Origin of the sequence: Pseudodesulfovibrio sp. JC047 (assembly GCF_010468615.1) — a bacterium.
Taxonomy (GTDB): domain Bacteria; phylum Desulfobacterota; class Desulfovibrionia; order Desulfovibrionales; family Desulfovibrionaceae; genus Pseudodesulfovibrio.
Genome location: NZ_WUEH01000001.1, coordinates 170,622 through 227,166, shown reverse-complemented (window position 1 = coordinate 227,166; position 56,545 = coordinate 170,622). Strand labels below are relative to the sequence as shown.

Below are 56,545 nucleotides of genomic sequence, written 5' to 3'. Positions count from 1 at the left end.
GAAGTCCGTCGTGCAGCCTATGAACTCGGTTTGCCCGAACACATTATTTGGCGGCAGCCATTTCCCGGTCCGGGCCTGTCCATTCGTATCATCGGTGAAGTGACTGAGGAGCGGTTGGAAATCCTGCGGTTGGCGGATCGTATCGTCCAGAACGAGATGGTCGCCTCTGATTGGTACCGTAAGGTCTGGCAGGGATTCGCCGTGTTGTTGCCTCTCAAAACCGTTGGTGTCATGGGTGATGATCGGACCTATGAAAACGTGATCGCCTTGCGTATTGTGGATTCGCTCGATGCCATGACCGCTGATTGGTCCAGAGTGCCGTCGGATATTCTGGCGCGTATGTCCAATCGGATTATCAACGAGGTCAAGGGTGTCAATCGTGTGGTTCTGGACATTTCGTCCAAGCCGCCGAGCACCATTGAATGGGAATAAATCTGTTGAATTCATGAAATAGCCACTTATGTGGCTATTTCATGTTGACAATATTTGAAGAATTGATGTTGATTCCATAAGTTCGAAGATGGCAGCGTCATCTGTGTCAGATGACATGGGGTTGGTGTGTGCCGGCCAGATGTATGGCGGGGTGCGCTGTTCACGTAAGAGTTCAGAATCAAGGAAAAATGTATGTTTGGAATAGGCGGACCTGAGTTACTGATTATCTGCTTGGTGGCACTTGTTGTCGTCGGTCCCAAAAAATTGCCTGAGATGCTTCGTTCATTGGGCAAGGGGGTGGCTGAATTCAAACGTGTCGGCAATGACGTCAAATCCACGTTAGACGATGAGGTCAACAAGGCCGAATCTGAAGCACGCAAGCGTGAGGTGGACGAAGAGTTGGCTCGGCGTAAGGCTGAAAAGGCAAAGATTGAAGCCGAGACCGCCAAGGCTGAAGCCGAGACGGCCAAAGCCGAGTTGGAAAAAGCACAGGCCGAATCCAATATCCCTGACGCCTCGAAAGAAACAAAGGCGTAGACTGACATGAGTTCAGAAAAAGATGATGTGAAGGCCCCCGGAAACGGGGAAAACGAAGCCGAGTCTCAGGTCGATCCCAATGATGATCCTTCGCTTGAAGAGGACGAAACCGCTGTCGTGACTGATGAGGAATTGAAGCAGGCCGAAGAGACGCTTGCTGATGCTGCTGATTCGGACGAATCATCGGACGACGCTGACGACGCTGACGATGACGCTGATGCCACTGAGGGCGACGCTGACGATGACGCTGATGCCACTGAGGGCGACGAAGACGATGACGCTGATGCCACTGAGGGCGACGAAGACGAAGAGAGCGACGAGGACGGGGAAGACTCGGAAGAAGCCGGTCAGATGTCCTTGTTGGATCATTTGGGCGAACTGCGTTTTCGGTTGACCCGGGCCTTTATTGCCATCGCTATCGGCATGGTTGCTTGTTATGGATTCGCTGAACAGATGTTCGACATCCTGATGGAGCCGATGATTAAGGTTTTTCAGGAACAAGCCGCACAGAATCCTGTACTTTCTCCAGAATTTTTCCGAGATTTCGGGCAGATGTTGACACAGTCCCTGGCTGACAAGGGATTTGCACACACCGAACAGATGTCGTTGTTTATGGATGCCTTGCAACAGTCCTTGATGCAGGTCACACAGCAGGGACATTTTCAGTATACCTACCCGGCTGAAGCCTTTTTTTCACATATCAAGATTTCCATTGTGGCTGGTTTGTTTCTGGTCAGCCCGTATGTTTTTGCCCAGATTTGGGGATTTATTGCCCCGGGTCTGTATGCCCATGAGCGTAAATGGATGGTCCCCATGGCCATTATTTCGGCACTTTTCTTTACTTCAGGGGCGTTGTTCGGATATTTTGTGGTGTTCCCGTTCGGTTTCGAATTTTTTGCCGGATTTTCCACCGAGGGGATTCAATTCACGCCGAAGTTGAATGAATATTTGAGTTTTTGTTTGAAATTGCTTTTTGCCTTTGGGTTTGTTTTTGAACTGCCACTCTTTATCTTTTTCCTTGCCAGGATGGGGATGGTTTCCTCGGCCGGCCTGCGTAAAAAACGGAAATATGCGATTTTGATCGGATTTGTCATGGCTGCCATCTTGACGCCGCCAGATCCTTTCACGCAGTGCCTCATGGCCGGACCATTGATTATTTTGTATGAGGTCGGCATTTGGGTGGCGTATTTCTTTGGCAAAAAGGAAAAACGGCATCTGAAAAAACAGGCCGAGCAAGAGGCTGCGGCCCAGGCCGAATTGGATGCGGTTGCCGCTGAGACTGAAGAGACCACTGAAAAAGCATAATCAAATATGATCGGGCAGGGATATCCCTGCCCGGTTTATTTTTCGAGAGCTTTCCTATACAGTCCTTGCTGATATTGATTCATTCATTGCATAAGGAGTAATGGCATGGGCACACGCCAGGCCACGGTGGTTCGGACCACCAAGGAAACGGACATCAAACTGACATTGACCCTGGATGGCGAGGGCGAGGTGAATGTGCGGACCGGCATCGGTTTTGCCGACCACATGCTCACGTTGTGCGCATTTTGGGCACGGTTTGATTTGGACCTGACATGCACGGGCGATCTGGATATTGACAGCCATCACAGCTTGGAAGATATCGGGTTGTGCTTGGGGCAGGCTTTGAACGAGGCCTTGGGCGACAAGCGTGGCATCAACCGGGTCGCGTCGGCAAAAGTGCCCATGGATGAAGCGCTGGTCGAGGTCGTACTGGACCTGTCTGGGCGTCCATATATCGTGTACGACGATGCTTTGTTGCCGGATATCATTGCCGGAGACGAAAAAGACGTCTGGCGCGAATTCCTTAAATCTTTTGCATTCAAGGCAGGCATGAACCTGCACGTCAAATACGAGTACGGCCAGAATGGCCATCATCTTCTGGAAGCGGCCTTCAAGGCGTTGGGGCTTGCTCTGTCGCATGGTGTCGCTGTCGGGCGAACCGGCGTTTCCAGCACCAAAGGGAGCCTCGACTGATGAAGCGCATCACATTCTCTTTCGGAATAGTCGCTGTTTGCATGAGTATATTGCTTTTGACCGGATGTGCCACGTCCCGGACTGCGGCGGTTCCTCGTCCCGAAGGCAAACTTGCCGTGGCAGGATTTACTAATCCTGTGTATAATTGGGAACTTTTGGCCGGGTATCTCGACGAGGAAGGAAAGCCTGCTCCGGACGGGACTTTGGCAACATTGAACATGGTTCTCGCTGACACATTGAACAAACATCAGGTCTTTGATTACATCACGCCTTCTGCGGTCCAGCAGTGTGAAGATGTGGTGGTTTTCGAGGATTCCGGTTTGCCGAAGCTGTCCGCATGGAAATACTGGTTGGGCGTGGGGAAATGCATTCAGGCAGATTTCCTGCTGGTCCCGCAACTGACGTCCTGGCGTGAGCGTGATGGAAGTTCGGCCGGTGTGAAGCAGCCAGCCTCCGTGGCCATAGATTTTTATCTTATCGATGTGAACCAGGAACGCATGATTCGGTCCCGGTATGAAGAGACCCAACAAGCCTTGTTGGACAATTTGTTCACGGCGCGCAAGTTCGCTGATCGTGGCGGCAAGTGGGTCTCAGCGACCCGGCTGGCCTCGGATGGTATTGAAGAAAAGCTCATGGAACTCGGTTTATAATTGTGATGCGCGGAGCATGATCCGCGTTTGAAATTTTCGAAAAGTTGATTGAAAGGGAGGAGCTGCAATTTTGCCGCTTCTCCCTTTGTATACGCGTCTCATTGTTGGTGCCCGTTTGATTTCACTTGACAGGTTTTCACACGAACGATGATACTATGAAGATACGTTTGTGAAAATCGCTTCTCGTGACCTCGTTGGAGATGTCTGGCTGGTGATCGGTGAAGACGCTTTTGAAGACAGTCAGTAATAATTAGATTTAATACGTAAGGAATTCGGAATATGATTCTTTTTCCCGCAGTCGATATCAAAAATGGTGAATGTGTCCGCCTTGCGCAGGGCAAGGAGGATGAAGTCACTGTCTTCGGGTCTGACCCGGTAGCACAGGCCCGGTACTGGGCCGATCTTGGTGCCCGTTTCCTCCACGTTGTTGACCTGGATGGAGCGTTTTCCGGCATCCCTAAAAATTTCGAACTCATTCGGTCGATTTGTTCGGCCATCGATATCCCTGTTCAGCTTGGTGGGGGTATTCGTGATATTGAAACCGCCAGAAAGTACATTGAGGCTGGAGTACATCGGTTGATTATCGGGACCATGGCCCTTGAAGATCCCGCGCTCTTTTCCGATCTGTGCGCGGCATTGCCTGGCCGGATCGGGGTGTCCCTTGATGCGGTTGATGGCCAGCTCAAGACCAAGGGATGGGTCGAGGACGCGGGGTTGACCATGGATGACGTGTTGCCTCGGCTCGAAGCTGATGGAATTTGTTTCATCGTGTACACGGATATTTCCCGCGATGGGATGCAGACTGGGGTCAATCTCAAGGGATTGACCGCATTGTGTTCCAAGACCTCTGTGCCGGTTATCGCAGCCGGAGGCGTGCATACACTGGACGACATCAAGAATTTGCATCCACTGTGCAAGAAAGGGCTGGAGGGAGCCATCTCGGGCCGGGCCATCTACGTCGGCACACTGGATGTAAAAGAAGCGAACGCCTGGATCGACGAACAGTAGAAGCGTGTTCGTACTGTCTTTATGGCAGTGCGGTACGGTATTGATAGACAAAAAGTCCCGTCACAGGAGAGTGGCGGGACTTTTCTTGTGATCAGAGAAAAGTCGGGGCGTTGAGGTCATGTTTTTTTTGAAAGATTGGTCCCTTCGCCAAAGGCGACAGTGGGTTTCCAAAGGGAGATCCCCTTTGGCTGCCGGAGGCGAAATCACCTGCTAAACCGCCGCAGGCGGCTTCCATTCCTGCTTGAACTGTGGACACACTGTGCCGAGTCCTTTTTTTTCATCAGGTTTTTCGTTCTCGTAAACAATGGACGTTTATTGCTCCGCGCTATCAACGGGGTGCAGATACACATCCTGTTGCGGGAAGGGAATGGAAATGCCTTCCTGATCGAAAATCAATTTGACCTTTTCCGTGACGCCAAAGTAGACACCCCAATAGTCGGCTGTCTTGCACCATGGACGGACCACGAAGTTGACTGACGAGTCTGCGAGTTCCGATACTTCCACTTGTGGGGCTGGATCGTCGAGGACGCGCGGGTCTTCGTCAAGAATGCGTTTCAGGATGGTCTTTGCCTTGAGCACGTCATCTGAATATCCAATGCCGAAAATCATATCCACGCGTCGGGTGGGATTGGCCGTGACATTGGTAATAGTGCCGCCGAGGACGGCTGAGTTTGGTACGGTGATGACCTTGTTGTCCGGGGTTGTCAGAACCGTGTTGAAGATGTTGACGGCTGTCACCACACCGGATTCTCCGCCAACCGTGACATAGTCACCTTGTTTGAAGAATTTGAGCAGAATGATGATGACACCGGCCGCGAAATTGGACAGGGAGTCCTTGAGTGCAAGGCCGACGGCCAAGCCTGCGGCACCGAGAACAGCCAGGAAGGACGTGACGTTGATTCCGGCCTGACCAAGGGCGGCGATGACCACGGCGGCGAGGAGGACATAATAGATGATGTTGCGTAAAAACATGCCGAGTGTTTCATCGACATGGGCTTTCATGATGATTTTTCGGGTGAAATTCGCAATGGTCTTGGCAATCATGCGTCCGATCAGAAAAACGACCAGCGCGACGATGATTCTGGCACCGTAGGTGGTCAGATAATACATGCCGGTATCGATAAGTGCCTGAAGATTGATTCCTTCCATTGTTTCCTCCAAGGAAAAAAGTCATATTCTTGAGCGTTTCAATACCACAAACTCGGGGTGTGAGAAACGCTCTTTTTCATAAAAGCGTAAGGAATGGGTTAATTCCCCCATTTCCCTTTTTCTTCGATACGGATATATTTCTGAAAAGTGTAGTAATATCCGGCCAGAGCGTTGCAGAATCCGGCTGTTCCGTCGAGAAATCCGAGCTTGAGAATATAGAGTTTGATGAATCGCATGGTGGCGTGGCTCAGGGCTTTGGTCATGCCCCCTCGTTTGCCCTTTTCCCGGAGGGCAATGGCACCTTCTTCCGCATAGTAATTGATTTTTTCCATATGTTGCTGAAAGGATTCGTAGGGGTAGTGCAGGATGTCCCCACGCAGTTTTGCCGTTTCTCCTCGTGGGTTGAAGTGGTAGTGGGCGCCCGAGGCGGTGACCTCCATCTGGCCCATGCGGAAAACTCGGAAAAGATAGTCCGGATACCAGCCGGAGTGCTTCATGAATCGGTTGAAATAGAATGAACTCCGGGGGGTGTAGTAGCCTGCGATGTGTTCCTTTTTGGAGAGTTTGGTGATGATATTTTCTCGTAACTCATCGGTCAGGTATTCATCCTGATCCAGTGAAACGACCCATGTTGTGGTGATTTCACGTAAGGCCAGTTTGAATTGGGCGACCGGGCCAGGCCATGGGTTCACGATGATCCGTGCGCCACAGGCTTCGGCTATATCGCGGGTTGTATCCGATGAATTTGAATCCACGACAAGAATTTCGTCGCAGAAATCAAGGGATTTGAGACATTTTTCAAGCAGGCGTTCGCCATTATATGTGAGAATGAGTCCAGTGACTGTTTCGCGCATTCAGTGCTCCTTTGAGCCAAGTACTATAGCGGCTTGCCGGTGCCCGGTCCATGGAAAAACGGGGTGGGAGAAAATGACAAAGCCCCTGTCGGAACACGCGGCAGGGGCTTTGGTTGTGAACGAGTGTGATTAAATGGTTTTTTCCGCTTCGGCCTTGCCGGGCAGGACCAGATTCAGGATCACACCGGCAATGGCGCCGAGGCCGATGCCTTTCAAGTCGGTAATACCGATATTCAGGACCATGCCACCCAGACCGAAGACCATGATGATGGACACGATAATCATGTTTCTGGACTGCATGAGGTCGAGTTGAGATCGGACGAGTGTGGACAGACCGATGACCGTGATGGCACCGAAGAGCAACAGCATGATGCCGCCCATGACCGGCATGGGAATGGTGCCGAGCAGGCCGCCGAGTTTGCCGACAAAGGCGAGCAGGATGGCGGTGATTGCGGCCCAGGTCATGATAGCCGGGTTAAAGGCGCGGGTCAGTGCGACGGCACCGGATACTTCGGAGTAGGTGGTATTCGGCGGGCCACCGAGCATACAGGCGACTGAGGTGGCGACGCCGTCACCGAGCATGGTATTCTGGATGCCGGGATCTTCAACATAGTCTTTGCCGGAGATGGAACCAATGGCCAGAACGTCACCGAAATGTTCAATGGCCGGAGCAATGGCGATGGGGACGACAAAGAGGATCGCATCCAGATCCCAGGTGGGCATACTGAAGTTCGGGAGTGCAAACCATGGTGCATCCTTGACGGTGGCGAAGCTGATGAAAGTATCGTCCATCCATGGAGCGATGCCCATGCCAGCGATTTTTCCGTCAACGGCCGAGGCCATAAATGTTTGCTGCATGGAAGCCGTGATGCCGGTCGCGTCCATGATAAGGGCGCAGGCGTATCCAGCGGTGATGCCGCACAGAATGGGGATGAGTTTGAACCAGCCCTTGCCGAGCAGCGAGGTCAGAACCGTGGTGAGAAGAGCGACTCCGGCGATGATCATGGACGGATTTTTCGCTTCGATCCAGACCATGCCGTTGTGTCCCAGAGACATGTTGACGGCTGTGGGGGCCAAAATCAGGCCGATCAGCATGATAACAGGACCGGTAACAATGGGGGGCAAGAGCTTGTGAAGGAAGTCGGAGCCGAAGAAACGGATCAGCAAGCTGATGATAATGTACAGGAAGCCGGCTGCAACCAGACCGCACATGATGCCGGAGTAAGAAAATTGTCCTTGCTGGGCCGCGAACAGGGGCGGGAGAAAGGCAAAACTGGATGCCAGGAAGACCGGGACTTTGCCCTTGGTGATAATTTGAAAAATCAATGTGCCTATGCCTGCGGTGAACAGGGCAACATTGGAATCGATGCCGGTCAGGATCGGGACCAGCACGAGCGCGCCGAACGCGACAAACAACATCTGCGCGCCAAGTAGCGCGTCTTTTGGTCTGAAATTGTACTCTGTTGAATGAAATTCACTCATAATTTACTTACTCCTCCTCTCGGGCGTTGCCATGATCCTTTCGTGTGTGGACAGAAAAGATGCATGGTGTGCCATTGAATGTTGTCCCCCGGAAAAACACCAAAAAAAGACACGCTGTGAAGCGTGTCTTCATACCTACTTGGTACCGAATATCTTGTCTCCCGCGTCTCCGAGACCGGGGATGATGTATCCGATGTCGTTGAGCCGCTCATCAAGGGCGGCTGTATAAATCTCTACCTCTGGATGCGCCTTGAGAATTCGGTCAACCCCTTCCGGTGCCGCGCACAGGAACAGGCCGCGAATGGATGTACATCCAGCGTCCTTGAGCAGACGAATGGTTGCATCCAGTGTGCCACCAGTTGCCAGCATGGGATCGAGGATCAACGCGGTGCGCTGTTCGATCTTGTTGGCGAGCTTGACGTAGTATTGTACTGGCTCAAGGCTTTCTTCGTCACGGTAGAAACCGACGACGGATGCCTTGGCACCGGGAATCATGTCGAAAACACCGTCCATCATGCCGAATCCAGCGCGCAGAATGGGAACGACCGTGACCATTTTGCCTTTGATGCAATCCACTTCAACGTCACCGGCCCATCCCTTGATGGTTCGTTTTTCGGTCTCGAAGTCTTTGGTTGCCTCATAGGTCAACAAACGGGTAATCTCGTTTGAAAGCATTCTGAAGTGGCTGGTGGAAATGTCATGGGATCGGAGCAGGCCGACTTTATGTTGGACAAGTGGGTGATCTACCAGATGTAAGGCCATTGGCCCTCCTCGTGTGCTGGTGTTATATGAAATATTTTTATTGAAAGTTGCAATAGCACAAAATTTCCCTTTCATAATCTTCTGAAAGCGAAGGGTCAAGACCCAATTTGATGTTCGGACAATGCATAAAATACATTTGAATTTTACTTTCCAATAATTCCCGGTATATCGTGTATTATGGATCAAAAGAAAAAAATGAACATGTGGCAAAGGACTGTGGACTTTTCGGACAGGGGAATGCGTCTGGATAAATTCTGGGGGCGCGAGCTGGCTGACGAAGGGGTTTCACGTGGTCGGGTCAAATCCTGGATTGAATCCGGTATGGCCGTGGTCGATGGACAGGATGTGCGCAAAGGCAAGTATAAACTTTTGGGCGGCGAGCGGGTTGCTATCGGGGCAGAAGCGTTGTCCATCGGCGAGACAGCACCCAAGCCGGTCACCGGGCATATCCCCGTGCTGTTTGAAGACGAGCATATGCTGGTGGTTGAAAAACGTGCTGGTGTGACCACGCATCCGGCCCCTGCCGAACCCGGACCGACATTCGTCAATTATTTGCTGCATCAGTGGCCGGATATTGCGGGTCACGTCTCGGGCATGGATGAGCAACGGCCTGGTATCGTCCATCGGTTGGATAAGGACACGTCCGGTATCATGGCCGTTGCCCGGACCGAGGCCGCTCGGTTGAAGCTGGCGGCTGATTTTGCTGATCGCAAGGTTCACAAGGTGTACCTCGCCATTGTTCACGGGTGTCCGCCACAATCCCACGGCCATATTGATGCGCCCATGGGACGGCATCCCAGCCAGAAAACGCGGATGGCGGTTGTTGACAAGGGCGGTCGCGAGGCTCGGAGTGAATACCGTGTCCTCTGGACCGGACCGCGTGGGCTGGCATCGCTGGTCGCTGTCCGTATCCATACGGGGCGGACGCATCAGATTCGGGTTCACATGGCTCATATCGGACATCCGCTCGTAGGGGATGGGGTCTATGGTTCGCGTGAGAATGCCGAGTGGTCGAGACGAACCGATTCTTTGGCGACATTGGCTCCACGACAGATGCTTCACGCATTTTTCTTGTCCGTGACCCATCCTGTGACCGGCGAGAAGTTGGTGCGTTGGCAGGCTCCGCCAGAAGATTTTCAAAATCTGCTGGCCGGACTGCGGCGAGAATGCGTGCGAGTGGGAATCGTGGGAATGCCCGGTTGTGGCAAATCCACGGTGTTGAAGGTCTTGCGGGAACGCCAGCTTCCCTGTTTCAGTGCGGATGCCTGTGTGGCCGCGTTGTATGGCCCTGACGGCGACGGCGCGTCAATGATTCGGCAGCGGTTTGGCGGTCTGTATTCTCATGAAGACGGAAGTGTGGACAAACCTGCCTTGTTTCAGGCCATGCAGACATCGGAAACAACCCGTCGCGAAATTATGGATATGATTCATCCCATGGTTCGTCATGCGTGCGACGAATTCTTTGTTGCGAATCGTGACGCTGTGGCCGCGTATGCCGAGATTCCGCTTTTGCTCGAATCGGGCTGGCATAAAGATAATCGGATTGATATGGTGGTTGGGGTGTCCTGTCCGCAGGAAAAACGGACCGGCGAATTGCGGCGCAAGCGGCATTTGTCTGTTGACACCATGGCTCTATTCGATGCCTGGCAATGGCCGGAAAAGGAAAAACTTGCTGCCTGCGAAGTGGTGTTGCGCAATGACGGCGGACTGGCAGACCTTGCCGCCGAAGCTGATCGGTTGCAATCGGTTGTTCAGGACACAGCCCGGGCGCGTGATGAGGACGTGGCAGTGTGGATGGACGCTATCTGGCCGGATTTGGCCGAGAAATTTCAGATTGAGGAGATCGATGCATGATTCCCATTCGTGACAATGTGCCGCGAGTCTCGACCCCGTATGGGGTGGGCCTGCTCATTGTCATCAATGCGGTGATCTTTTTTTATACGTTGACCTTGAATCCCGGAGACCTTGCGCTGCTCTATCATGTGGCTGGAGTGGTTCCGGCCCGGTTCTTTGCCCCGGACTGGGCGGCCTGGGCCGGATACCCCGAGTCTTTTGGATGGCCGTTTATTGCCTACATGTTTTTGCATGGCGGCTGGCTGCACGTCATCATGAACATGTGGATGCTGTGGCTGTTTGGTGACAACATCGAAGATGTGACCGGCCATGGTCGGTTTGTAGTTTTTTATCTGCTTTGCGGTTTGGCCGCAGTGGTGTTGCACATGATGTTCGAGTCGGAATCGGTGATTCCCATTGTGGGGGCATCCGGGGCCGTGGCCGGTGTGATGGGGGCGTATGTTGCCTTGTATCCACATGGGCGCGTCACCGTCCTGGTGCCCATTATTATCATACCACTCTTTTTTCAGGTGCCATCCTTTGTTTTTCTTGGCATCTGGTTTCTTTCCCAGTTGGCGTCCGGGCTTTCTTCTTCCGTTCAACAGGGGGCGCATGGTGTGGCGTGGTGGGCGCATGTAGGCGGTTTTATCGCCGGAGCCTTGCTGATTCGCTGGTTTAAACGGCCTGGAAGTTGTACGTATTGTTATAATCGGAATACTCGGAATTACGACCCGGAAAGACCGGACACCTTTATATAGTCAATGGGACCGGATGATCTGGTCAGGCGTGAGTGAAAGGCTGCATGGGCGAAAGGACGCCAGTGAGTTGGTCTCTTTGATGTTCTTCTCAAGAATATCTGTGGATAAGTCTGTGGAAAAAGTTCGAGAAAGTTGGATTTGCGTCTTGACAGATCGGAGACGCATATTATTTTAGAATTGCGTGTGAAAATTTGGTTTTAGGAAAGGAATACGATTCGAATGGAATATAAAGATTATTATAAACTTCTTGGAGTTTCCCGCTCCGCCTCAAGGGATGAGATCAGTAAAGGGTTCAAGAAATTGGCCCGCAAATATCATCCTGACTTGAATCCGAATGACAGTGGGGCTGAAACGAAATTCAAGGAAATCAATGAAGCGTATGAAGTCCTCAAGGACGAAAAAAAGCGCAAATTGTACGATCAGTTCGGTTCTGATTGGGAACATGGTCAGAATTTTCAGCCGCCGCCGGGATACGAGAATATGCAGTATGGCGGTGGTGGCTTTGGTGGCGGCGGTGCTGGCTTTTCCGATTTCTTTGAAACTATTTTCGGTGGCGGCGGTGCCCCGGGTGGTGGCGGTTTCCATCAGGGTGGTTTTCGTCAGGGCGGATTCCATCAGGGCGGTTTTGGTGGCGGGGGCTATCAGCAGCGTCCTCGGCGCGGGTCTGATTCCGAGGCTTCATATGAGATGACGCTGGAAGAGGCGTATCGGGGTGGCAAGAAGTCCATCACGGTTCAGGAACAGACGTCCGGTCCGGAAGGCATCCCTCGCATGACCACCAAAACATTGGAGATCACTGTTCCGGCAGGGATTAAGGATGGTCAGAAAATCCGGCTGGCCGGACAGGGAAATCCCGGTATGGGCGGTGGTCCAAAAGGGGACTTGTATCTCAAGATTCGGCTGATGCAGCATCACATGTTCAAGGTCTCCGATACCGATATTATTCTTGATCTGCCCCTGTCTCCCTGGGAGGCTGCGCTGGGAGCGAATGTGCGTGTTCCCACTTTGGACGGTGCTGTGGAGATGAAGATCCCTCCGGGCATTGGGTCCGGGAAAAAATTGCGTATCAAGGGCAGAGGCCTTGGGTCTGGTGCGAAAAAAGGTGATCAGTTCGTGCGTATCATGATTCAGGTCCCGGAACGGCTGTCCGGCAAGGAGCGTGATTTGTTCGAGCAATTGCAGGAAGTCTCGGAGTTTACGCCGAGAAAATTTTGAGGAAGCTCAACGATGACCACACGGAAATTGCAGGAAATGTTGTTGCAACAGCCCGGGCTGAATCTGCCCGAGCCAAGTGAATATGTGGCATGGGCGCAATTGGTCCAATTGACCAGTATTGAACCCGCCGAGGTGGCCGAATTGGTCGATCTTGGTTGGATCAGTCCGAAAAAAACGAGTGCGGAGGAGTACCTGTTCCGGTTGCGGGACGTGTACCGCATTCACAAACTCATGCGTCTGGTCAAAGATCTGGACGTGTCCTTCAACTCCGGGTCCATCATTGTGGACCTGTTGGAGAAGGTCGAAGAATTGGAAAAAGAAGTCGTGGAGTTGAAGAGGCTGGTATAGTGGAGCCTTTTCTTCTCTGAGGAGGGAAAGATATGGATCCGAATACATTTACGAAAAAGACGCAGGACGCGGTGTCCGAGGCCCAGAATCTGGCCATTCGAAGTGGACATCAGCAGATCGATTGTGAGCATCTCATGCGTGCGCTGGTTTCGCAGGAGCAGGGGCTTGTTCCCCAGATTTTGCGCAAGCTTGGCGTGGCTCCTGACGCGTATCTCAGTGCCATAGACGCTGAAATCGCCAGGATTCCCCGTGTGACGGGGTCCGGTGCGCGTCCCGATCAGATTGTTGTCACTCCACGTTTGCAAAAGACGTTGGTCGCTGCCGACGACATGCGTAAGCGCATGAAGGACGAGTTCGTCTCTGTGGAGCACATTTTTGTGGTGCTCATGGAGGAACCGTCGTCCACAGGCATTGGGCGCGTCAACAAACAGTTCAATCTGGACAAGAACACGGTCCTCGGTGCGCTGGAAGCCGTGCGTGGCAAGCAGCGAGTGACGTCCGACAATCCCGAAGCTACGTATGATTCGCTCAAGAAATACGGGCGTGATCTGGTGGAGGAAGCCCGGGACGGCAAGCTCGATCCGGTCATTGGCCGCGATAGCGAGATCCGTCGCGTGATCCGCATTCTGTCTCGTCGGACAAAGAACAACCCTGTCCTCATTGGCGAGGCTGGTGTCGGTAAAACCGCCATTGCCGAAGGGTTGGCCCAACGAATAGTCAATGGAGACGTGCCCGAAGGCTTGAAGGACAAGACTGTTTTTTCATTGGATATGGGATCGCTCATTGCCGGAGCCAAGTACCGTGGTGAATTCGAGGAACGGCTCAAGGCCGTGCTCAAGGAAGTGCAGGAGTCCGCTGGTCAGATTCTCATGTTCATCGATGAGTTGCATACCATTGTTGGTGCGGGCAAGACCGACGGTGCCATGGACGCGGGCAATATCCTGAAACCCATGTTGGCCCGTGGCGAGCTGCACTGCATTGGTGCCACCACCATTGACGAATATCGTAAATATATCGAAAAAGATCCGGCCCTTGAGCGTCGTTTCCAGACCGTACTCGTGGAAGAACCGAGTGTGGAAGATACTATTTCCATTTTGCGTGGATTGCGTGAACGGTTCGAAGTGCATCACGGTGTGCGCATCGCTGATGCTTCGATCGTGGAAGCCGCAGTCTTGTCCAATCGGTACATTTCTGATCGGCAACTGCCGGACAAGGCCATTGACCTCATTGACGAGGCCGCGGCCCTGATTCGCACGGAAATTGATTCACAGCCGTATGAGTTGGACAAGGCCAATCGACACGTCCTGCAACTCGAAATCGAGCGTGAGGCCTTGAAGCGGGAATCAGATGCCGCGTCTCAGGACCGGCTGGTCGAGCTGGAAAAGAAGTTGGCTGAATTGAAGGAACATCAGGCCACATTGCTGGCCCAGTGGGAAAATGAAAAGGGCAGTATCGAACGGCTCCGTTCCTTGAAGAGTGATATCGAAACCACACGACATGAAGTCGAGGAGGCCAAGCGGGTTCTGGATTACAACCGCGCTGCCGAATTGGAATATGGCCGTCTGGCTGGGCTTGAAAAGGAACTCAGGGAGCGCAATGAAGCCCTTGAGTCCAGCGATGCCCCGCGTATGGTGCGGGAAGAAGTCGGTCCCAACGATGTGGCGCAGGTCATTGCCCGTTGGACAGGTATTCCGGTTTCTCGCCTGATGGAAGGGGAGCGGGAAAAGCTGCTCAAACTCGGTGAAACCTTGCATGAGCGGGTCATCGGTCAAGATGAAGCGGTTCAGGCCGTGGCCGATGCCGTGTTGCGTGCCCGGGCCGGATTGAAAGACCCGACCAAGCCCATTGGTTCGTTCATCTTTCTTGGACCTACGGGCGTTGGCAAGACCGAGCTGTGCAAGACCCTTGCTTCAGCCCTGTTCGATTCCGAAGACAATATGATTCGTATTGATATGTCCGAGTATATGGAGAAGCACACCGTGGCTCGATTGATCGGTGCGCCTCCGGGCTATATCGGCTACGATGAGGGCGGTCAGTTGACTGAGGCTGTCAGACGGAAACCATATTCCGTCATCCTGTTCGATGAAATAGAAAAGGCGCACCACGACGTGTTCAACGTGCTCTTGCAAATTCTGGATGATGGACGGCTGACGGACTCCCATGGCCGGACCGTGGATTTCAAGAATACCATTGTCATCATGACAAGCAACCTCGGTGCCGAATATATGCTTGATGGCATTGATGCGTCCGGGGATTTCCGGGATGGTGTGGAAGCGCAGGTCATGGATGTTCTACGGCATCATTTCCGACCGGAATTCCTGAACCGTGTGGATGAAACCGTTTTGTTCCATCCGCTGACTCCCGCGCAATTGACAGGTATTATTGATCTGTTGGTGGCAGGACTGCGGTCGCGGTTGGAAGATCGCAAGATTGGTCTGGTGCTTACGGACAAGGCCAAGCTGTTTATCGCTGAAGCCGCGTATGACCCGAGTTTCGGTGCGCGTCCATTGCATCGGTATTTGCAGGCGCATCTGGAAACACCGTTGGCAAAACGGCTTATCGGTGGCGAGCTGATTGAGGATTCCACGGTGACCGTGGATGAGGAAAACGGCAGTCTGGTCTTCGCATAAGAAGACGAATGAAAAGAGAGAACGGGCTGCTCCCAAAGTGGGGGCAGCCCTTTTTTATGGTCGAGGATTGGCGTCCTTAGACGGCTGCGGTTTGTTTGGTGTTGGTTTGGGTCAGGAATTGGGCGGCCCGATGTTCGGACCAGTAGATGTTTTCTTTGCCGCCCAGAACAAATCCGACATGACCGCCGTACTTGGGCATCTCCAGGAATAGGTTGGGGTTGGTTTCGGCATCCTGCGTGGGGTAACAGGATGGTGCGAGAAACGGGTCATTGAGGGCATTGACCAGCAGCGTCGGAATCCGGATGTGTTGCAGGAATTGGAGAGAACTGGATTGGGCGTAGTAATCGGCCGCGTCAGTGAATCCGTTGGACGGTGCCGTGAATCGATCATCAAAATCCCTGAGCGTTTTGATACCGCGCAAGCGGGTGCTGTCGATGACATTCGGGAACCGATCACTTTTTTCACGAATGGTCCGGCGGAGTCCGCGCATGAAATATTCAAAATAGATATGCCGGGATGGCAGGGCGATCATGCGTTCCGTGGCATCCAGATCGCAGGGCACGGAAAAGGTCGCTGCATTCACGACCTGTGGCGGAATCCGGTCAGGATTTTCTCCGAGGTATTTGAGGATCTGGTTGCCGCCCATGGAAAAGCCGATCAGGCTGATTTCGTCATACCGGCCTGTGGACAGGCAGTGCATGATGACCGCGTGCAGGTCGTCTGTTTCGCCGGAATGGTACGAGCGAGGCAATCGGTTGGGTTCATCACTGCATCCCCGTTGGCACCAGCAGGCGACATCATGACCGAGTCCGGTCAACATGCGAGCCATGCCAAGTACGTATTTTTTGCGGGCATGGCCTTCCAGTCCATGACTGACGATGACCAGCTTGCGAGTTTCGCCGGTGCGGGACCGGTGCCAGTCGAAATCGAGAAAATCGGTATCCGGGAGTTCAATTCGTTCTCGATTCGGGGCCGTCAGTGGCGTCATTCGAAAAATCGGGGGATACACCGTGGCGATGGTGGCAGAGCAAAACGGAAGCGGCGGACAATAGTCTGGGAGTGGTAATATAGGCATACCCGGTGGTGTACGTCCACTGCAAGAGGAAGTCAAAAGTGCAGTCCTTCATTGAAAACAGTTGCTTCGAAGGGGATGGCTTTGTATCCTTTCAGGCTCGGAAGTGTGAGCATCCAATACAAGGAGTCGGTGTGTCGGTATTGAGTCAGGTTGATTTGGAAAATTATGCGGAAGTCCTTGTCTGGGCATTGGCCCAGAGCAGGGAAAAGCCTCTCAAGAACAAGGATATCGTTTTGATTCGGTACGATATCCCGGGGTTGGCTTTGACCGAGGCCGTGTACTCCCGGCTCATGGATATGCACCTCATGCCCGTGGCCATGGCCATGCCCTCACCGTATATGGAGATGGAACGGTATCTCAATTCCAGCTACAGCCAGCTCCTTTTTCAACAGCCCGGTTTGAGTGAGTTATATAGCCACGTCGCTGGAATCATTACCATCTTGGCCCCAGAAGATTTGACCCATCTTCAGACGGTCGATCCGCGTACCATTGCCGAGGGCCGTCGATCAGATGACCTGAATCGACAGATTTTACAGCGTCGGAAACAGGCGGGCGTCCTTGGTTGGACCACCTGTCTGTACCCCACGGAAGCGTTGGCGACCGCATCGGGGATGACGTTGGAGGAATATGCCACCGCCCTGACACGTGCCTGTTGGCTGAATATGCCCAGTCCGGTCAAGGAGTGGAAGCGGTTGCAACGTGAGATTCAGGGCGTGTGCGATTGGCTTGGTTCCATGGACATCTCGTCGCTGCATGTGGAATCAGAAAATATCAATCTCAAGGTGCCCGTGGGCAATAATCGGCAATTTGTCGGTGTGAGCGGCGGGAATATTCCGGGATATGAAATATATTTCGCCCCTGATGCTCGTGCGGTGGAAGGGACATATTATGCAGACCAGCCCAGTCTTCGATATGGTCACCTCGTGATCGGTGCGTCGTTGGATTTTTCCGAAGGGATTGCGGCCCGGGTGGAATCCGAGCGGGGGCAGGTCTTTTTGCAGGATCAGATGTATTCTGATGCCGGTGCTCGTCGGGTCGGGGAATTTTCCCTGACGGACACACGTTTTTCCCGCGTTGATCGATTTATGGCGCACACGTTGCTTGATGAGAATTTTGGTGGGGAGACCGGCAACTGTCATATCGCACTCGGCGGGGCCGTGGTGGAGAGTTTTTCCGGCCCTTCGGAATTGTTGACCCCGGAGCTGGAAGACGAGCTAGGATTCAATAGGTCCGATATGCATTGGGATTTGGTCAATACTCAGCCAAAGCGGGTCACAGCCTGGTGCAGGAGCGGTTCTTCTTCCATGATTTATGAGAACGGACAGTTCTGTTTGTAGATGAAATCGCGGTTTTTTGCCGTGAGATTTTCCGATCTGTCATATTCTTATATAAAAGACCATTGACAACCTTTTCCCCATGCTTATTTCCTTTTCAGCCTCGCTTTTGACGGGGCCTTTTCATGATGAATCACGATTTTTAAGGATGATATATGACCAAAGAGAACAAGAACGAAGTGCCCATTAACGGTCTCTATGACGATGAAGGGACGATTTTTAACGAAGAACAGGGTGAGACACCTGATGCAACTGACGAGACCGCAGAGGCTGAGGCCGCTGAAGTTTCTTTAAGCCAGGAAGAATTGACCGCCTTGTGTCGTGAGTCGGTGTGTCCTGAATGTGACGTGTTCAAGGAAGCGGAAGGGATACGCCTTCGGGCCTTGGCCGATGCCGAGAACGTCAAAAAACGGTTGTTCCGGGAAAATCAGGAAATGAAGAAGTATGCGGGCGAGTCCATATTGGCCGACCTGCTGCCGGTGTTGGACAACCTTGATCTTGCCTTGGCTCATACTGACAATCTGGATGGTGCCTGCAAGAATTTTGTCATTGGTGTGGATATGACCCGCAAGTTGTTTCTTGATGCCGTGAAAGGCCATGGGTTGGAGGTTGTTTCCGCGACTGTGGGTGGCGAATTCGATCCCGAAATTCATGAAGCCGTGGGCACGGTTGAAGAAGAAGGACTTGCCGACAACCAGATCGCGCAGGTTGTCCAGGGTGGATATCGCCTGAAGGGACGATTGATTCGACCGGCAAAAGTCATGGTGAATAAGGCATAGATATATTTTTTGATGCTGAAGCTCTTTACAAGGGCGAATGCGTACTTATTGAACAGGGTAACGAAAAACAACGTCGATAACGACTATTTCAATAGAATCTTTGAGGAGGAAATACATATGGGTAAAATCATAGGGATCGACCTCGGAACTACCAACTCCTGCGTTTACGTCATGGAAGGTAAGGATCCGAAATGCGTCACGAACCCCGAAGGGGGACGCACTACGCCGTCCGTCGTGGCCTTTACTGACAAGGAACGTCTGGTCGGTGATATCGCCAAGCGTCAGGCCGTCACCAATCCGGAGAAAACCGTTTTTGCCATCAAGCGCATGATGGGTCGTCAGGTGAGTTCGCCTGAGGTTAAAAAATGGCAGAAGCACTGTCCGTATGACATCGTTTCCGGCAACGGCAATGATGCCTGGGTTGAAATTGACGGCAAGAAGTCTTCTCCGCCGGAAGTTTCCGCCATTATTCTTCAGAAACTGAAGAAGGACGCTGAAACCTATTTGGGCGAAAATGTGACCGAAGCGGTTATCACGGTTCCCGCATATTTCAATGACTCTCAGCGTCAGGCCACCAAAGACGCTGGCAAGATCGCTGGCCTTGAGGTCAAGCGTATCATCAACGAACCGACCGCCGCATCTCTGGCCTATGGATTCGACAAGAAAGCCAACGAAAAGATCGCGGTCTTTGACCTCGGTGGCGGTACTTTTGATGTCTCCATCCTGGAAGTCGGTGACAATGTTGTCGAAGTTCGTGCAACCAATGGTGACACGTTCCTCGGTGGCGAAGACTTTGATCTTCGGATCATCGAATATCTGGTGGACGAGTTCAAGAAAGAGAATGGCATTGACCTGTCTCAGGACCGTATGGCCCTGCAACGGCTCAAGGAAGCAGCGGAAAAGGCCAAGCATGACCTGTCCTCTTCTGTTGAGACCGAGGTCAACCTGCCCTTTATCACTGCTGACCAGAACGGTCCCAAGCACATGATGGTCAAGATCAGCCGCAGCAAGTTGGAAAAACTTGTCGAGGACCTGGTCGACCGGACTGCTGAGCCGTGCAAAAAGGCCCTGAAAGATGCCGGCCTGTCCGCATCTGACATCGACGAAGTCATTCTCGTCGGTGGTATGACCCGTATGCCGCTGGTGCAGGAAAAGGTGAAATCCTTCTTCGGCAAGGAACCCAACCGTTCCGTGAACCCGGATGAAGTCGTGGCCATGGGTGCTGCCATTCAGGGTGGTATTTTGGCTGGTGACGTCAAAGACGTACTGCTTCTCGACGTGACACCGCTGTCCCTTGGCATTGAGACCATGGGTGGCGTGATGACACACTTGATCGAGCGCAATACCACCATTCCGACCAAGAAGTCCCAGGTGTTCACCACCGCGGCTGATAACCAGCCGTCCGTGTCCATCCGTGTCTTCCAGGGTGAACGTCCCATGTCCGCAGATAACAAGCTGTTGGGCAACTTCGAGCTGACCGGCTTGCCGCCGGCACCCCGTGGCGTTCCCCAGATTGAAGTTTCCTTTGACATCGATGCCAACGGTATCGTGCATGTCAACGCCAAGGATATGGGGACCGGCCATGAGCAGTCCATCCAGATCACCGCTTCCTCGGGCTTGTCCGACGAAGAGATCGATCAGATGGTCAAGGATGCCGAATCCCATGCTGACGAGGACAAGAAAAAGCAGGAACTCATCGAGGTTCGCAACCAGGCTGATACCTTGGTGTATACCTCCGAGAAATCCATGCGTGACCTCGGTGACAAGGTTGATGCCGAGTTGAAGGCTGACATCGAAAGCAAGATCGAGACTTTGAAAAAGGCCCTTGAGACCGACGATGTCGAAGAAATCAAGGCCAAGACCGCTGAGTTGTCGGAAAGTTCACACAAGCTGGCTGAACAATTGTACGCCCAGCAGAATACCGAAGGCGGCGCAGGCCCTGACATGGGTGGCGGAGCCGCCGGAGCAGCCGGTGCGGCTGGCGCAGATGCCGGTGCCGCTCCCAAGGATGACGACGATGTGGTCGATGCCGATTACACCGAAGTCAAGTAGCTTGCCTTAGCTGCCCAAGCAAAGTATACCTTACCCGGCCCGTGATTCACGGGCCGGGTTTTTTTTATCAAGCGAGTACTCCAGCTCTTATGGAACAGACGATGCACCGAACACATTTTTCTTATAGTCCGCGTTTTTGTGTCCTTCTGCTTTTGCTTGGATTGGTCGTCTGGGGGTGTGCTCCCATGCAGCAATCCGTCAAAAGTGTGGATTTGCTGTCCACGCCCAATCTGCTCATGGAAGCGGATGCCGCATGGCAGGCCGAGCACTACGAGAGTGCCGAATTGTATTATGCCGCAGCGGTGGAACGACAGGACATTGTCCGCAGTGAACTCCCATTGATTTATGGGCGTCTTGCCGAGTCCGCCTATCAGAATTCACATTATCATCAAGCCAGAATCGCGTTGGAAAACTGGGCCAATCAGGACACTGGCGCGTTGGAACTTGTTTCCTGGGAGTTGACCTATCTCAAGACCATGGCCGCATTGGGACGAACAGAGCGGTTGAATAATCATTTGAAATGGGTCTTGAAGAGCACGAAAACGCCGTGGGCCACTAAGCGGGATGTCGCGTTGTGGTACAACGACTATTTTCGTGAGATGGGTGATGCGGACCGGGCCATGGACGTGTTGAATCAATATTATCAACAGGCGTCTGATGATTCGGCCAAGGCCGGGTTCGAGCGGGTCTTCCGGGAACAGCTCTCGGATAAATCGGACCAGGAGCTTGAGGCGCTTTTTTCAATGGTCGATACGGCCAATCAATGGCAGTTCCCCTATGCGCTTGTCGCGTTTGAACACGGTGTTCGGGCGGCGGATGATTCCGATACATGGTCCACAGCATGGCGGACCATGCGTAATCTGGCGAGCAATAGCCTGTTGGTCGATACCGCGTCTTTGGACGCGAAATTGGTCGCGTTGGAAGACCGCTACGGTGTGCCGCGTATCGGATTGGTTCTGGCCCTGCCTTTGACCGGCCCGTATGCCAAGGTTGGTGTGAAAATTGTTCGTGGTGCAGGGCTTGCCCAATGGCGGTTGGCGCAAGACGATATTTCGGTTGATCTGCAAGTTATCAATACGGATATTCCTGGCTGGCAGGATAGGCTCGCAGCATTGCCCGCACATTATTCCGTGGTGGGCGGTCCGTTGCGAATCAGTGCGTTCAAGCAGTTGTCCGAAGGGTCTGCGTCGGCCCGAAGCGTGTTTGAAGATCGGGCGGTGTTCACCTTTTTGTCTTCGTTGGGAGACTTGACCGAGGGCCGGGATGCCTGGCGTTTTTTCGCCAGTCGGAATGACGAGGTGCGCAGCCTTGTCTCCATGGCGGTTGACGAGTTGGGCATTACTGATCTTGCGGTTTTTTATCCCGAAGAAGATTATGGTCGGACCATGGCCGAGACGTTTTATAAGGAAGCCACGCCTCTTGGTGGTCGCATCAGGGGAATGCAGTCATATCCGCCCAAACAGTTGAAACAGTGGAGTAAACGTATCGGTAAGTTGCTGCACGTCCCGGCTGATTTCAATGACAATAAGGATGTGCCGTTGGAAATGCCTGACTTCGGAGCTGTCTTTATCCCGGATGGCTGGCGACAGGCGCAGACATTACTTCCCAATTTCTTTTTTTACGAAGGTGATCAATTGGTTTTTCTCGGTCCCGGATTGTGGAGTCAGGCATTGGATGCCGCCAAGGGGATCGATGAGCATTACTATCGTCTGGCTGTTTGTCCCGGCGCATGGTGGGAAGACTCGGACGGTGGACGTGTGCTTCAGAACGCCTTGACTGAAGAAGGTCTCGGACAGGCCGATTTCTGGGTCGCTTTGGGATATGATTTCATCCGGTTTGCCGGTCGGGTCGGTTCATTGCCGTCCAATTGGTCCAGCCGGGATGTGAATTCTCGTATTCAGCGTGCTCAGGATATGGAATTTAGTATTGCCCCGTTGAAGTGGGATACGGACGGTGTGGCCAGTCAAGATTTGTATGTGTTCAGTCCGGTTCGGAACGGCAAGCGACTGGTCAATGTCGATAAAATCAGCGCACGGATTGCACGGGCCAAGGCCCGGCGTGAGAAGCGCATGGAAGCCTACGAAAAACGAATGGAAGAACAAGGGTATACGCAGTCCGAAGACGGACAATGGATTACCATTGAAGAAAATACCCCGGATATGCCGCCTCAATAAGCGGTTTTTGAGACAAGGAGAAAGGTATGAAAATCAGTCCTGAAGAAGTGGCCAAGGTTGCCCGGCTTTCTCGCCTCGACCTGCCACAGGACAAGCTGGAGTTGTTTGCAGGACAGCTCGGCGATATTTTGAGTTATATGGACAAACTTGGTGAATTGGAAACGGATGCTGTTGACCCCTTGTACAGCCCGGTCAGCCATACCACGGTTTTGCGTAAGGATGCCGTTAGCAAGGAGTCCACGCGTGACGAAGTGTTGTCCAACGCCCCGGAACAGGATGGGAAATTTTTCATTGTTCCTCGAATTGTGTAAATCATTTGATATATTCAGGATTGATTATGTCTGATCTCTATAAGAAGACCCTTTCCGAAGTGGCTGCACAGCTGCAATCCGGGGAGTTGAAGGCGGTTGAGGCCGTCAGGAATTGTCTGGACCGCATCGAGGCAACCGAACCTCGGGTCAAGGCACTCATCACCGTCACGGGTGACACTGCTTTGGCACAGGCCGAGACCTTGGATGCTGAAGGTCCTGACGCGAGCAAACCGTTGTGGGGCGTGCCCATCGTGCTCAAGGATTTGTTGGCCACCAAGGGAATTCGGACCACCTGTGCTTCGAAGATTCTCGACAATTTCGTGCCGTTTTACGACGCAACTGCGGTGGTGAAATTGCGTGAGGCCGGGGCCATCATCATTGGCAAGGCCAACATGGATGAATTTGCCATGGGGTCATCCACCGAGAATTCCGCATTTTTCCAGACCGGCAATCCCTGGGATACCGATCGCGTACCGGGCGGCTCGTCCGGCGGGTCAGGTGCCACGGTTGCGGCCGGTCAATGTTATGCCGCACTTGGCACGGATACGGGTGGGTCCATCCGGTTGCCCGCGTCATTCTGCGGAATCGTTGGATTGAAACCCACGTATGGTCGTATTTCGCGGTTTGGCTTGATCGCTTATGGGTCTTCGTTGGACCAGATTGGTCCCATGACCCGGAGCGTGGAGGACGCCGCCCGCATGTTGCAGGTCATGGCTGGCCACGATCCCAGAGATTCTACGTCTGTCGATGTCGAAGTGCCTGATTATCTGGCCGCTTTGGGTCGGGAAAACCTGGATGGCGTGACCATCGGACTCCCCGAGGAGTATTGGGGCGAAGGGCTGGACGCTGAAGTCGAAGAAGCGTGCCGGGCCGCTGTGGCTCGGATGGAATCGCTTGGGGCCAAGACCGTGCCGGTCAAACTCTCTCTGACAGAGTATGCCATTGCCACCTATTACATCATCGCCATGGCCGAGGCTTCGAGCAATTTATCCCGATTTGACGGGGTTCGGTTTGGGCATCGCAACAAGGACGCTTCGGAGTTGATCGACATGTACACGACGAGTCGGACCGAAGGGTTTGGCGACGAAGTGCAGCGTCGGATCATCATGGGAACGTATGTGTTGTCCAGCGGCTATTATGATGCGTACTACAACAAGGCTGCCAAGGTTCGCCGCCTGTTGCGCGAAGATTTTGACGCGGCGTTCGAGCAGTGTGATCTCATCGCCGGACCCGTGTGCCCCACTACAGCCTTCAAGGCTGGAGAAAAAGCGGACCCGTTGCAAATGTATCTGATGGATATTTTTACCATCTCGGCGAATCTGGCTGGATTGCCAGGTATGAGTCTGCCCGTGGGGCTTGGCAAAGACTCCGGGATGCCCGTGGGATTGCAGTTCATGGGACCGGCATTTGGTGAGGCGGATATGTTATCCGTCACGGAGTGCCTTGAGCGCAATCTTGACCCCATGCCCATGCCCGAACTGTAGATGTGAGTCTTTTTTTGACACAAGCCGGTTGCGAATCATGTTTGCAGCCGGCTTTTGTCTTTGATATCCATTGATATGAACACGGGAAATTTTCCATGTGTTGAGATGAAAATTGCCCCGTCGCATCGGGGAAGGGAAAGGGTACACGTATCGTCATGACCACAGCCGTTGCCGTATCTGGCGGCATGGATAGTCTGCTTGCCATGGTTCTGCTCAAGGAGCAGGGGCATGACCTTGTGGCAGTCCACGGACATTTCTTGCCGCCCAATCCTGCGTGGGAACGGGTGGAAACCGGGTTGTCCGCTGTTTGCGATCAACTTGATATTCCATTTCATGCCGTTGACTTGCATGAGGTCTTTGAGAAGCAGGTGGTGGCACCTTTTGTGGAAGGATATCGGGCTGGTTTGACGCCCAATCCGTGCGCCTTGTGCAATCCTCGGATGAAATTCGGGGTGTTGTTCGATGCGGTTCGAGCACTCGGAGCGACTCGGCTAGCCACTGGGCATTACGTGCAGATTGAAGAACGAGAGGGACTGGGGCAGATGTTGGTTCGTGGAGTCGATCTGACGAAGGATCAGAGCTATTTTTTGTCGCTTGTCCCCATTGAATCCTTGCGCGCATCCCTGTTTCCTTTAGCCGAAACCTTGAAAAAGGATGTGTTGGATATTCTGGCGCGTCAGGGGTTGACTCCGCCTGTGCCTGGCGAGAGTCAGGAAATCTGTTTTGTGCCCAATGACGATTATCAGGCCTTTTTGACGGGGCGTTGTTCAATGCCTGGTCCCGGTCCTGCCGAACTTCTGGATGGAACGGTGGTTGGCGAGCACAAGGGCTTGTGGCGGTATACCCAAGGCCAGCGGCGTGGTTTGGCCATTCCGTGGAAGGAAGCCCTGTACGTTCTGGACAAGAACGTGGCGCGTAATACGCTTCTTGTCGGGCTTCAATCCGAATTGGCTTCGCATGGGTGTGTGGCGAAACAGGTCAATTTCATGACTCCTGCCGAAACCTGGCCTGAAGTGGTCATGGTGCAGACCCGGTATCGCCAAAAGGCCAAGCCGAGCCATGTCCGACTGGTTGATGGCTCCCTGCGTTTCGATTTTCTGGAACCTCACACGCGCCCCACGCCCGGACAAGTCGCTGCGGTGTACGACGATGATGGTGTCGTGCTTGGCGGCGGGATTATTGAAAAACCTCTCTGATTACCAGCGACTGGGCAGAATATCCTGTCGTTCCCGTATTTCTCGTTGATATCCGTCACTGCGGTTCTTGTTCATGACTTCGTGGATTTTTTCGGCTGAGAGTTCCGGTTTCTTTTCCAGAAAGGCGGCGGACCGCTGGACTTCACTGGTCATCCGGTAGTTGTCCGGGGCGCGATAGGATTTGAGCAGGGCGAATCCTTCGTCCCGTTTCCCCTGATAGATGCGCGTCAATCCGAGATAGTAGGTCGAATCCGGGTGGTTCGGGTATTTTTCGAGATTGGCTTCAAGAATTTTGCTGGCGGTTGTAGTGTCTCCGTCGCGTAGGGCCATGACGGCTTTTTTGTTGCTGGTGTAGATTTCGCTGGGACCATTGGGCAGAAAATCCTTGTGTGCGGTAAAGGCCACCGCGCCGCCAGTGTGCGCCCCGACGCCGATCGAGGTCCGTCCGCCACCTGTTCCTATGCCGACGCGGGTGGTACCGGACCCCACGCCAACGCCCAAAGAAGTGTTGCACCCGCACAGCAGGGCGAATAGACTGAAAAGGAGCAGAAGCCGCATGATTGCCTCCTATCTGAAGTCTGACTGTTTATCCAACGCCATTCCCTCTGTCCACGCCTGAGCCATCCTGTCAATGAGATAGTCTGGGGAGGATTCGGTGTTGTCCGTGAGCTGGCGAGCCATGTTTGTGACGGAACGGGTCACTTGGGGCTTGCCTGGATAGCGGAAGTTGGTCAGTATGCCGAACCCGGCCGCGCGGTCGTTTTGTATCAGGGCCGTCAGACCGAGATAAAAAACGGCCTGCGGGTATCCTGGTTGGATTTGGGTGGCTGCGGTGAATTTCTGTTTGGCCTTGTCGTATTCAGCCAGATTGTAGTACGCACGACCAAGGTTGGTCAGCACGATAACGGAATCCGGGTTCTGTTGCAGTGCCTCTTCATAGTATGCGGCCGCCGCGCGATAATCCTTGACCGTCATGGACAGGTTCCCGGCGTGTTTTGGGGCGGGCGCGCAGGCCAGAATGGTGAAGGCGATGAAGATGAGTGAAAGCGTCTTGGTCATGAGTTCGTTCCCGGCAAAAATGTTGGTGTTTTATTCAAGTGAGTGTCAGAGCATAACATGATTACCTTTTATACCGCTACCCTGGGTTGCAAGATCAACCAATATGAAACCAGAGCCATTGGTGAGGCCTGGGCCGGAGGGGATGCCCGCGAAGTGGATACCCCGCAGGAAGCAGAGCTTATTTTGGTCAATTCCTGTGCGGTCACGGCCAATGCCGTGGCAGATTTGCGGCAGTCAGTGCGCCGTTTTCATCGAGATAATCCAGACGCGGCGATCATCATCACCGGCTGCGCTGCCCAGATCATGCCCGATGAACTCGGAGCCTTGCCCGGCGTTGTTCGGGTGGTTTCCCAAAAAGATAAACCCCAGTTGTTGAATGGACCTCAATCCACCGATCAACCGGAGCCGGGCGTGTCCAGATTTGCTCCGTTCTCTATCAGTGGCTATGGCCGTGCCCGGGCTGTGGTCAAGGTGCAGGACGGCTGTTCCCACAATTGCACGTATTGTATCATCCCGACGACGCGCGGCAAATCGATCAGTCGTCCAGTTATCGATATCCTTGAAGAAGTCGCTCGGTTGCTGGATTCAGGGTTCCGTGAGTTCATTCTCAGCGGGATCAATCTGCGCCATTTTGGTCGGGGTTTGGAAGAGAAAATCGATTTTTGGGATTTGGTTGCCCGGCTGGAAACCGAATTTGGGCAGGAATGGGGTGGCAAGGCGCGGTTTCGGGTTTCATCGGCGGAACCGGGTCAGCTCACGGACAAGGCCTTGGATGTCCTGAATGGTTCCTCCATGGTGTGTCCGCAACTGCATCTTTCGTTGCAAAGCGGTGATCCAGATGTGCTTCGGGCCATGGGGCGAGGCCATTATGATCCCCGAACTGCGGTGTCCTTTTTGGAACGATTGCGGACGCATTGGCCAGTCATCGGCCTTGGAGCGGATTTCATTACCGGGTTTCCCGGCGAGACCGAGGCACAGTTTGAAAACACCATGGCATTGTGCCGCGATTTGCCCCTGACCTATGGACATATTTTCCCCTATTCGGAACGTCCCGGAACCAAGGCTGTCGAGATGGCGGGGTCCGTGGATGTGCCGGTTCGAAAAGCCCGTGCCGCCCGGTTGCGGGAGTTGGTGAATACCAAGAAAAAAGATTTTTTACAGACGTTGCTCAATCAGTCTCATCTCGATGTGCTGGTACAGGATACAACCGGACGAGGGGTCTGTGAATATTATGCGGCCTGCCGGTTGACCTCGCTGCCAGCCGGAGCCGGTGCTCGTTCCCTGATTCGGACGCGTCCCCTGAAGCTGGATAAGAATGTGCTCGTGGTGGAGCCGGTGGAGATCGCATGAGTACCCCGAAGACACCGGAACCCGGATTGTTGATTCTGTCCATTCTGAGCGCACAATGGGACACGGTCTGGCCCGAACTTCTCGCTTTATTGGAGGCTGAATTCGGCCCGGTTGCCGAGGCTGGCGATCTGTTCGTTTTTGACCAGACCGACTATTATGATGCGGAGTTGGGCACCCCCATCATGCGTCGACTCATCTCGTTTGAGACATTGCGTCCGTTGGATACGTTGGCGGATATCAAGATGGCGACCAATGCATTGGAACAGCGGTTCGCCGACGGCGAGAAACGGCGGTTCAATCTCGACCCCGGATTCATTACTTTGCAGAGTCTTGTTTTGGCCACGGGCAAGAATTTTTCACATCGAATTTATCTTAAAAATGGAATTTGGGCCGATCTGACAATGATTTGGCAGAAAAAACAATGGGTTACATTCCCATGGACATTCCCGGACTATGCGGGAAATGATATGAAATCTCGGCTGACAAAGTTGCGTCAGTCGTATAAACACACGCTGAGCAAGCCGCAAATGTAAACGGATGAGCAACACGCGGCTTCCAACCATAGAAGGAAAAATACTATGCCTGTAAGCATGACTGGTTTTGGTCGTTTCGAGACCAATGAGGATGCCTGGACCCATGTCTGGGAGATCAAGAGCGTCAATGGTCGGTATCTCGATGTCAAATGGAGAATGCCTGGCTTCCTCCGTTCTCTTGAGAATGGATGGGAAAAGATCGTTCGTACTTATGCGTCTCGCGGCAGAGTGGATGTCTCGTTGAACCTCGAAGTGTTGGATTCCGGCATTCTCGGGGTCACTTTCAATGAGACAATGGCCCAGGCCATGTTTACACAGATGGAGAAGCTGGCCGAGGGGCGAGGCGAAACATTTGTGCCGGATTACAACCGTGTGCTGTCCATGTCTTCCTTGTGGCGTGACAACGGATCTGAACCTGATCCCGGTTTGGCCGAGAGTCTGACAAATGGCCTGAAAGCGGCACTCAAGGATTGGGTGAATTCCCGGTCTGTCGAAGGCGAAGCCATGGGTGACGATCTCACCACTCGGATGGACACTTTGCGTGAATTGGCCCAGAAGGTCGCCGTTCGGATTCCCGAAATTCTCGAAGCCAAGAAAACCGCGCTCAGGCAGCGGATCACGGATATGCTGGATTCGTCCAATGTCGAGTTTTCCGAGGACCGGATGCTTCAGGAAGTCGCGTATCTTACGGATAAATTGGATGTTTCCGAAGAGTTGACCCGTTTGGATGCCCATCTGGATCGATTGAGTGAAGTCCTGGCCTCCAAAGGCAATGTGGGCAAAAAACTTGATTTTTTGGTGCAGGAAACATTTCGTGAGATCAATACCTGTGGCAACAAGGCCCAGGATACGACAGTGAGTCGGTTGGTGGTCGATTTCAAGGCCGAGCTGGAGCGGTGCCGCGAACAGGTTCAGAATATCGAATAGAACCGTTCGGAAACATGGGAGAAAAGTATGCAGAAGCAGGGATTACTCAACGTTGGTTTCGGGAACTTCGTGGTTCTTGATCGGGTCATTTCCATTGTTAATCCGTCCAGTGCTCCCATGCGGCGTTTGCGGGAAGATGCCCGCGCCGAAGGACGGCTTATCGATGCGACCCAAGGCCGTAAAACCAGGGCCATTATTGTAACAGATTCCAACCATGTGGTTTTGTCGGCTATTCAGGCGGAAACCATTGGTCAGCGATTCAGTGCTGATGAAGGGGAATAGGATAGGTGAAGCAGGAGAATCATACATTCAGGCTGGGTCAGGTCCTTGTGGTCTGTGCGCCCAGCGGAACCGGCAAGTCCACGCTGATCGCCATGCTTCGGGAGGAGTTCCCGGACTTTGGTTTTTCCGTCTCGTACACCACTCGCCCGCCGCGTGGTGAAGAACAGAACGGGCGTGAGTATAATTTCATTTCTCGTGAAGCCTTTGTGGCCATGCGGAGTCGAGGCGATTTTTGCGAATGGGCCGAAGTGCATGGCAATTTTTACGGCACGGCCACCAAGCCTGTGGAAAAAATGCTCGATTCGGGACGTGATGTGCTGTTTGACATCGATGTCCAAGGTGCCAAACAGCTCAAGAAGACCTTTTACAAAGGGACGTTTGTCTTTTTGTTGCCACCGTCTCGTGAAGAATTGGTTCGTCGACTTGAAGGCCGTGGGACTGATTCTGCCGATTCCATCGAACGCCGGTTGAATAATGCCATTGGTGAGCTTTCTCAGGCAAAGTGGTTTGACTCCTGGGTGGTCAACGACAATCTGGATGAGGCGTATAAGGAATTGAAGGCCGTGTATCTGGCGGGTCGGTGCAAGCCGTCGCTGAGACCGGGTATTTTGGGAAATATTCAAAAGACGTGGGAAGATGATGGCTGAACTGGTTGTTGCCCTTGATTACAAGGATGCGGATGCCGCTTTTGCCATGGCTCGGACCCTTCAGGGTGCGGTGTCGTGGGTGAAGGTTGGCCTTGAACTGTTCTCTGCCGAAGGACCACAGGTCGTTTCCGGTCTCAAGAAAATGGGGTTCAAGGTCTTTCTGGACCTGAAGTTTTTTGACATTCCCAACACCGTGCAAGGCGCGGTTCGTTCTGCGGTCCGGTCCGGTGCGGATATGGTCAACATTCACGCACTTGGTGGTGAACGCATGGCCAGAGCCGCAGTGGCTGGATGCGCCGAGGCCGCCGTCTCGGTTGAAAAAGCCCCCATTGTTCTTGCCGTGACCATGCTGACCAGTATGGCCGCTGGCGATCTTCCTGTCGAGAACGCACCTGCCCCGTCTGAAATGGCTCTTGACCTCGCTGTGAAAGCCGAGCAATATGGCTTAAATGGAGTGGTTTGTTCCGGCCTGGAGGTCGAGCGGATCAAGGCGGCGTGCGGGGAAAACTTTATTTGCCTGACGCCCGGTATTCGACCGGCTTCGAGCGATGCTGGCGATCAACGGCGGGTTGTCACTCCTGCACAGGCGGTGCGAAGCGGCTCCGATTATCTTGTGGTAGGGCGGCCGATCACGCAGGCTTCTGCCCCGCGGGAAACCGCATTGGCTATTGTCGAGGAGATGAAACAGGCCACATAGGAGAGTCTGATGTCCGAGCAGGAACCGAAAGTCGGCACCAAGCAGGAAATTGTTCGAGACGGTGCGGAAAAGATCAAGGGGATCTTTTCCACGCAGACTGTTGCGAAAGTTGGTACCGGCACCACGCAGCGGAAGACGATTCAAAAGACCTATTGGAATGTTGAAGAAGAGGACAGGGGCGTGATTTCCATTCAGCCCCTGAATAAGAATTATGTGCCTTCCGGCCCGAAGCGGCAGATTGATCGGGACGAGTTCTTGTCCAAGTTCAATCCAGAACCAGAATTTTATGTGAGCACGGTGTACCCGGCCATCAAGGAGATGGACGGGGCGGTGGTGCGTGGAGAAAAGCATCGCGAACGTGGTGCGGCGTACAGTGCCGAGTTTGAATATCAGCAGGCCATGGCCATTGATGAAGAAAATGTTCGGGCCAATTTTGGTTTGGGGTTGACCTATCTCGATCGAGGGGATCAGGTAAAGGCCAATGATATTTTTGAGCGGCTGGTCGGACTCGAAGCGGCCTTTGAGACCGAACACAAGCATCTGTTTAATGATTTTGGCATCAACATGCGCAAGAACAGAATGTACGACCAGGCTTTGCAATATTATTTGCGGGCTGAAGAATTGGTAAAGAATGACGAACACCTTTTTCATAATATAGCTCGATGCTATTATGAAAAGGGCAACATTGGCGATTGCAAGAAGTATCTTTTAAAGAGTTTGACAGTTAATCCACATCTTGAAGCCAGCAAACAGTTTTGGGCCTATCTTCAGACTCAAGGGCTTATTGACGAAGGCGAAGGACCTGGTGCGCCCATCGGACCACAGGCCAAAGGTTCATCCTTGGATGGGAAAAAATCAGGGAAAGGGCACGGAGCAGCGCCCGGTTCTCTTTCCTTGAAACTGGATTAATGGGATGAAAATCCGCCGAGGGGCGGGTGAGCAGGAGTCTCCATGAATCAGGATAAAATTCAAGGTTTCCTTCGTGAACTGTCCGGAATGCGCGAAGATTTGCCGTTTTCTCCGGATGTGTTTCAGAAACTATTTGTACAGACGGCACGAGGTTCCATTGCCTCGGTCGAAGACATTGGTCAGACGTTGGGTGAGGATCAGGGGTTGACCACCCGGATTTTGCGGCTGGCCAATTCCGCGTTTTATGGCTTGCAGTCTGAAGTACAGTCCATCACCAGGGCTTCCGCCGTGCTGGGGCTGGCAGAAATTCGGAATATTGTCCTTGCGTTGGGGGTGGCTGGACTGACCCAGTCGTATGCTCTTCCAGACGATTTTGATATTCAAGCCTATTGGTCGCACCAGTTTTTTGTTGCGAGCATGTCAAAAGAGTTGTCCCACATGACCGACGTGGGGCGGCCAGAGACCCTTTTTACCGCAGGGTTATTGCATGATATCGGCAAGCTTGTCATGGCCTTGAAACGTCCGGATGATTGGCAGGCCATTCGTGAATTGGCGGAAGACGACGAGTTGATCGACGCTGTGGCCGAAGAAGAATATTGGGGGGTGGATCACGCGGTGATCGGTGCTCTGGTGCTGAAATCCTGGGATTTGCCCGCTGATCTGGTCGAGCCGGTCAACTGGCATCATTCTCCAGCTTTGGCCCCGGATCATTCCCTGGAGTCGAATATCATTTGTCTGGCCGACGCAGTGACGCGTACAGTGGAAGACCCAGAGAGTTATTATGCTGAAAAGGTTGAACAACTGTGCGCCGATGTCGAAGTTGATATGGACGAGATCATGGAGACGGCCGAAGAAATGGTCGAATCTGACGATATCGAACAATTCGTGAAAATACTTTCCTGAAATCATAGGATTATACCTTGCCGTGCATTTGGAAACCCCGTGGGGAAAAAAGCGATTCCACTGTTGCCGCTACATTGGCGGAAGAGTTGTCTGTGTCGCCGTTGATCGTTGAAATTCTGATGAATCGAGGTTTGACCGATGCGGAGGGGATGGATAAATTCCTGAGTCCTCTGCTGCGTCACATGGCCAATCCTGCCGAGATTCCTGGCCTGACCCAGGCTGTGGAGGTCCTTGCGCAGGGACTTGCTGAAGGGCGGACATTGGCGGTCTGGGGTGACTATGATGTGGATGGAATCACGGCGACTGCGGTGGTCAAGGAATTCTTTGCCATGTATGACATGGATATCCTGCATCATCTGCCCAATCGTATGGAAGAGGGATATGGCATGAATGTGCCCGGAGTCGAGCAGTTGCACGAGCAGGGCGCGACCATGCTGTTGACCGTGGATTGCGGTATTTCCGATATGGAACCCGTGGCCCGGGCTCGTGAACTCGGGATGACTGTGGTGGTTTCGGATCACCATCTGCCCGGGGATGCGCTGCCGGACGCGGATGCCATTTGTGACCCTCGTCTGGAAAATGGTGGCTCTTGTGATGACTTGGCCGGAGTGGGCGTGGCCTTCATGCTCATGGTGGCTCTGAACAAATTGCTGCCCGGTGACCCGGTGGATGTGCGGCCGCTGCTCGATCTTGTTGCCCTTGGCACGATCGCCGATATCGTGAAATTGACCGGGCAGAATCGTATTCTGGTCAAGAATGGGTTGTTGCTTATCAAGGAAGGGAAACGCCCAGGTATGGCGGCTCTCAAGGTGGTCAGCGAATATGAGCGAGGTGCGGAACTCGGTGCTGGACAGATCGGATTCAACCTTGCTCCGCGCATCAATGCTGCCGGGCGGATGGGTGATCCGACCAAGGCGCTCGATATGTTGCTGGCCAAGGATTTCGATACCGCCATGCCTATTGCCGAGGAGTTGAACTCCATCAATATGGAACGACGTCGGCAGGAGAAGGAGATTTCGGAACAGGCTTTTGCCCAGGCTGAAACCATGCGTGATATGGCTGGGCTTGTCCTGTATGGTGAAGATTGGCATCCAGGCATCATCGGCATTGTCGCGTCCCGGGTGGTCGAGAAATATTATCGTCCCACACTGATTCTGTGCTCTCCAGAGGCTGCCGAAGGGCTGCTTAAGGGATCAGGGCGGAGCATTGCTGAATTTGATTTATATGAAGGACTGAAAGCGGTCAGCGGTGTGCTGGTGGGATTTGGTGGCCACAAACAGGCGGCGGGCATGTCTCTTGAGGCCGACAATTTGGCCGCGTTGCGTGAACAATTCAATCAGTATGTCATTGATACCCTTGGCCCGGAGCCGTTGACTCCGACATTGAAGCTCGACCATGAACTTGGTTTTTCCAACATCAATAATACGTTGCTTCAGGAATTGGAACTGCTTCAACCGTTTGGCATGGGCAATCCCGAGCCGGTTTTTGCAACAGAGCCAGTGACGGTGGCCGAGCATCGAACCTTTGGTCGGGAGCGGGAACATGTGAAGCTCGTCCTTCAGGACAAGGAAACCGGCGCTAAATTCCCAGGCAAGGCCTGGCGAATGGGTGGCAGTCTTCCCAGAGAAATCCAGGGCCGTACCATGCGGTTCGCCTTCACCCCGAAAATCGACCGATATCGAGGTATTCCCAAGATCGATCTTCGGATTCGCGATTGGTTGTATTAAGTTGGTCTCATGGCACGTTGTTCATTCGACAACGGTCTGTACATGGTTTTTGATTGCACTTCGGAGTGATCGTTTTTCATCTTCGATAAGTCGTCTGCCAAGGACCTGCCTGGCATGTTGAAGAATTTTGAAGTCAATGGAGCGAGGGATGAATCGTTCAGCAAGGATTTTTGAGCGGTCAATCTCTCCATTCTCGTACAAAAAGCTTTGCGCCAAAGTTTCTGCATTGAAGTGCTCATTGATGGGGGCTTCTGTAACGATTGGCTGGGATGATGGAGTCACTTCAGTCTCTTCCTGTGCCATTGTCGCAAAGGTTTGGACGAATTCACTGGGCCATCGTTGCTTGTAATCTGCTTCGGCGGCAAGAAAAGGAGACGTTGCCTGTTCCGGTCCCATGGTCAGAAGATGAACTCGCAGTCCAAGGTTTTGGGCAGCGACAACTCCGGGTGTCAGGTCCGCGTCACCACTGACCAGCAAGGCATCGGAAATGGCCCGGTTTTGGGTCAAGCTGATAAGGTCGGCGATAATCAGACCATCAACTGCTTTTTGTTGACCTGTCCGATTGCGTGTTCCCAAACGCAGCTTGAAATCATTCAGTTTTTCAATTGTTTCATGCTCTTCTGCTTTGCCGGAATTGCCCGGACCATCATACCAGTAAATTCGTAGGAGCGACGCATCCGGGAATTATTTTTTGGCTGTGGCAAGGAGTTCTTTATGGAGCATGTCATAGTCAAGGATAACCTGATTTCGCGGGACTTTCTCTCCATGAAGAATCATGGTGGTTTGAACCCAGAAGTACCCTGCATCAACAAAGATTGCCAATCGTTCCATGATGATTCCTCAAAGCAGCAAGGGGTGCGCTGATGCACACCCCTTGTAGTAATTGATGCCTTTGGGGCACCCCTAAATTAGTTGGTAGTTTTGGCTACCAATTAAAAAATAAGTCGAAAACATAGAGCTGTCAACGTCTTCTAATGAATTTCAAAATATGAATATTCTCAATATGATAATTTTTATTTCGAGTCAACTCAATATATAGATTTTATGAATAAATTTGAGATTACCATTGGCCGTTTCAAACTTTCTCAACGAAATCGGCGGCGTTGTAGCTGGAGCGAACCAGCGGCGCGCTGAACATGTGACTGATACCCCGTTTCGTGCCTTCTTCGGCGTAGCGGTCAAAGACCGTGGGGTCCACATACCGTTGGACCATGGGATGCTGACGGCTCGGTTGCATGTATTGGCCAATGGTGACGATATCGCAATCCACTGCCGCAAAATCGTCGAGCACGGTCATGATCTGTTCATCGGTTTCACCCAGACCGACCATGATGCCTGATTTGGTGGGAATGTCCGGTGCCATGCGTTTGGCATTGACCAGCACATCGAGTGATTGCCGATAGTTCGCTTGCGGCCGGATGGTGTCATAGAGCACGGCTGTTGTTTCCAGATTGTGGTTGAGCACGTCTGGTTGGGCATTCAGCACGGTTCTCAGGGCGACCTGATCGCCTTGCAAATCCGGGATGAGGACTTCGATGGTGCAGTGGGGCATGACCTCGTGGACGGCCCGGATAGTTGCTGCGAAATGGGCGGCACCGCCGTCGGGAAGATCATCCCGTGTCACGGATGTGATGACCACATGTTTGAGGGCAAGGCGTTTGGCAGCTTCGGCCACGCGAGCCGGTTCCGTTGGATCGAGCGGTTCAAGATCTCCTGACACAATGTTGCAGAACGCACAGTTGCGGGTACAGATGGCCCCCATTATCAGGAAGGTCGCGACACTTTTTGAAAAACATTCCCACTTGTTGGGACACTTGGCGGATTGGCAGACCGTGTTCAGATGGAGATCGGCGATCAACCCGGCTGTCCCGGCGAAATTTTCATTTTTGGGGAGGGTGATGCGCAACCACTTCGGAATCCGCAAAGGTTTTTCTGAAGGCTTTTTCAAAGACATGTTTGGCGTCCTTTAAACTGATTTCGTATCCGGCTTCTGCCGAGAGGGACGTGGGGGTCGCTCCCGGAATGCCGCAAAGGGTAATGGCGTTGAACAGACTGACATCACTGCCGACATTGAGGGCCAAACCGTGATAGGTGACCCAGTGGCGAACGCCGATTCCCATTGAGCATATTTTTCGGGATTCGTCCAACCAGACACCCGGGTGTTTGGGGCGTCGGATGGCCTGCACATCGAAATGGGCGCAGGTCTGGATGACGGCTTCTTCCATGTCATGAAAGAATTTTCTCATGCCGCCGGGCCGTTTTTCCACCCGCCAAATAGGGTAGGCCACAAGCTGCCCCGGGAAATGGCAGGTAATGTTGCCTCCCCGGGTGGTCTGGGCCAGTTCAATGCCCTGTTCAGTCAATTGGGCCGCGTTGAGGTGGAGATTTTCGGCTCCACCCTGACGCCCCAGTGTAATGACCTTGGGATGCTCCAAAAGGAAGACTGTATTGTCTTCCGAACCGTTGAGCACACCGTCCAGTGTCGTGAGTTGCAGGGCTTCGGCTTGTGCATAGTTCATCAGCCCGAGATCAATGATTTTCATTATTTCTTGGGCGGTTTCGGCCTGTATGGAAGAATCAATGCCTTGGATTTGAGGTCGGTTTTCGGTGACTCGGGCCACTCGGGAACAATGTTTTGGCCCGGGAACAGGGACCGGGTTTGTGCCGGGATATCAAGCAGGGTCAGACCACGATCCGAACAAGCGTACTGCCCTTTGTTGCCGTGAAGTTTGAACGGTTCCGAAATGGTGCGGACCGCGCCCCAATTTTCACAGCCTTTTTGGGAAAGATAGAGAAAGTTCAGGGAGACATTGTCTTTTTCGAGACGGGCATCCTTGGCCAGTTTCGTGAGCCAGCAGGGTGCGTCTTTGACGGAAAAGTTGAAATGACACCAGGGTGCTCCTTGAGCAGTGGCGGGCATGGGACATTCTTCACAGTGCGGACAGGGAGCAATAGGATTGAATCCTTTGTCCAGCAGGTGGGTGCGCATTTCCGAAATGATCCGTCCGGTGAGGCGCACGCCGGTTTCAATAAGCAGGATTCGGCCGGTTTCCTTGGTGGAATTCACAAGGTGTTTGGAGAGCATTTCCGCTTGCGGACGAGCGGTTCGGCCAGACCAATCCAACTCGTTAAAGGCGTTGGCCGCGATAAGCAGGTCCGCTTTTGTGTGAAGCCGATCCGAGAACCGGGCCTTGACCGTCTTGATGCGCCATGGAGAGTCGTGACCGGCCATGGCTTGAAACAGCTTCAAGCCGGTGTGCATGGATTTGGGTGACAGATCCAGGCAGGTAAAGTTGAGTTTTCGATTGCGGAGATGTGGCCGGGACATCCACAGGGCGATCACCGCGGTCAGCGGGCCGGTCCCGAGATCGGCAATGTGGCCGCCGTCCGGAATATCGAGTTCCAGCCCCGCAAAAAGGCGGGACATGCGATACAGGTTCCAGGGCAGGAAATAATAGAGATACGGTGACAGGGACTTGTCGTCCGTCATGTATTCCTTGCGCCGCTGGGTGCGTTCATTGGTCAGACCGCGAGACATGTCCCTGATGTCATATTTCAGGTGATCGCGATGTTTGCCCTTGAGCGGCCAGACCTTTTTCAAAAGGTTGCCAAACCGTTCAAGTTCTTTTGCATTATCGTGGGTGAGATTGGGAAAAAGTCCATCAATCGACATAGGAAAACCGCATCCTTTGTATAAATTTATCACCAAAGTCCGTGTCGCCGGTGAGGTCGAGTGGATGTATGGTGTCGGGCAGGGATTCGGCAAAATACCGGGCCTGCGAATCTGTCGTCAGTTGTTCCGTCCCCTGAAGGGAGGTATTTCCCGCCTTGATCGTCTTGGACGCACATCCCGGAGGCAGGAAGCCGAGGGTTTCCAGATCCTTGAGGGAAACATGTTCCCCCAATGCTCCGGCAATGAAAATTTGTTTGAGGTCCGCCGGACCGAATTGGGCCGCGTCCAGCAGGGTGGACATGGCCAGGTTGAAAGCCGCCTTGACCTTGAGGATTTCTTCGATATCCGAGGCTGGCAGATACAGGCTCTCGTTGATGATGAAGGTCGGTTCGCCATGTCGTGTGGTCACATTCCTGGCCAATCGTGCGGCCAGCGGCGTGGTTCCTGTGTCGAACTGGCCAGTTTCACTGATGACCCCGTGGGTGCGCAGGAGTGCGACCAGCGAGAGGTACCCGGTGCCGGTAATGCCAGTGGGGGGGGCGGTCCCATCGAGCGCGTGTATGGACAGACCGTGCGGGGTCAGGGTGAATCTGGTGATGGTTCCGGGACCGGCCATGCGTCCGAAAGAAAGCCCAACTCCTTCGAGAGCTGGTCCCATGGGGACGCTGGCACAGTATCGCGTGTGTGGCGAGAGCGTGAGAATGAATTCGCCATTGGTGCCGAGGTCGGCCAGCAAAAAGGGTGGCTCGGCGTGGGAGGCATCTTCCAGAGCGGTCAGGCCTGCGGACAGATCTGCGCCGACAAATGGAGCCAGCAGTGGAGGAATATACGTCGGGGGTAACTCCGGTGCCAAAAGCTGCTCGTCGCCGCCCGTGTAGGACAGCCTGTATGGAGCCGAGGCAAGCCCATCGGGAGCCAATCCCAGGAGAATATAGGCCATGGCGGTATTGCCGGAAATTGTCAGCGCGGTACAGCGGCCTTGGTGGGTCTTGGTCATGGATGCGAGCAATTCGATGAGCCGGTCCAGAATGAGATCGCGAAGGATGGTCCGTCCTTCCGGGGTACGTGCGACCGCGAGACGAGACATGACATCCGCTCCGAGTCCTGTTTGTGGGTTGAGTTCCTGTCCCGAGGCAACCGGGTGGTCGTTTATCAGGACGGTCCAATGGATCGACGTGGTGCCAAGGTCGATAGCCACGGCGTAGTCACCAGTGGTTGTCGCAATGGTTCGGGCCACCCGAGGGGAACGGATTGGTTCCGGCAGTTCGATAGTGCACGGTTGGGACGGGTGCAGACAGGCAAGCCGCCAGCCAAGGGCGATAGCCTCTTTCCCCAGCTTTTTCACTTCATCAACGGTGGTGTCCGGTGCGTCCTTCACAAAACGGACAGCGCACAAACCACATTTTCCCAGCCCGGAACAGAGCGGGACGCCCTGCCACAGCCCACCCATGAAGATGGTCCGAGCCAGGTTTTCACCGTGCTGGGCTGTGAGGACGACCGTGTCGCTGGAATGTGTCTGAATGTGTATGCTCACCTGTGCTCCATTGGTGCGCGAAGACTACCGTATGGACCCGGCCATGTAAATGTCGGTGCCCGGTGCCCAGTGGGTCGGCTGTATGGGCGTGTGACGATGAGGTCGTGCCGGATTGTTCAACGGTCGGTGTTGGAGGGAAAAGGGGACTAATGACGGTTCAGGCGTTTGAACGCATCGTCCAGATGTTTGAGCCAGATATCAACCAGTTGGTCATATTCTCCAGCCCCTTTGAGGAGTGGTTCGCAGGTGATATTTTCGGCTTCCAATCGGGATTTCCAACTGTTTTCGGTATCGCCGATCATATCACGGGCAACGTGCCATCCCGCACCGAACAGGAAGGGGACAAGATAGGCCTTTTTCACCCCATCATCCTTGAATCGATCGATAATGACGTCGATGCACGCTTCCTTCTGGTGCTCCATGACCCCCATATGAACGGTTTTGTCCCGTTTTTGGAAGGCGCGATGCATGGCTTCGTAATAGATGCTGCCGTCATGCCGGGTGCCGTGTCCCATGAACAGGACCGCGTCGTTTTCGCCTTTGCCTTCTTCTGCAATGGACATGATGATATCCGCCACCTGTTCCAGCCCGGACTCACCGGCCACGAGTGGAAAACCAACTTCCACCCGAACGAAACCGTCTTCCGCAAGCATCTGTTCATTGGCCAGTTCCAGCAGCTCGTGGAATTCCGTGCCGGGGATGAGATGCAGCGACTGGATGACCACATGGGTCACGCCGTCCGCGTGAAGTTTTTCGAGGGCCTTGGGAACCGAGTCCACGGCCTCGCCTACTTTTTTCATGTGTCCGCGAATGGTCTTGGACGTATAGGCCACGCGCACCGGGACATCGGGATACGCCACATGAACCCGCTCGATGATGTGATCGAGCGAGGCCATGGCATTTTTGTTGCGTGAGCCGAAAGCGGCGAGGACAATGGCTGTTTTCATTATTGTGTGTTTTTCTTGACCAATGCCAACGAAAAATAATGTGGTTTTTTCGGGGCATCCTTGATGTCCATGAGGATGGATTCATCATCCATGCCCAATTTGGAGACCAGGACAGTCTTGTCGGCCAAGCGAAGCCGGTTCAGTGTTTCACGAATTTCCTCAAAATTCTTGTACGCCTTGAGGATAACTGCATTGTCAGCCACGTCAAGCTGTGCTTCCAGTTTTTCCGGGTCAGAAACACCGGAGGTGATGAGCAGAGATTCCTTGGATTCGCAGAGTACCAGTCCGATTTTTGAAGCTGCGGCGAGAAAGGACGTGATGCCGGGAATGGCCTGAAGTCGGACCGATGGGTCCATGGCGAGCAATGTGCGTTGCAGATATCCATAGGTCGAGTAGGTCAGCGGGTCGCCCAGTGTCAGGAAGGCCGCATCTTTTCCGGCATTCAGCACTTCGGCGACGATTTTGGCATTGGCAGTCCAGGCTTTTTCAAGCTCGTCTTTGTCCTTGGTCATCGGAAAACCGAGCTGAATGACATCAACGTTTTCCTTGAGGTGCGGCTTGGCAATGGAATAGGCCGTGGAATAGTCGTTTTTGGTGGATGCTGCGGCAAAGATGACATCGACTTCGCCCAGAGCACGGACAGCCTTGAGTGTCAAAAGTTCCGGGTCACCCGGACCAACGCCTATGCCGTAGAGAATGCCTTTTGGGGTCATATTGTTTCCTTGTCCTTCGAAAAGGGATGTATCTTTTTAAGGGGTTGCTGTGTGATTGATAGGATGCAAAAGCTGATGGACCGTTTCGATACCTTGCAGCAGTCGCATGGTCGGTCTGGCAACGAGGTGTTCGTCCACCAGAAAAACTCCATTATTCAAGACGGCTTTGATGCGTGATGCGGCCGGGCCGTTTTTGATTCTGTCGATAGAAACCTGATTCATGGGGCCGTATTGAGCCAGGTAGACGTCGATTTGACGTGCTTTTGCCAAAAGACGTTCCAACCCATAGGCGGCGATATTCGTGCCTCGTTTGGGCCGAGCGTCCTTGGCCACATTAATTCCTCCCGCTTTTTCCAAGACGAACAAGGGCATGGAACCGGGAGAGAATGTGGATAATCTGGAATGAATGGACTCGAAAAAGACTGAGGGGCGTTCGTTCTCCGGAAAGTTGTCCAGTCGTTTTTCAGCCAGGACTAATCCCTCCTTGAAATCTTCGACCATATATTCTGCCTGCATGTCTCGTCCGGTGAGGTGGCCGAGCGTTCGCCAATAGGTGAGCATTTCGTCAATGGTGTTGGGTTGGAAAGAGAGGACCGTGATGCCATGTCGGCGGAGTGCTCGCCAAAGCGCAGGGTATCCCCGTTCCAGCATGGGGCGGATGAGTACGAGGTCAGGTTCGGCTTTCAGAAATTTTTCCACACCGTCACGCGCGTTGAAAGTCGTTTTTTCCAAGGCCTGTGCCGGGTAATCTTCTGTTCGGCTGACACCGATGATTTCATTGTTCAGACCGAGATAGAACAGGTTCTCGGTGTGGGCCGCATACAGGGAGATGATACGGCTGAACGGTGTTGTGAACGTACTGGTATGTCCAGAGCTGTCCGTGGCGGTTCCGGCCATGGCAGGACTACTCAAAAGAACGAGACAAATGCAAGAAATGAAGTAACGAATCACGAGTGATCCTTTAATTTGTAAAAAATGTGAACGCCTGTGTCTGTGGTGAAAATCTCGGCCTGAATACGGAAGACGGCGTTGAGAATTTCCGAGGTCAGGGCCTTTGTGACGGTACCATGCGCATGGACGCGGCCTTTGTTCAAGATGACAATCTGGTCGCAGAAGGCCGCTGCGAGGTTCAGATCGTGCAGGACGGCGATGATGGTCCGGTTTTCTTCGGACGCCAGCCGTTGCAATTCGGTCATGGTGGTCAGCGCATGGCGAATATCCATGGAAGACGTGGGTTCGTCAAGCAGCAGGGCAGATGTGGTCTGGGCCAGTCCTCTGGCCACGACAGTTCGTTGTCTTTCGCCACCCGACAGGTCGGCCACGATACGGCCTTTCAGTGGGCTGAGATCCATGGTGTGGATGGCGGTTTCGACAATAGATACATCTTTTTGAGACGGGTGTGCGAATCGTTGAATGTGGGGATGTCTGCCCATGAGCACTGTTTCAAAAAGAGTGAAGGGAAAATTGAAATCCACATCTTGAGGCACCAATGCGAACTGTCTGGCCCGGTCTGCGGGAGCAATGGAGGCGACGGGAGACGTGTTGATTGTGACAGACCCACTGGAGGGAGCTTGATGGCCGGTGAGTACGTCGAGCAGCGTGGATTTGCCGCTGCCGTTCGGACCGACGATTCCATATAATTGGCCTGGCTCGAATGTCAGGTTGATGTCGTGAAGGACGTGGGTATCGCTATATCCAAAGGAGACGGCATTCAGGGTGAAGGTTGTCGTTTTCATGGATATCACCTGTGTCCTTTTTGGGAACGGGTGAAAATCCAGCAGAAAATCGGGCCGCCAATGAGTGCCGTGAGTACGCCAATGGGAACTTCGTGTGGCAATCCTGTGCGAGTCAGCGTGTCGGCCGCGAGCAGGAGGATGGCTCCGCTCAAGCCGGATGCCGGGAGGAGCCAGCGATTGTCCGGGCCGATCGTCATGCGCATGAGATGGGGGATGATGAGCCCCACGAAACCGATAACCCCGGACACCGAGACGCAGACCGCGCTGATGAGCGAAGCGGTGATCAGGAGGATCAGGCGGACCGTGCCGGTGTCCACGCCCAGACTGCGGGCCGAACGGGTACCGAGACTCATGATATTGAGATCCCGGGCAAAAAAGAGACAAATGGCAAAACCGATGAGGCTGGTCCCCGCAGTGAGCAGAACATCGGTCCATGTGCGGGCGACGAAGCTGCCCATGAGCCAGAAGACGATGACGGACACCCGTTCATCCGCGAGATATTTGATACAACTGAGTCCTGCTGAGAGAATGGCCGAGACAATGACACCCGCCAGAATCAGGTTGGTGGGGGACAGTTCTCCGTCCCGTCCGGACATGGTGATGACCGCGAATAGGGTGATGGTAGCTCCGGCAAAGGCCATGAGCAGCAGCGTTGCCTGTCCGAAAAATGTCAGGCCGAGCAGTAGGCTGACGGCCGCACCAAATGCCGCACCAGAAGAGACGCCAAGGGTGAATGGGTCGGCCAATGGATTGAGCAGCAGCCCTTGAAAGACGGTTCCGGCCACAGCCAGACCGAATCCGACAAAAGTGGCTGTGAGAATGCGAGGCAGGCGGACCTCGAAGATGACGCTCGCCTTGAGTGGATCAATGGATTCCGTCGCCCCCCGCAGGGCGTCTGTCAGCGCGGTCAGGACATCACCCGGAGATATCTGGATGAAGCCGAGACCGGTGGCACCGATCACCAACGCGACCAGTATGGTCGCGAGTACGGTGAGGGTGACCCCTTTGCTGAGGACTCTGCGGGAAACGACGGTCATACGGATCTATTATGGAAGCATATGCTTCTGGGTTTTGGCATCTTTCAGGTGACGCACGTAAATGTCGGCCCATGCGTCCATGGAACCGAGACCATGCAGGTCAATGGTCACGTCAATACCGGCCTTGGTCAGCATAACTTTCCAAGCGTCGTCTTCGTCTCCGGCCATGTCATTGGTGGCGTGGTCGCCTGCGACGATCATGAACGGTTTGAGCAACACTTTTTTTACGCCAGAGGCCTTGAGTTGAACCAGCATGTCGTCAAATGCGGGATAGCCTTCCACACATCCCACGAAAATGGGGTGGTTGTATGCTTTCTGCATTTCGCTCTGGAATTGGGCATAGATGCCGGTGGAATAGAAATCGTTGCCGTGGCCCATGTAGACCAGTGCGGCATCCAGTTTCTTGGCCGCGTCCACATCGGCCTTGAGGGCCTTGGTGGCATAGGCGATGTCTTCAGTGTACGGATACACGACGCCGGGCATCCCCAGAGCAGGACGGCCCAGGCGCAGGCTCTTGAAGGGCACGGATTTGGCCTTGATGGCACGAATGGAGCGCAGACCGAGCATGGTCTGGGTGAGGTCGGAGAATTCTTCGCCCGCAAAGACGTGCAGGGACTGGACTGCAATGGAGGTATATCCTTCGTCCTGAAGATCGGCGATGGTCGCCAACGGTCCTTTGACGGTCAGAATGTCGCTAGGCACGCCGGCATTGTTTTTTTGCCATGCCGCGTCATTCTGACGTTCGTGCCAGATATCCCGGATGATGCTGGAGGTGAAAGCCAGTTTGACCGGAACGCCGGGAAAGGCTTTTTCCACTTTTGAGCGGATATTCAGGATTGAGTTGAGTGCTTCGGGATAGGATGTCCCAAAGGCGGCCAGAACGATGGCGTCCGTGGCCTGGTCCTTTGCATGATGTCCGGCCTGTGCCGGGATGACGAGCACCATGGCCAGAAGACAGGACAGCAGTGCGGTGTTGAGTGTGCGAAAATTCATGACAACTCCAAGATGGAAGGCTGATGAAAGGGAATGAAAAATCCCTTCCTCGACGTATTCGAGGAAGGGAAACCGTTTTATCCCTTCAGTACCTGTAGTGGTAAGCCCTCGTACCACCGAGGTAAAACCTATGACTTTCCAGGCAGGTCTTCCGGCTGGTCTCTGCTGCATTCGCCTTCCCAAGAAAAACTCAGTGGCATGGTTGAATGCAGGGTAACGAGACGTCACGGCGGCGGGTCCGCTCCCGATTTTCACGGGATTCCCTATGAAGTCCATTCGGACACCTGGAAGGGGTGTACTATGCTTGTCGCGTTGCTTGTGTCAAGAGATTGAGGCCCTTGATGTCATGCGTTCCTGAAAATGCTGGATCATTTTTTCCGTATCAATGACCAGAGCGTCTGATTCCCCCATCATGCCGTATCCAAGGATGGGAATGTGGAATATTTCTTCCACCGGCACGGTGAACCCGGTGATGACAACCTGTTGTTGTTTCAGAACTTCATCAACCAGAATGGCGGCTTTGTATTCGCCGACCCGGACCACGATAGCCTGTGCCCTTTCGATGTTTTCCTGCTCGGGCGTCAGGTCCAGAAGATCGGCCAGGCGGAGCAGGGAATGGACCTCGCCACGGACATCCACGGTCTCACGACCATCGGGCAATTGTACGACATCATTGAGGCGGGGCATGTAGATTTCCATGACATCCCTACTGGGCACGATAAAGGTATCGCCGCCCACCTTGCAGACAAGTGCTTCGACAATGCCTTCGTTGGCAGAACGGTCAAGCGGGATGGAGATGGTAAAGGCCGAGCCGTGGCCAAAGTCGCTCTCAATGGTCACATCTCCATCTAATGTGACTTGGATGGCATTGACCACCGCGTCCATTCCCACACCGCGTCCAGAGACATCCGTGATTGTTTCGGCCGTGGAAAATCCGCTTTTCAGGATGAAATGTAAAATGTCTTGCTGGTCATAATCCTTTTCGGGATCAGCCAGGCCTTTTTCAATGGCTTTAGCTAGAATCTTGTCGGGATCAAGTCCTCGACCGTCATCCTTGACCTGAATGAATGCGGTGTCCCCTTTGCGCCACGCAGCCAGTGTGACGACTCCTGTTTCCTTTTTCCCGGCCAATTTTCGGCCTTCAGGATCTTCCAATCCATGGTCTACCGCATTTCTGAGCAGGTGAACCAGTGGCTCATTGAGACTTTCGACAATGGTCTTATCCAGGGCCAGTTCATCACCTTTGACTTCAAAATCGAGTTTTTTCCCGATTTTTTGGCTCAAACTTTTGACGAGCCGGTGCATGGGCATGAAAATCTGCTTGAGCGGCACGAGACGAATGGCGTTCACTTCTTGCTGGAGCTTGTTGATGACGGTATCGAGTTCCCGCAGCGAAGATGTCACCTGAGCCATGTTGGCCGCACCCCCCTGGGCAATGACGGCGTAGGTGACCATGAGTTTGCCCACCAATTCGATCACTCGGTCCAACCTGTCTGTGCTCACACGAATGGATGATATCGCCTGTGTGGCATTCTTGGTTTTTCCAGGGGCCGTTTGGGATGGCTCTTTGGTCTTCTCAGTTTCTTCGATGTGGGGAGGTTCCTGAGCGTCCGGGGTAGGGGGAGCAAACGCCCTAGCTGCTTCGGTTTCGGATTCTTCCACGAATGTTGTCGGGGCGGTTTTGATTTTACCCAATGCCTCGGCACTGTTTTCGAGCAATCCACCTAGGGCAAAAAAGAATTTTTTTTGTGCTTCGCAAATACCAAGCATGGCGGAGATGATATCTGCATTGACCGGAGCAATTCCGTCTGAGAGCATGTCCAGGAGCGCGATGACCCCGGCTGATGAAAGGCGCATATGCGACAGGCCGAGTGCATCGACGACTGGTCCGGCTCCTTGGCCGGTTGCGTCCACTTCGAGGATCTGTTTTTCAATGTCCTCGATGCACTGTAGTATGCTATCCTGCATGAATTTTCCCTTATTGTGTCGTGAAATAGGTGTCTTCGTCCGGATAGACTGCGATTGTCTGGTCGAAACCCCATGCGTAGAGTGTTGTCTTGGCGTCTGGCGAAAGTGTGCAGGCGGCAATCTTGAATGTTGTTCCCATACTGGCGATGGTTCCCCAGGCGCTGGAACCAACAGTCAGCACCTTTGAGAGATCAAGGAGAATCGAGTCTCCGGGTTCAACAGCCAGAATTGCGGAAATAATTGGTTTGAACTGGGTTTCCTGATGCACCCGAGGGGCCTTGACATGAATGACGGTGACCTCATTCCGAGTGGTCACTTCAACACCTATCCCTGAGATTTCGGTTTTCGGTGCGTCGTTTTGAGAAGCTGTGCTGATAAGTCCGAGGACTTCAGCCTCTTCTTCTTCGTCAAGCGAATTGTCCCGGAGTTGTTCCAGTACCTGGAAAATCATGTTCACGCCGCGTGAAAGCAGTGTGATGTTGCTTGAAGAGGATTCCACGTCACCGGATTGCACCTTTTTCAGAAAATCTTCGATTTTATGGGTGAAATGTGACGCTTCTTCGAAACCGGCCATGAAACCTGTGACCCCTTTGATCGTATGCAATGGCCGTGCAAGTATGTCGATACCTTCACTCAGGTTGGCGCTTTCAAGCAATTCAAGTCCTTCCATGACTTGCGGGTAGTATTTATCGTTGACCTCAGAGAAGAACTCTTCGATCATCGGATCTTCACTCATGATATATCCTTCGACTACTTTGTCAAAAGTCCTAATTTTTCAAGTTCGTTATAGAGCTTTTCTTTAGCGATCGGCTTGACGATATACGCTGAAGCTTCTCCGTCATAAAACGTTTTGATGACCGTCTGCGGGTCGTCAAGGGCCGTGGTCATGATGACCTTGACCTTGGGGGTAAAGCCGTTTTCGATTTCAATCGAACGAATCCTCTGGAGCGCTTCGATTCCATCGACTTCTGGCATCATGATGTCCATGAGGATGAGGTCATACGGCTGTTTCTCTTCGTGGCCGAGTTTGAACGCCTCGACAGCTTCTCTCCCATTGACAACGATGTCCACTTCAAAAAGGGTCATCAAAAATGAATGGAGTACCTTCCGGCTGAGAAATTCATCTTCAACAATAAGTGCTCGCATCGCTTTCTCCAGTTTTACGCTGATGAAAAAGGGCTTCTAAGTCTCTTCTCGACCTCAAAACATTAAAAAGTCAATACGATGATAAAAAAATATAATGCAGTGCGCAGAGCATATTTTCCCTGCCTATATACAGTGTCACGAGTTGCTGACACTTGCAAATCTTCGTGAGAATCGGTACCAACCCGCATGACTCGTGAAATCACAGAGAAAAGAAAACAGCGGATCGATCAGGTTCTGGCCAAACGGCAGAATGATTTGACCATGGTTATGGACAATATATGGGACCCTCACAATGTCTCGGCAGTCTTGAGAAGTTGTGATGCCTTTGGCGTGTATGGGGTTCATTTATATTACACAACCTCCGAGTGGCCAGACTTGGCAAAGAAGAGTTCGGCTTCGGCAAAAAAGTGGATTCAACGCACGCGTCATGTTGATGCGGCGAGCATGGTGGATGATCTGCGAGGCCAGGGAATGCAGATTCTTCGGACCGGTTTTTCAGAGACTGCACGGCCGGTCACTGTTTTTGACTTCACCAAACCCACTGCGATTATTTTGAGCAACGAACATCGGGGAACCTCGCCGGAACTGGCCGAAATAATTCCGGACGAGATATACATTCCCATGCACGGTATGGTACAGAGCTTCAATGTGTCCGTGGCTGCGGCCATTATCCTTTATGAAGCGTCAACACAGCGGGAACGGGCTGGCATGTATGATGTCCCCACATTTTCCGAAGACGAAATCGAAGAGCTTAAAACTGAATGGTATGCGCGATAGGAGAATAGAATGCACGGTTTACTCAAAGCCCTGAACTCCGGCGGCGTTGGTATTTACCCCACTGAAACACTCTATGCCATTGGGTGCGATGCGACCTGTCAGGAAGCGTGTGAACGAGTGGCCTCCATCAAGGATCGGTCCAAGGGAAAACCCTTGCCGCTTATTATTGGCGGGACAGATATGCTGGACATGGTCACCAATGAGAAGACGGATTCAATCAGCCATCTGGCGGAGGTCTTCTGGCCTGGCCCATTGTCCATTTTGGTCAAGGCATTGCCTGAATTGCCGGATATGTTGTCTGATGAAGACGGATACACTTCGGTCCGTCTCAGCGGTCATCCCTTTGCTGCGGAATTGTCCCGCCGCATGAAACGTCCTCTCGTCGCAACCAGCGCCAATTTTTCTTCAAAACCCCCCGTGGGCTTGCCGGAAGATCTGGATCATGACTTGCTGGAACAGGTGGACGAAGCCTATCTTGATCCACCGTGGCCCAGAGGACAAAAGCCCTCAACGGTTGTCCGTCTCCTCAGTGCGTCACAGGTGGAAATTCTCAGAGAAGGGGCTGTGACCGTCAAGATGTTGTGTGACAAAGGGTATTCCGTTTCTGTCAATACGCCTTAACGTGCCTTTTTTATTGGTTTTTATTCGGCTTTTCCTTTTGCGGGAGAAGCCGTTTTTTTTGTGGAACAGCGTTAATGATTGGCTGGTCTGCTTTTCAATGAAGTCTGGGTGATAAAATTTGTACCTGAAAAGACGGAAAATCGTGCTTTTTACAAAGTGGGTAAAAAATATTGTACCTCTTTGATGTGGTTCCGGGATAATCAAATGAGAATGTATTTTTTTAAATAACTGATATTATTGGTTTAAAAAAGTATTATTCATTTCTTATGCTGTTTGGCACACCGCTTGCTACATTAAAAAGTATCTTCTTCCTTTTTTTGCACACGAGAAACTCAAGGCTTCACCGGATGGTCCGGTGGAGCCTTTCTCGCGTGGACAAGAATATTTTGTTTTATCTATTAATTCCAAGTGTTTAAATGATTTACAGATAAAAATTCGAGTCAGTGGTCTGTGTTTCACAGGACATCGGTGTTTCTTTTAGAGGAAAAGTGCGGGTAAAAAAAATTGAATTTCCAATCACTATTTGACTTGGGTGCGAAGTTTATGGAGAGTTCCAGGCAGTGAACATCTGATTTGGAGTATATAATGGTTGAGAGTCGTCAATGTCCGCATTGTGGCGAGGTGATTGAGGTCTATCGGAATCCGATACCGACCGTGGATGGGCTTATTCTCATGCCTTCTTCCGAGGGGGATGGGATTGTTTTGGTCGAGCGAAAGAATCCGCCATTCGGGTGGGCGTTGCCCGGTGGGTTCGTGGATTACGGTGAGTCCTGCGAGACTGCGGTCGTGCGTGAAATGAAGGAAGAGACCGGTTTGGATGTAGATATCGCCGGGCTGTTCAACGTCTATTCCGATCCTGATCGGGATGAGCGACATCACACCATGAGTGTGGTGTATATCTGTGTACCTCGCGATCCGTCCATGCTGGCTGCGGGTGACGATGCGGCCAGAGCCGAAGTCTTTCCGCTTGAAAAATGTCCTGATTTGGCGTTTGACCACGGCAGAATCGTTCATGATTTCATAGTCAGTCTTTCCCAAAAAAGGGACGGACTCCATGTTGACGTTCCGGTGTCTCGGGCGTAGCTCTTCCGCTGATTCAGCAAACATCATAAACCACCCAGAGTGATATTTCCATGCGAACAGTATGCATAACCCTTGGTGACCCCTGCGGTCTTGGCCCGGAACTTGTCGTTCGGCATTTTGTTGATGCTCCGGCAGTAGACGATCGTTTTTTGTTGCTCGGGCCGGCTGCCGCCCTTGATCGGGAGCTGGCCAGAATCGGGCAGTCTCGTTTTTTTACTGTGGTGGACGATCCAGCGCAGGTTTCGACCAAGGAAGCGGGCGTGTATCTGTACGAACCAGCCGCGCTTTCCGGAATGCCGTTTCCCCCGGGTGAAGCTTGCACTGAGGGTGGGACCGCTGCCGGAGTGAGTCTGGATGTGGCTGTCGAGGTGTTGCAGGCTGGGCTGGCTGACGGATTGCTGACCTGCCCGCTCAACAAGGCCATGTTGCAATCCGCTGGATTTGATTTTCCCGGACATACGGAATTTTTGGCAGAAAAGCTCGGCGTGGGAGCGGATCAAGTCTGTATGCATCTCTGTGGTCATGATCCGCATGACGCTTCGCCAAAGTTGCGGGTAAGCCTCGCCACAACGCATCCGCCCTTGCGAGATGTGCCTGCTCTTATCACCAAGGAACGACTTTTACGATGTCTGCGTTTGACAACGGATTTTGTCCATACGTTAGGTCTTGAAGGGCCAGTCGGAGTGTGTGGTTTGAATCCCCATGCCGGTGAATCCGGTCGGATCGGTGACGAAGAGATCAAGACCGTGATTCCCGCTCTTGAAGCCGCTCGCGACGAAGGGCTTGATGTGGTTGGCCCTATCCCCGCTGATACTATTTTTCATTTTGCGGCCAAAGGTGCCTATTCCGCAGTGCTGGCCATGTATCACGATCAGGGTCTCGCTCCCTTGAAGTTGCTGCATTTCAGTCAGGCGGTGAATGTGACGCTCGGATTACCCTATCCTCGGACATCGCCGGATCATGGGACCGGATACGATCTGGTCGGGACCGGCGAAGCCTCTATTCAGAGTTTTCGGGCCGCTTTGGATATGCTCCAAAAACTCGTCGAGGCAAAGAGGTAGATCATGGCATCACGATGTATTCTTCTCGATCGCGATGGGACTATCATTTTTGACAAGCATTATCTCCATGATCCCGATGGGGTCGAGTTGCTTCCCGGTGCAGCCAAAGCCCTTCGGCGGCTCCAGGACATGGGGTTTTCACTGGCTGTTCTCAGCAATCAGAGTGGTGTGGGACGCGGGTATTACACGGAAGCGTCTGTCATTGCCTGCAACGAGCGGCTGGCTGAGCTTTTGGCCCGTCATGGTGTTTTATTGGATGGTGTCTTTTTTTGTCCGCACGCCCCGGAAGATGCGTGTGATTGTCGCAAGCCCAAGTTGGGATTGATGGATCAGGCCATTCATGCATTGGGATTTGATCCCGCCAAAAGTTTTATGATCGGCGACAAGTACGCTGACATGGGAGTGGGGCGCGCGGCTGGCACAACAACACTTCTCGTGCGAACTGGCAAAGGTGCCGAACACGAAGAACGGTGTCAGGGATTGGCAGACTATGTCGTGGATGACCTGCAAGCCGCTGCCGATATGATTCAATCTCTCGAAGATTCGTGAGGAGGGGATGCCGATGCCTTCGGCGACTGGGGGAAAGGGAGAGAAAAACCCTTTGAAAAGGGCTTTTCTCTCCCTTTCCCCCAGCCCCCCTATCTCTCTCTTTTCCTAAACTTTTTGTGTGCCTTCGGCAGGTGTGTGCGTTCGTGTGAGGGCACGGCTGTCGTGTGGAAGGATGATGCCTTCGGCGATCCCTCGCCGGGGTGGCGGGGAATGTCTCCGACGGCCAGAGGGGAACCTCTTGGAAGAGGTTCCCCTCTGGACTCCCCTCCAGAACTTTTTGTCGCGCCTTTGGCGAGGGCATTCGTTTTCAGTTGAGTGGGATTGAAGAAGGAAGTGGGATAAAAGAGGAAATAATTCTAAAAGCAAGAAAGTTTTACAAAGAGAATATGTTTTAGATTTTTCCATAAAGTTTGTAAAAAATGCAATTTTTTACAACGCACTTTCATGAGGCGCATGAACAATGGCTGCCGACAGCTTCGAGCGAAGCGAGCGACAAAAAGTTTCGGGGAGTCCAGAGGCCCCTTTTCAAAGGGGCCTTTGGCAGGTCCAGGACAGCGTCCTGGTCCCACCGAAGGTGACTCCCGGTAGGGCTGGTCCCACCGAAGGTGACTCCCGGTAGGGCTGGTCCCACCGAAGGTGACTCCCGGGAGGGGCTTCTGAATATATGACAATAAAAAAGGCTCCGTGGGGAGCCTTTTTTATGAGTGAAGAGTTGGTTGAATCAGGCCAATTTCTTTTTGGCGAATTTGAGCATCTTGGTGGCTTCGGTGAAGTCCGGATTGAGATCGACGGCCACTTGTGCTGATTGGGCCATTTTGGCCCATTTTTTCCAGTCGAAGTAGAGTCGGCCCATGTTGTAATGAAGATATTCGTCATCACTGGTCAGGGTCAGGGCCTTGAGATAATATTTTTCAGCGGTCTCGAAGTCCTTCATTTTTCGCAAAACCATGCCGATTCGGTTGTAGAGATGGATGGCGTTTGGATCATCCTTGAGGGCATCATCCAGCATCTCGTAGGCTTCCTTGAAGCGTTCCGCATTGAGATATCGGTCAGCGATGTCCGCCTTGAGATCGGTATCGCCGCTGAAGTCCTTGATGAGCTGGGAGAATGTCGACGTCGCCTTGGACCATTGCTGATTGTCCAGATGCTCCTGCCCTTGCGTCAGGGCGGCTGCTTTTTGAGCGGCGATGGCGTCGATGTCACTTTGAACTGATTCATTGAGATCTTTTTGCAGCTCCTGCAACAGTTCACGCATGGCATCGAGCAACGCGCGTTCTTGGCCTGGTTCATAGCTGATGACCAGTGGGTAGATCTTGCGAAGCTCGCTGTCTGCGTTGAGCGCATAGGTGACCTTTCGCAAGATATCTTCGAATTCTTCCCGTTCATTTTTGATGACTTGATTCTTCAGAAAAAGAATCAGCCCGTCATGAATGGCCTGAACAGCAGGCATATATTTGCCTTTTTTCAGGAGCGTGGGGACGGAATTCATCTTTTTGCGAGATTTAATGAGATCCGTGGACATACTGTGATCCTGTTTTGGTGCTAAATTCCGGTACTTTCACGAACCATATCACGAAATCGTGCAAAGAAATAGCGACTGTCATGCGGTCCCGGCCCAGCTTCGGGGTGATGCTGAATAGCCAGGATCGGTTTTTCCGTGTGGCGGAATCCTTCCAGTGTGTCGTCATTGAGATTCTTGTGGGTTGCTTCCAGGAAATCAAGTCCTTCGATATCAACACAGAAACCGTGGTTCTGGGAGGATATTTCGATCTTTTCGGTGTGCAGATCAATGACCGGATGGTTGCAGCCGTGGTGACCGAATTTGAGCTTGAAAGTCGTGCCACCCATGGCCAATCCAAGGATTTGGTGCCCGAGACAGATGCCTGCGGTGGGATATTCTTCACACAATTCCTTGGCTGCTTGAACGGCAGAAGTCACGGCAGCCGGGTCTCCGGGACCGTTTGACAGGAAGACCGCGTCGGGACCGAGTTCACGAACCTGCGCCGCTGTGGTGTTCGAGGGCAGAACGATCATGTCGAAGCCTTCTGCGGCCATGAGTCGCAGAATGTTCCATTTGATACCGAAATCAAAGACGGCCAGCTTGGGACCGGTTCCGGCCCACGAGAAATTTTGCATGTTGTCGATAAAGACTGGTTGCTTGCCGTCCCAGGTGTACGGACGGTCGCAGGAGACGCGGTCAGCCAGATTCAGTCCTTCCATCTTTTCGATGGACTGCGCTTTCTTGACCAGTTCTTCAGGGGGAACATCGCCGGTGGCAATGAAACCGCGTTGTGCGCCGTGCAGTCGCAAATGACGAGTCAGGGCGCGGGTGTCGATGCCTTCGATGCCCATGACACCGACTTCAGTCAGGTAGTCGGGCAGGGACATGGTGGATCGCCAGTTGCTCGGACGTTTGCAACATTCCTTGACGATGAAACCGCCGACTTGGACCTTGTGGGATTCAATGTCTTCCGGGTTGACGCCATAGTTGCCGATGAGGGGATAGGTCATGGTGACCATCTGGCCGGTGTACGAGGGGTCGGTCAGGATTTCCTGATAGCCGGTCATGCCGGTATTGAAGATGACTTCGCCGCTGGCTTCGCCCTGTCCGGTGAAACTCGTCCCCTTAAAAATGGTGCCGTCTTCGAGGGCAAGTATCGCTTTCATCAATCGTTCTCCAGAATGTTCTTCACAGTTGCAAGATCGTCGGGCCTGTCCACGCCGTGGCAGGTGTGCCGTGTCTCTGTCACGTAAATGTTGATTCCGTCTTCGAGAAGACGGAGTTGTTCCAGTTTTTCGCGTTTTTCGAGAGGGCTTGGTTCAAGGTCTCCAAACCGTTCCAATGCATCCATACGAAATCCGTAGAGTCCGATATGAAGCAGGAACCCGTGCATTTTGTCATCGCGGTCATGGGGAACGAGTGAGCGTGAAAAGTACAGCGCCCGTCCGTCGTGCGCCCGGACCACTTTGACCCGGTCCGGGGAAAGGGCGTCCGCTTCGCCGATTGCTGTTGCCAGTGTGGTCACTTTGACATGAGATTGGGCAAACGGAGTAACCAGTTCCGTCAACATGGTCGGTTCCAAACAGGGTTCGTCGCCCTGAATGTTGACCACGACCGCTTCGGCGTCAATCCCGAGTGTTCGAGCTGCTTCCAGAACCCGGTCCGTTCCGCTGGAATGGTCGCTGCGGGTCATGACAACCGGGACATCCAGGGTCTTGGCTGCTTCGAAAATCCGTGCGTCATCCGTCGCCAGCGTGACGCTGGTCATTTGCGGACAGTGTGTGGCCCGGGAATAGACGTGCCAAAACATGGGCATTCCGTTGATTAAGACCAATGGTTTGCCTGGAAAGCGGGAGGATTCGTACCTCGCCGGGATTATGCCGTGACATTCGGGAAATGTGCTCATCTCGTTCCGTGGTGCGTTCTTAGTCTTTATTGAGACAATCGGCAACCTGTTTGCAGACGGCTTGTGCGCCGCCCGTGTGATCCTTGATATATGCCTTGGCCCGTTTGGCAATACTTTGCCGAGACGGTGGTGCGTCCAGAATGGAAATCAGGGCGTTTTGCGCTGTTGTCCAATCCGTTGTCTTGACTGCTAGACCTGCGTCAAA

58 protein-coding genes and 1 riboswitch (2 of these 59 only partly in view) are annotated in these 56,545 nt (G+C 53.1%); of the genes, 32 read left to right on the top strand and 26 right to left on the bottom strand.

Features of this window, described 5'->3' with window-relative positions; all coding sequences use genetic code 11:
• From guaA to hisA, 6 genes are all read left to right on the top strand, one after another.
• Window positions 1-432 carry the end of a glutamine-hydrolyzing GMP synthase gene (gene guaA, locus GO013_RS01180; RefSeq protein WP_163808205.1) on the top strand. It extends 1,113 nt beyond the left edge of the window, so 432 of the gene's 1,545 nt are visible here — the last part of the coding sequence; its start codon lies off the left edge, out of view; its stop codon occupies window positions 430-432.
• A gap of 192 nt (window positions 433-624) precedes the next feature.
• Window positions 625-969: a Sec-independent protein translocase protein TatB gene (gene tatB, locus GO013_RS01175; RefSeq protein WP_163808204.1), complete on the top strand. Its 345-nt coding sequence runs from the start codon at window positions 625-627 to the stop codon at window positions 967-969.
• Window positions 970-975: 6 nt separating this feature from the next.
• On the top strand, window positions 976-2,274 hold the full coding sequence (gene tatC, locus GO013_RS01170) for a twin-arginine translocase subunit TatC (RefSeq protein ID WP_163808203.1): 1,299 nt from the start codon (window positions 976-978) through the stop codon (window positions 2,272-2,274).
• A 105-nt stretch (window positions 2,275-2,379) separates the two neighbouring features.
• Window positions 2,380-2,967 (top strand): imidazoleglycerol-phosphate dehydratase HisB, encoded by a 588-nt coding sequence (gene hisB / locus GO013_RS01165; protein WP_163808202.1) that lies wholly within the window; start codon window positions 2,380-2,382, stop codon window positions 2,965-2,967.
• A gap of 41 nt (window positions 2,968-3,008) precedes the next feature.
• Entirely contained in the window at window positions 3,009-3,617 is a 609-nt protein-coding gene (locus tag GO013_RS01160; RefSeq protein ID WP_239057689.1) for a hypothetical protein, read from the top strand.
• Window positions 3,618-3,896: 279 nt separating this feature from the next.
• The gene (hisA, locus tag GO013_RS01155; RefSeq protein ID WP_163808200.1) at window positions 3,897-4,625 is read left to right on the top strand and encodes a 1-(5-phosphoribosyl)-5-[(5-phosphoribosylamino)methylideneamino]imidazole-4-carboxamide isomerase; all 729 of its coding nucleotides are present in this window, start codon (window positions 3,897-3,899) and stop codon (window positions 4,623-4,625) included.
• Between the two features lie 312 nt (window positions 4,626-4,937).
• On the opposite strand, the gene GO013_RS01150 is transcribed toward hisA, so the two are convergent.
• The 4 genes from GO013_RS01150 to upp all read right to left on the bottom strand — a co-directional run bounded on the left by GO013_RS01150 (window position 4,938) and on the right by upp (window position 8,872).
• Entirely contained in the window at window positions 4,938-5,774 is an 837-nt protein-coding gene (locus GO013_RS01150; protein WP_163808199.1) for a mechanosensitive ion channel domain-containing protein, read from the bottom strand.
• 98 nt (window positions 5,775-5,872) lie between these two features.
• Window positions 5,873-6,628, bottom strand: coding sequence for a glycosyltransferase family 2 protein (locus tag GO013_RS01145; RefSeq protein ID WP_163808198.1), 756 nt, complete (start codon window positions 6,626-6,628; stop codon window positions 5,873-5,875).
• Between the two features lie 129 nt (window positions 6,629-6,757).
• On the bottom strand, window positions 6,758-8,110 hold the full coding sequence (locus GO013_RS01140) for a uracil-xanthine permease family protein (protein WP_163808197.1): 1,353 nt from the start codon (window positions 8,108-8,110) through the stop codon (window positions 6,758-6,760).
• A 135-nt stretch (window positions 8,111-8,245) separates the two neighbouring features.
• Entirely contained in the window at window positions 8,246-8,872 is a 627-nt protein-coding gene (gene upp / locus GO013_RS01135; protein WP_163808196.1) for a uracil phosphoribosyltransferase, read from the bottom strand.
• A 237-nt stretch (window positions 8,873-9,109) separates the two neighbouring features.
• On the opposite strand from upp, the gene coaE reads away from it, so the two are divergent.
• From coaE to clpB, 5 genes are all read left to right on the top strand, one after another.
• Window positions 9,110-10,726, top strand: coding sequence for a dephospho-CoA kinase (gene coaE, locus GO013_RS01130; protein WP_239057688.1), 1,617 nt, complete (start codon window positions 9,110-9,112; stop codon window positions 10,724-10,726).
• Window positions 10,723-11,463, top strand: a complete 741-nt coding sequence (locus GO013_RS01125; protein WP_163808194.1) for a rhomboid family intramembrane serine protease — start codon at window positions 10,723-10,725, stop codon at window positions 11,461-11,463. The genes coaE and GO013_RS01125 overlap by 4 nt, the downstream gene beginning before the upstream one ends.
• Window positions 11,464-11,682: 219 nt before the next feature.
• Window positions 11,683-12,678, top strand: a complete 996-nt coding sequence (locus tag GO013_RS01120; protein ID WP_163808193.1) for a DnaJ C-terminal domain-containing protein — start codon at window positions 11,683-11,685, stop codon at window positions 12,676-12,678.
• Between the two features lie 12 nt (window positions 12,679-12,690).
• Window positions 12,691-13,026, top strand: coding sequence for a chaperone modulator CbpM (locus GO013_RS01115; RefSeq protein ID WP_163808192.1), 336 nt, complete (start codon window positions 12,691-12,693; stop codon window positions 13,024-13,026).
• Between the two features lie 32 nt (window positions 13,027-13,058).
• Complete coding sequence (gene clpB / locus GO013_RS01110; protein ID WP_163808191.1) at window positions 13,059-15,656, top strand: ATP-dependent chaperone ClpB; 2,598 nt, start codon at window positions 13,059-13,061, stop codon at window positions 15,654-15,656.
• Window positions 15,657-15,732: 76 nt separating this feature from the next.
• On the opposite strand, the gene GO013_RS01105 is transcribed toward clpB, so the two are convergent.
• Window positions 15,733-16,731, bottom strand: a complete 999-nt coding sequence (locus GO013_RS01105) for an alpha/beta fold hydrolase (protein ID WP_163808190.1) — start codon at window positions 16,729-16,731, stop codon at window positions 15,733-15,735.
• A 131-nt stretch (window positions 16,732-16,862) separates the two neighbouring features.
• Here GO013_RS01105 and GO013_RS01100 point away from each other — a divergent pair, with 131 nt between their 5' ends.
• The 7 genes from GO013_RS01100 to mnmA all read left to right on the top strand — a co-directional run bounded on the left by GO013_RS01100 (window position 16,863) and on the right by mnmA (window position 26,061).
• A complete protein-coding gene (locus tag GO013_RS01100; protein WP_163808189.1) occupies window positions 16,863-18,068 on the top strand; it encodes an aminopeptidase in 1,206 nt (401 codons plus the stop codon).
• Between the two features lie 152 nt (window positions 18,069-18,220).
• Window positions 18,221-18,844: a nucleotide exchange factor GrpE gene (locus tag GO013_RS01095; protein WP_203529290.1), complete on the top strand. Its 624-nt coding sequence runs from the start codon at window positions 18,221-18,223 to the stop codon at window positions 18,842-18,844.
• 117 nt (window positions 18,845-18,961) lie between these two features.
• Entirely contained in the window at window positions 18,962-20,896 is a 1,935-nt protein-coding gene (gene dnaK, locus GO013_RS01090; RefSeq protein ID WP_163808188.1) for a molecular chaperone DnaK, read from the top strand.
• Between the two features lie 101 nt (window positions 20,897-20,997).
• Window positions 20,998-23,070: a hypothetical protein gene (locus GO013_RS01085; protein ID WP_203529288.1), complete on the top strand. Its 2,073-nt coding sequence runs from the start codon at window positions 20,998-21,000 to the stop codon at window positions 23,068-23,070.
• A 26-nt stretch (window positions 23,071-23,096) separates the two neighbouring features.
• Window positions 23,097-23,381 (top strand): Asp-tRNA(Asn)/Glu-tRNA(Gln) amidotransferase subunit GatC, encoded by a 285-nt coding sequence (gene gatC, locus GO013_RS01080; RefSeq protein WP_163808187.1) that lies wholly within the window; start codon window positions 23,097-23,099, stop codon window positions 23,379-23,381.
• Window positions 23,382-23,407: 26 nt separating this feature from the next.
• The gene (gene gatA, locus GO013_RS01075; protein ID WP_163808186.1) at window positions 23,408-24,865 is read left to right on the top strand and encodes an Asp-tRNA(Asn)/Glu-tRNA(Gln) amidotransferase subunit GatA; all 1,458 of its coding nucleotides are present in this window, start codon (window positions 23,408-23,410) and stop codon (window positions 24,863-24,865) included.
• A gap of 155 nt (window positions 24,866-25,020) precedes the next feature.
• Window positions 25,021-26,061: a tRNA 2-thiouridine(34) synthase MnmA gene (mnmA, locus tag GO013_RS01070; protein ID WP_163808185.1), complete on the top strand. Its 1,041-nt coding sequence runs from the start codon at window positions 25,021-25,023 to the stop codon at window positions 26,059-26,061.
• Here mnmA and GO013_RS01065 read toward each other — a convergent pair whose 3' ends face one another.
• Window positions 26,062-26,619 (bottom strand): hypothetical protein, encoded by a 558-nt coding sequence (locus GO013_RS01065; RefSeq protein ID WP_163808184.1) that lies wholly within the window; start codon window positions 26,617-26,619, stop codon window positions 26,062-26,064. It lies immediately after the preceding gene.
• A 9-nt stretch (window positions 26,620-26,628) separates the two neighbouring features.
• Window positions 26,629-27,120, bottom strand: coding sequence for a tetratricopeptide repeat protein (locus tag GO013_RS01060; protein WP_163808183.1), 492 nt, complete (start codon window positions 27,118-27,120; stop codon window positions 26,629-26,631).
• A 57-nt stretch (window positions 27,121-27,177) separates the two neighbouring features.
• On the opposite strand from GO013_RS01060, the gene GO013_RS01055 reads away from it, so the two are divergent.
• From GO013_RS01055 to recJ, 9 genes are read left to right on the top strand one after another with little or no spacing between them, the layout of a single operon-like run.
• The gene (locus tag GO013_RS01055) at window positions 27,178-28,470 is read left to right on the top strand and encodes a MiaB/RimO family radical SAM methylthiotransferase (protein ID WP_163808182.1); all 1,293 of its coding nucleotides are present in this window, start codon (window positions 27,178-27,180) and stop codon (window positions 28,468-28,470) included.
• Window positions 28,467-29,003 (top strand): DUF4416 family protein, encoded by a 537-nt coding sequence (locus tag GO013_RS01050; protein WP_163808181.1) that lies wholly within the window; start codon window positions 28,467-28,469, stop codon window positions 29,001-29,003. Before GO013_RS01055 ends, GO013_RS01050 begins: the two co-directional genes overlap by 4 nt.
• Before the next feature lie 45 nt (window positions 29,004-29,048).
• The gene (locus GO013_RS01045) at window positions 29,049-29,930 is read left to right on the top strand and encodes a YicC/YloC family endoribonuclease (protein WP_163808180.1); all 882 of its coding nucleotides are present in this window, start codon (window positions 29,049-29,051) and stop codon (window positions 29,928-29,930) included.
• A gap of 27 nt (window positions 29,931-29,957) precedes the next feature.
• Window positions 29,958-30,212, top strand: a complete 255-nt coding sequence (locus tag GO013_RS01040) for a DUF370 domain-containing protein (RefSeq protein ID WP_071546552.1) — start codon at window positions 29,958-29,960, stop codon at window positions 30,210-30,212.
• A 5-nt stretch (window positions 30,213-30,217) separates the two neighbouring features.
• The gene (gene gmk / locus GO013_RS01035) at window positions 30,218-30,859 is read left to right on the top strand and encodes a guanylate kinase (protein WP_163808179.1); all 642 of its coding nucleotides are present in this window, start codon (window positions 30,218-30,220) and stop codon (window positions 30,857-30,859) included.
• On the top strand, window positions 30,852-31,556 hold the full coding sequence (gene pyrF / locus GO013_RS01030) for an orotidine-5'-phosphate decarboxylase (protein WP_163808178.1): 705 nt from the start codon (window positions 30,852-30,854) through the stop codon (window positions 31,554-31,556). The genes gmk and pyrF overlap by 8 nt, the downstream gene beginning before the upstream one ends.
• Before the next feature lie 9 nt (window positions 31,557-31,565).
• Entirely contained in the window at window positions 31,566-32,465 is a 900-nt protein-coding gene (locus GO013_RS01025) for a tetratricopeptide repeat protein (RefSeq protein WP_163808177.1), read from the top strand.
• A 42-nt stretch (window positions 32,466-32,507) separates the two neighbouring features.
• A complete protein-coding gene (locus GO013_RS01020; protein ID WP_163808176.1) occupies window positions 32,508-33,368 on the top strand; it encodes an HDOD domain-containing protein in 861 nt (286 codons plus the stop codon).
• Window positions 33,369-33,385: 17 nt separating this feature from the next.
• Window positions 33,386-35,095, top strand: coding sequence for a single-stranded-DNA-specific exonuclease RecJ (gene recJ / locus GO013_RS01015; protein ID WP_163808175.1), 1,710 nt, complete (start codon window positions 33,386-33,388; stop codon window positions 35,093-35,095).
• Window positions 35,096-35,116: 21 nt separating this feature from the next.
• Here recJ and GO013_RS01010 read toward each other — a convergent pair whose 3' ends face one another.
• From GO013_RS01010 to GO013_RS00940, 15 genes are all read right to left on the bottom strand, one after another.
• Window positions 35,117-35,755: an NYN domain-containing protein gene (locus tag GO013_RS01010; protein WP_163808233.1), complete on the bottom strand. Its 639-nt coding sequence runs from the start codon at window positions 35,753-35,755 to the stop codon at window positions 35,117-35,119.
• A 24-nt stretch (window positions 35,756-35,779) separates the two neighbouring features.
• Window positions 35,780-35,926, bottom strand: coding sequence for a hypothetical protein (locus GO013_RS01005; RefSeq protein WP_163808174.1), 147 nt, complete (start codon window positions 35,924-35,926; stop codon window positions 35,780-35,782).
• A gap of 244 nt (window positions 35,927-36,170) precedes the next feature.
• A complete protein-coding gene (gene lipA, locus GO013_RS01000) occupies window positions 36,171-37,049 on the bottom strand; it encodes a lipoyl synthase (protein WP_163808173.1) in 879 nt (292 codons plus the stop codon).
• Window positions 36,976-37,638: a lipoyl(octanoyl) transferase LipB gene (gene lipB, locus GO013_RS00995; RefSeq protein WP_163808172.1), complete on the bottom strand. Its 663-nt coding sequence runs from the start codon at window positions 37,636-37,638 to the stop codon at window positions 36,976-36,978. Before lipB ends, lipA begins: the two co-directional genes overlap by 74 nt.
• Window positions 37,638-38,768: a small ribosomal subunit Rsm22 family protein gene (locus GO013_RS00990; protein WP_163808171.1), complete on the bottom strand. Its 1,131-nt coding sequence runs from the start codon at window positions 38,766-38,768 to the stop codon at window positions 37,638-37,640. Before GO013_RS00990 ends, lipB begins: the two co-directional genes overlap by 1 nt.
• Window positions 38,758-40,302, bottom strand: a complete 1,545-nt coding sequence (locus GO013_RS00985; RefSeq protein WP_343219514.1) for an ASKHA domain-containing protein — start codon at window positions 40,300-40,302, stop codon at window positions 38,758-38,760. Before GO013_RS00985 ends, GO013_RS00990 begins: the two co-directional genes overlap by 11 nt.
• 146 nt (window positions 40,303-40,448) lie before the next feature.
• Window positions 40,449-41,249, bottom strand: a complete 801-nt coding sequence (locus GO013_RS00980) for a sirohydrochlorin cobaltochelatase (protein WP_163808170.1) — start codon at window positions 41,247-41,249, stop codon at window positions 40,449-40,451.
• On the bottom strand, window positions 41,249-41,962 hold the full coding sequence (gene cobI / locus GO013_RS00975) for a precorrin-2 C(20)-methyltransferase (RefSeq protein ID WP_163808169.1): 714 nt from the start codon (window positions 41,960-41,962) through the stop codon (window positions 41,249-41,251). The genes GO013_RS00980 and cobI overlap by 1 nt, the downstream gene beginning before the upstream one ends.
• A gap of 36 nt (window positions 41,963-41,998) precedes the next feature.
• Entirely contained in the window at window positions 41,999-42,913 is a 915-nt protein-coding gene (locus GO013_RS00970) for an ABC transporter substrate-binding protein (RefSeq protein ID WP_343219513.1), read from the bottom strand.
• Complete coding sequence (locus GO013_RS00965) at window positions 42,910-43,698, bottom strand: ABC transporter ATP-binding protein (protein ID WP_163808168.1); 789 nt, start codon at window positions 43,696-43,698, stop codon at window positions 42,910-42,912. Before GO013_RS00965 ends, GO013_RS00970 begins: the two co-directional genes overlap by 4 nt.
• A gap of 5 nt (window positions 43,699-43,703) precedes the next feature.
• On the bottom strand, window positions 43,704-44,735 hold the full coding sequence (locus GO013_RS00960; protein ID WP_163808167.1) for an iron ABC transporter permease: 1,032 nt from the start codon (window positions 44,733-44,735) through the stop codon (window positions 43,704-43,706).
• 9 nt (window positions 44,736-44,744) lie between these two features.
• The gene (locus GO013_RS00955; protein ID WP_163808166.1) at window positions 44,745-45,728 is read right to left on the bottom strand and encodes a sirohydrochlorin cobaltochelatase; all 984 of its coding nucleotides are present in this window, start codon (window positions 45,726-45,728) and stop codon (window positions 44,745-44,747) included.
• 123 nt (window positions 45,729-45,851) lie between these two features.
• Window positions 45,852-46,031: riboswitch (cobalamin riboswitch) on the bottom strand.
• An 18-nt stretch (window positions 46,032-46,049) separates the two neighbouring features.
• Window positions 46,050-47,696: a chemotaxis protein CheW gene (locus GO013_RS00950; protein WP_163808165.1), complete on the bottom strand. Its 1,647-nt coding sequence runs from the start codon at window positions 47,694-47,696 to the stop codon at window positions 46,050-46,052.
• Between the two features lie 10 nt (window positions 47,697-47,706).
• Window positions 47,707-48,432, bottom strand: coding sequence for an Hpt domain-containing protein (locus GO013_RS00945; RefSeq protein WP_163808164.1), 726 nt, complete (start codon window positions 48,430-48,432; stop codon window positions 47,707-47,709).
• 14 nt (window positions 48,433-48,446) lie between these two features.
• Window positions 48,447-48,842, bottom strand: a complete 396-nt coding sequence (locus GO013_RS00940) for a response regulator (protein WP_163808163.1) — start codon at window positions 48,840-48,842, stop codon at window positions 48,447-48,449.
• Window positions 48,843-49,028: 186 nt separating this feature from the next.
• On the opposite strand from GO013_RS00940, the gene GO013_RS00935 reads away from it, so the two are divergent.
• The 5 genes from GO013_RS00935 to gmhB all read left to right on the top strand — a co-directional run bounded on the left by GO013_RS00935 (window position 49,029) and on the right by gmhB (window position 52,933).
• Window positions 49,029-49,619 (top strand): TrmH family RNA methyltransferase, encoded by a 591-nt coding sequence (locus GO013_RS00935; protein ID WP_163808162.1) that lies wholly within the window; start codon window positions 49,029-49,031, stop codon window positions 49,617-49,619.
• Window positions 49,620-49,628: 9 nt separating this feature from the next.
• Window positions 49,629-50,240: an L-threonylcarbamoyladenylate synthase gene (locus GO013_RS00930; protein WP_163808161.1), complete on the top strand. Its 612-nt coding sequence runs from the start codon at window positions 49,629-49,631 to the stop codon at window positions 50,238-50,240.
• Window positions 50,241-50,825: 585 nt separating this feature from the next.
• The gene (locus GO013_RS00925) at window positions 50,826-51,323 is read left to right on the top strand and encodes an NUDIX hydrolase (RefSeq protein ID WP_163808160.1); all 498 of its coding nucleotides are present in this window, start codon (window positions 50,826-50,828) and stop codon (window positions 51,321-51,323) included.
• Between the two features lie 50 nt (window positions 51,324-51,373).
• Entirely contained in the window at window positions 51,374-52,384 is a 1,011-nt protein-coding gene (gene pdxA / locus GO013_RS00920; protein WP_163808159.1) for a 4-hydroxythreonine-4-phosphate dehydrogenase PdxA, read from the top strand.
• A gap of 3 nt (window positions 52,385-52,387) precedes the next feature.
• Window positions 52,388-52,933 carry a D-glycero-beta-D-manno-heptose 1,7-bisphosphate 7-phosphatase gene (gene gmhB / locus GO013_RS00915; RefSeq protein WP_163808158.1) on the top strand — a complete coding sequence of 182 codons (546 nt, stop codon included), beginning with the start codon at window positions 52,388-52,390 and terminating at the stop codon, window positions 52,931-52,933.
• 721 nt (window positions 52,934-53,654) lie between these two features.
• On the opposite strand, the gene GO013_RS00910 is transcribed toward gmhB, so the two are convergent.
• The 4 genes in view from GO013_RS00910 to GO013_RS00895 are tightly spaced (at most 20 nt apart) and all read right to left on the bottom strand, a layout consistent with a single transcriptional unit that may run on beyond the window.
• Window positions 53,655-54,455, bottom strand: a complete 801-nt coding sequence (locus GO013_RS00910) for a tetratricopeptide repeat protein (protein WP_163808157.1) — start codon at window positions 54,453-54,455, stop codon at window positions 53,655-53,657.
• A gap of 20 nt (window positions 54,456-54,475) precedes the next feature.
• Window positions 54,476-55,600, bottom strand: coding sequence for a glutamine-hydrolyzing carbamoyl-phosphate synthase small subunit (gene carA / locus GO013_RS00905; protein ID WP_163808156.1), 1,125 nt, complete (start codon window positions 55,598-55,600; stop codon window positions 54,476-54,478).
• The gene (kdsB, locus tag GO013_RS00900; RefSeq protein WP_163808155.1) at window positions 55,600-56,340 is read right to left on the bottom strand and encodes a 3-deoxy-manno-octulosonate cytidylyltransferase; all 741 of its coding nucleotides are present in this window, start codon (window positions 56,338-56,340) and stop codon (window positions 55,600-55,602) included. Before kdsB ends, carA begins: the two co-directional genes overlap by 1 nt.
• A 19-nt stretch (window positions 56,341-56,359) precedes the next feature.
• Window positions 56,360-56,545 carry the final stretch of a glycosyltransferase N-terminal domain-containing protein gene (locus GO013_RS00895; RefSeq protein WP_163808154.1) on the bottom strand. 1,101 nt of this gene lie beyond the right edge of the window, so only the last 186 of its 1,287 coding nucleotides appear in the window; the start codon falls outside the window, past its right edge; it ends in the stop codon at window positions 56,360-56,362.

Excerpts from the sequence above, each read along its gene's own strand:
- GO013_RS01140 (WP_163808197.1), bottom strand. The coding sequence starts at position 8,110 with ATGAGTGAATTTCATTCAACAGAGTACAATTTCAGACCAAAAGACGCG.
- tatB (WP_163808204.1), top strand. The coding sequence starts at position 625 with ATGTTTGGAATAGGCGGACCTGAGTTACTGATTATCTGCTTGGTGGCA.
- GO013_RS01150 (WP_163808199.1), bottom strand. The coding sequence starts at position 5,774 with ATGGAAGGAATCAATCTTCAGGCACTTATCGATACCGGCATGTATTAT.
- upp (WP_163808196.1), bottom strand. The coding sequence starts at position 8,872 with ATGGCCTTACATCTGGTAGATCACCCACTTGTCCAACATAAAGTCGGC.
- gmhB (WP_163808158.1), top strand. The coding sequence starts at position 52,388 with ATGGCATCACGATGTATTCTTCTCGATCGCGATGGGACTATCATTTTT.
- GO013_RS01060 (WP_163808183.1), bottom strand. The coding sequence starts at position 27,120 with ATGACCAAGACGCTTTCACTCATCTTCATCGCCTTCACCATTCTGGCC.
- cobI (WP_163808169.1), bottom strand. The coding sequence starts at position 41,962 with ATGACCCCAAAAGGCATTCTCTACGGCATAGGCGTTGGTCCGGGTGAC.
- GO013_RS00935 (WP_163808162.1), top strand. The coding sequence starts at position 49,029 with ATGACTCGTGAAATCACAGAGAAAAGAAAACAGCGGATCGATCAGGTT.
- GO013_RS01145 (WP_163808198.1), bottom strand. The coding sequence starts at position 6,628 with ATGCGCGAAACAGTCACTGGACTCATTCTCACATATAATGGCGAACGC.
- GO013_RS01120 (WP_163808193.1), top strand. The coding sequence starts at position 11,683 with ATGGAATATAAAGATTATTATAAACTTCTTGGAGTTTCCCGCTCCGCC.
- GO013_RS01125 (WP_163808194.1), top strand. The coding sequence starts at position 10,723 with ATGATTCCCATTCGTGACAATGTGCCGCGAGTCTCGACCCCGTATGGG.
- hisB (WP_163808202.1), top strand. The coding sequence starts at position 2,380 with ATGGGCACACGCCAGGCCACGGTGGTTCGGACCACCAAGGAAACGGAC.
- pyrF (WP_163808178.1), top strand. The coding sequence starts at position 30,852 with ATGGCTGAACTGGTTGTTGCCCTTGATTACAAGGATGCGGATGCCGCT.
- lipA (WP_163808173.1), bottom strand. The coding sequence starts at position 37,049 with ATGTCTTTGAAAAAGCCTTCAGAAAAACCTTTGCGGATTCCGAAGTGG.
- dnaK (WP_163808188.1), top strand. The coding sequence starts at position 18,962 with ATGGGTAAAATCATAGGGATCGACCTCGGAACTACCAACTCCTGCGTT.
- pdxA (WP_163808159.1), top strand. The coding sequence starts at position 51,374 with ATGCGAACAGTATGCATAACCCTTGGTGACCCCTGCGGTCTTGGCCCG.
- GO013_RS01050 (WP_163808181.1), top strand. The coding sequence starts at position 28,467 with ATGAGTACCCCGAAGACACCGGAACCCGGATTGTTGATTCTGTCCATT.
- GO013_RS00990 (WP_163808171.1), bottom strand. The coding sequence starts at position 38,768 with ATGTCGATTGATGGACTTTTTCCCAATCTCACCCACGATAATGCAAAA.
- GO013_RS00910 (WP_163808157.1), bottom strand. The coding sequence starts at position 54,455 with ATGTCCACGGATCTCATTAAATCTCGCAAAAAGATGAATTCCGTCCCC.
- GO013_RS00965 (WP_163808168.1), bottom strand. The coding sequence starts at position 43,698 with ATGAAAACGACAACCTTCACCCTGAATGCCGTCTCCTTTGGATATAGC.
- GO013_RS01020 (WP_163808176.1), top strand. The coding sequence starts at position 32,508 with ATGAATCAGGATAAAATTCAAGGTTTCCTTCGTGAACTGTCCGGAATG.
- clpB (WP_163808191.1), top strand. The coding sequence starts at position 13,059 with ATGGATCCGAATACATTTACGAAAAAGACGCAGGACGCGGTGTCCGAG.
- lipB (WP_163808172.1), bottom strand. The coding sequence starts at position 37,638 with ATGAAAATCATTGATCTCGGGCTGATGAACTATGCACAAGCCGAAGCC.
- GO013_RS01105 (WP_163808190.1), bottom strand. The coding sequence starts at position 16,731 with ATGCCTATATTACCACTCCCAGACTATTGTCCGCCGCTTCCGTTTTGC.
- carA (WP_163808156.1), bottom strand. The coding sequence starts at position 55,600 with ATGAAAGCGATACTTGCCCTCGAAGACGGCACCATTTTTAAGGGGACG.
- GO013_RS01005 (WP_163808174.1), bottom strand. The coding sequence starts at position 35,926 with ATGGAACGATTGGCAATCTTTGTTGATGCAGGGTACTTCTGGGTTCAA.
- GO013_RS01040 (WP_071546552.1), top strand. The coding sequence starts at position 29,958 with ATGCAGAAGCAGGGATTACTCAACGTTGGTTTCGGGAACTTCGTGGTT.
- GO013_RS01065 (WP_163808184.1), bottom strand. The coding sequence starts at position 26,619 with ATGCGGCTTCTGCTCCTTTTCAGTCTATTCGCCCTGCTGTGCGGGTGC.
- GO013_RS01025 (WP_163808177.1), top strand. The coding sequence starts at position 31,566 with ATGTCCGAGCAGGAACCGAAAGTCGGCACCAAGCAGGAAATTGTTCGA.
- GO013_RS01055 (WP_163808182.1), top strand. The coding sequence starts at position 27,178 with ATGATTACCTTTTATACCGCTACCCTGGGTTGCAAGATCAACCAATAT.
- GO013_RS01160 (WP_239057689.1), top strand. The coding sequence starts at position 3,009 with ATGAGTATATTGCTTTTGACCGGATGTGCCACGTCCCGGACTGCGGCG.
- gatA (WP_163808186.1), top strand. The coding sequence starts at position 23,408 with ATGTCTGATCTCTATAAGAAGACCCTTTCCGAAGTGGCTGCACAGCTG.
- hisA (WP_163808200.1), top strand. The coding sequence starts at position 3,897 with ATGATTCTTTTTCCCGCAGTCGATATCAAAAATGGTGAATGTGTCCGC.
- GO013_RS01085 (WP_203529288.1), top strand. The coding sequence starts at position 20,998 with ATGCACCGAACACATTTTTCTTATAGTCCGCGTTTTTGTGTCCTTCTG.
- GO013_RS00925 (WP_163808160.1), top strand. The coding sequence starts at position 50,826 with ATGGTTGAGAGTCGTCAATGTCCGCATTGTGGCGAGGTGATTGAGGTC.
- GO013_RS01045 (WP_163808180.1), top strand. The coding sequence starts at position 29,049 with ATGCCTGTAAGCATGACTGGTTTTGGTCGTTTCGAGACCAATGAGGAT.
- GO013_RS01115 (WP_163808192.1), top strand. The coding sequence starts at position 12,691 with ATGACCACACGGAAATTGCAGGAAATGTTGTTGCAACAGCCCGGGCTG.
- tatC (WP_163808203.1), top strand. The coding sequence starts at position 976 with ATGAGTTCAGAAAAAGATGATGTGAAGGCCCCCGGAAACGGGGAAAAC.
- GO013_RS00955 (WP_163808166.1), bottom strand. The coding sequence starts at position 45,728 with ATGAATTTTCGCACACTCAACACCGCACTGCTGTCCTGTCTTCTGGCC.
- GO013_RS01095 (WP_203529290.1), top strand. The coding sequence starts at position 18,221 with ATGACCAAAGAGAACAAGAACGAAGTGCCCATTAACGGTCTCTATGAC.
- gatC (WP_163808187.1), top strand. The coding sequence starts at position 23,097 with ATGAAAATCAGTCCTGAAGAAGTGGCCAAGGTTGCCCGGCTTTCTCGC.
- GO013_RS00980 (WP_163808170.1), bottom strand. The coding sequence starts at position 41,249 with ATGAAAACAGCCATTGTCCTCGCCGCTTTCGGCTCACGCAACAAAAAT.
- GO013_RS00930 (WP_163808161.1), top strand. The coding sequence starts at position 49,629 with ATGCACGGTTTACTCAAAGCCCTGAACTCCGGCGGCGTTGGTATTTAC.
- mnmA (WP_163808185.1), top strand. The coding sequence starts at position 25,021 with ATGACCACAGCCGTTGCCGTATCTGGCGGCATGGATAGTCTGCTTGCC.
- coaE (WP_239057688.1), top strand. The coding sequence starts at position 9,110 with ATGCGTCTGGATAAATTCTGGGGGCGCGAGCTGGCTGACGAAGGGGTT.
- GO013_RS00950 (WP_163808165.1), bottom strand. The coding sequence starts at position 47,696 with ATGCAGGATAGCATACTACAGTGCATCGAGGACATTGAAAAACAGATC.
- GO013_RS00940 (WP_163808163.1), bottom strand. The coding sequence starts at position 48,842 with ATGCGAGCACTTATTGTTGAAGATGAATTTCTCAGCCGGAAGGTACTC.
- GO013_RS00960 (WP_163808167.1), bottom strand. The coding sequence starts at position 44,735 with ATGACCGTCGTTTCCCGCAGAGTCCTCAGCAAAGGGGTCACCCTCACC.
- GO013_RS00945 (WP_163808164.1), bottom strand. The coding sequence starts at position 48,432 with ATGAGTGAAGATCCGATGATCGAAGAGTTCTTCTCTGAGGTCAACGAT.
- kdsB (WP_163808155.1), bottom strand. The coding sequence starts at position 56,340 with ATGAGCACATTTCCCGAATGTCACGGCATAATCCCGGCGAGGTACGAA.